Below are 48994 nucleotides of genomic sequence, written 5' to 3'. Positions count from 1 at the left end.
AGCGTTCGTTCTGAGCCAGGATCAAACTCTCAAGTTTGATGTCCGATCCTATCCCAGGAGGAATAATCCCAAGATAGAACCGCTCATTTCTAGGAGCCATTCCTGCACAAATCTTACATGGTGTGTAAGGACATTGTGAGTAATGGCTTGCTTTAACCGAATATCCGACGCCCAGAAGCCGTCAGAACCCGGAGCCGCCGCCCACATGTCCCTTCATCAATCTACAATGTCAAAGAACCTCACAACATAAACCGGACAGCTATCCCACCCCGTTCCTTGCGTTCCGGGAGACCAGCGTCCGTCTATGTCGGCGACCGCCGCTTCCGCCGTCCCAGTGGGGCAGCGCCGCGTCGGTGAAGGGGCATATATGGAGGGCTTCCCGAACCGTCAAACCCTTTTTGCAATTTTATTTCAGAATTTCTTGGGACTTGGCCGATAGGACGGATTCAGGGCGCATGGACGCCCGGAAAATGGGAATGACAATGGGTTTGCAGGACGCCGACGCGGATGACGCGGCTTTTGGCACAAGGATCAGAAGCGCGATTCTCTGGCGATCGGGAAGCCAGATCGTGGCGCAAATGGTGAGCTGGGTCGTCACGTTGGCCGTGATCCGGCTGCTCGATCCCAGGGATTATGGCCTGTTCGCCATGACCCAGGTGATCTTGAATTTCGCGACCTTTCTCAACGGCTATGGTCTGGTGAGCGCTCTGGTCCAGTCAGAGACGCTGGATCGCCATCGCCTGCGGCAGGCCTTCGGCATCATGCTGTTGCTGAACGGCGGGCTGGCGCTGATGCAGCTCGCCATCGCGCCATGGGCCGCGGACTATTATGATCAGCCCAAGGTCGCCGAACTGCTGCGTGTGCAGGCGCTGCTCTATCTTTCCACGCCCTTCATCTCCATTCCCGAAGCGATCATGGGCCGAGCGATGGATTTCCGGCGGCCTGCGCTGGTGAACCTGATCGCGGCCATGGCGTCGGCGGCGGTAGCGCTCACCGGCGCGCTGTCCGGCTGGGGCGTGTGGACCTTGGTGTTTGCCCCGATCGCGGGCTTCTGGGTCAAGGGCGTGGGCTATATGCTGGCGACCGGCTTCAAGCCGATTCCCAGCTTCGATTTTCGCGGCACCGGCGCGATGGTGGCCTATGGCGCGTCGCTGCTGGGCGGACAGCTTTTCTGGATCGTGCAGAGCCAGGCCGACATCTTCATCGGCGGGCGTGTACTGGAACCGCATCAACTGGGCCTTTACGCCGAAGCGCTGTTCCTGACGCAGATCTTCGTCAGCAAATTCATCCCGCCGCTCAACGACGTGGCTTTCCCCGCCTATGCGCGGATGCAGAAGGATCCGTCGCGAATCGCATGGTCCTTCTGCAAGGCGGTACGCCTGCTACTGTTGATTTCCTGCCCGGTCTATCTGGGCATGGCAGTGACGGCCGGACCGCTGGTGGAAACGCTGTTCGGCGCCAAGTGGCGCGACATGGCGCCTTTCGTGGCGGTCCTGGCGCTCGCCATGCCGTTCATGACCTTGCAGGTGATGTTCGCTCCCGTCAGCAATGCGCTGGGTCGTCCGGGGACAACGGCGCGCGTCGCGGCGGTCGGGGCGCTGCTGATGCCGGCCGCCTTCTTCATCGGGATCCGGTTCGGGGCGATCGGTCTGGCATGGGCCTGGCTTTGCGCCTTTCCGATCCTCACGCTCATCACCGCGCGGCTCGCGGGCGCGCCGATGGGGCTGCGGTTGATCGACCTGATGCGGGCGGCCGCGCCGGGACTGGGATGTTCGCTGTTGATGGCGGGGGCGGTGGTCGCCGTTGACCGGCTCCTGCCCGCGCTCCCCGCGCCCATCCGGCTGGGAATATTGGTGCCGACCGGCGCCCTTGCCTTCGGCGCGGCCTTGATGCTGTGCGCGCGGGGGACGTTGATGGAACTGGTCGCGCTGGTCACAAGGCAGGCGCCGCCGGTCGAAGTGCCCGCCTGAGGCGGATCAGGCGGTCTGGATATAATCGCGCAGAGCCGCCGCTTCCGATTCGATCGAATCGATGCGGAACTTCACGAGATCGCCTATCGACACCAATCCCACCAGCGTGCCGTCGACGACCACCGGCAAATGGCGGATGCGGCGCTTCGTCATCAGCGAAAGACAGTGGATGACAGGCGTCCGATCATCCGTGGTGATCGCCGGCGCGGTCATGATCTCCCCGACCGGACGTTCCAGCACCGCCGCGCCCTCCTGCGCCACGCGATAGACCAGGTCGCGCTCGGAAAAGATGCCGACGACCGTGCCATCATCCACCACCGGCACGCAGCCGATCCGCCGTTCGGCCAGCCGTTGCACCACAGACAGGACCGTATCGCTCGATTGCACCTGGACGACATCCTGTCCCTTGCGCTTCAGAATCGTCGCGATCGTCATGATCCACCTCCCTGCCTGCCGACTAAATGCCTCGGTCCCTTGATGATCCCACTTTCACACCCCAAAGGAAAGGGATGACGCGCAAACAGGGCCTTGATGATCCAGAGATCGCCAGGATCGCATGGGGACGATACCGGCGGCTCATGGGATGGATGGCGCTGGGCGGTGCGCTGTGCGTGGGCGCGGCGCTGCTTTTGCTGCATATGTGGGCCGGTCCCATGCCGATCCACATGATCATCGCGACAGTATTGGGCGTCTGGTTGACGTTCATGCTGGGCACCGGCCTGATGGCCCTGGCGTTTCTGTCCAGCGGAACGGGGCATGACGAACAGGTGATTGACCGGATGAAAGAAGAGGGGCCAACCGATGACTGACGAAAGAGGTGAAGTGGTGTTGCGGGTGGTGCCTCACATCACCGACATCAATGCCAACGGGCATATTTTCGGCGGTTGGGTGCTCAGCCAGATGGACATAGCGGGCGGCATCGTCGCCACGCGAATCGCGCAAGGGCCCGTCGCAACGGTAGCGATAGAGAGCATGACCTTCATCGCCCCGATCCTGCTGGGGGATATCGTATCGGTCTATGCCCAGGAGGAAAGGCGGGGGCGGACGTCCGTCGCCATCCGCATCGACGTCATCGCGACGCGGGGACGACAGGGAATGAAGGTCGAACTGACGAGCGGGCTGTTCACCTTCGTCGCCCTGGATGGAAATCACCGGCCGCGTCCGCTGCCGGCCTGATCTCCAAGACTGCACCGGAAGCAAAAAGGGGGACAGCGCGACGGCACTGTCCCCCTTTTTGGTCTCATTTCCGCCCGATCGGGCAGGAGCGAGCCTTATTCGGCCGCCTCCGCCGCGGGCCGGGCACGGCGGGTCCGCTTGCGCGGTGTTTCCGCAGCAGACTCCGCGTCATTGTCGGCGCGAGCGATCGAGGGCGGCAAAACCGCCAGATCCAAACCGCCCTGGCCTTCTTCCTTTGCCGCCGCCTTGCGGGGGCGACCGCGACGCGCGCGGGGCGCCTCTGCCTCGGGCTGCGGTTCAGAAGCGGGTTCAGCCGCGCGGAACGGTTCAGGCGCCACTTCCGGCTGCCGCTGTTCCACGCTTTCCTCGAACGGCGCTTCTTCTACCGATGGACGCTCCCGGCGCCGTTCGTTGCGGTCGTTCCGGTCGTTGCGTTCATTGCGATCGCGGCGACCCCGGTCGTTCCGCCCCTCGCGATAATCGCGCTGCTCGTCCCGACGGCGATCGAAATCCTGCCCGCGGTCGCTCGCCTGATCGGCGCGCATATCCTCGCCCGCTTCCTCGCCGACATCGAAATCGTCGAAACCATCGTCGAAATTATCGTCCCGGGGACGGAACCGCTGCTGCTGCTCCTCCTGACGGGCGCGATTGTCGGCCAGCACGCGGAAATAATGGTCGGCAAATTGCAGATAATATTCCGCATTCACCCGATCGCCCGTCATCTGGGCATCGCGCGCCATATTCCTGTATTTTTCAAGAAGCTGGGCCGCATTGCCGCGAGCGCGGTTGTCGATCCGGTTGCCACTGTCACCGCCGCCCCGATTGCCACCGTTGGGCCGGCCATTATTGTTGTTCCGGCCGCGATTCCGGCGACCGGCCTGCCTGTTGTTGATCAAGAGCTGATCCTTGCGTTCACTTTGCCATCATTCACGGAAAAACACTGTTCTGTCGCCATCCTTCAACACGGCCTGGCCATCAGGCCGGATAAGGCTCCGCCAGGCAGGGGCCGAGCGATCGGCCTATGCCCTTGACCTGCCAGAGGCGCTTGCGCAGCAGCGCCATCGTGACTTTGAAGGAGCGGGAAAACGGCCTTTTCTTGTCGCGGCCCCACGGGGCAGATCCTCAGGATAGTGCCGTCCCTAAGCTCCATGTAGTGGCTTCCCGGCCATAAACCAAGCAATTTTCGCTTGTGCCGGCGCAAATCCTTTGCGCGGTCAGGCGGATCGCCCCAGGGTCGCGACCAGGCAGCGGTCATGGCCGGCCAGATCGTGGCGGACCGCAACGCTAAGTCCTTGATCAGCAAGCAGGGCAGAGACGCTGTGCCGCTGATCATAGCCGATCTCGATCGCGGCCATCCCGTCCCGCGCCAGCAGCCGGGGCAGCATCGGCGCGATCCGGCGATAGTCGTCCAGACCCTCCGCGCCTGCGAAAAGCGCGCTTTCAGGTTCATGCAGGACATCGCCCGACAGCGCGACGTCGCGGGCGATATAGGGCGGATTGACGAGGATCAGGTCGAACGGGCCGTCCATTCCCTCCGCCCAGTCGCCCTGGCGGAAATCGGCCCGTGGACTGAGGCCCAGATTGTCGGCATTGCTCCTGGCAACCGCCAGCGCAGCGGGAGAAATGTCGATGCCCACGCCGCTTGCCTGCGGCCATTGGCTGAGCGCGGCGAGCAGCAGCGCACCGGAGCCGGTACCAAGATCAAGAATGCGGGCGGGGCTTCGCGCGCCGAAATGCCCGATCGCGGCCTCGATCAGCGTCTCGCTGTCGGGGCGCGGGATGAGGACATCGGGCGTGACGTGCAGGCTGATCGTCCAGAAATCGCGCACCCCGGTGATATAGGCGATCGGTTCGCCGGTCAGCCGCCGCTGGAGCAGCAATTCGAAAGCGGGTGGGACGCTGAGGTCGCGCTGCCGCATCAGCAGTTCGTTGCGATCGATCTCCAGCGCGTGGGCCAGAAGCAGTTCGGCATCGAGCCGCGGGGTGGCGCTGATGGAGGAGAGGCGCTCGGTTGCTTCTCGCAGGGCGGGGGCAACCCCCATGTTCGTCATTTCCACGATCGCGGGAAAAACGCATGTCGCTTGGCGGAGCGCAGCGTCACGCCACGCCGTCCAACTGGGCGAGACGCGCGGCTTCATCCTCTGCCACCAGGGCGTCGATGACCTCCGACAGGCCCGGTCCTTCCAGGATTTCCGGCAAGCGGTGCAGTGTCAGGTTGATGCGGTGGTCCGTCACCCGTCCCTGCGGGAAATTATAGGTGCGGATACGTTCGGAACGGTCGCCGGAACCGACCATCGCCTTGCGCGCGCCGGCCTGTTCGCTCTGGGCGCGCTCACGCTCCATCTCGTATAGGCGGGCGCGCAGCACCTGCATCGCCTTCGCCTTGTTCTTGTGCTGGGACCGCTCGTCCTGCTGCGTCACGACGATGCCGGAGGGCAAGTGCGTGATCCGCACGGCGGAATCGGTGGTGTTGACGTGCTGGCCGCCCGCGCCCGATGCGCGATAGATGTCGATCTTGAGGTCACCGTCAGCGATCTGGACGTCGACCTCTTCCGGTTCCGGCAGCACGGCGACGGTCGCCGCCGAGGTGTGGATGCGCCCGCCGCTTTCGGTGGCGGGGACACGTTGGACGCGGTGGACGCCGCTTTCGAATTTCAGCTTGGCGAACACGCCGATGCCGGTGACGCTGGCAACCACTTCCTTGAACCCCCCGACTTCGGAGGCGTTGGCGGAGATCATCTCCATCTTCCAGCCCTGCGCGTCGGCATAGCGCTGATACATGCGGAACAGGTCGCCCGCGAACAGCGCGGCTTCGTCTCCGCCAGTGCCTGCGCGGATTTCCAGCATGGCCGGACGGGCGTCGGCGGCATCCCTGGGCAGAAGCTGGAGGGCGAGGGCACGCTCGGCGTCGGGAAGCTTGCCCTTGATGAGTTGCATCTCCTCCTGCGCCATTTCGCGCATCAGCGGATCGGCATCCGCATCCTCGCCGCCCGCCATATATTCAAGCGCGCTCAATTCCTGGCGCAGGCGACGGACCTCATGGGCAGCCTTGGCCACCGGCTCGATCTCGGCATATTCCTTGGACAGCCGCACGAACTCTTCCGGTGCGAGGTCGGCACGCGTCATCGACGCCTGCACCTCGTCCCGGCGCGCCTCGATCTGCGCGATGCGTTCGGCGGAGATGTGCATCAGAGCGCCGTCAGCTTCCCGATCAGGGCGTCCAAGGCAACGGCTTCCTGCTCGCCTGTGCCGAGATTGCGTAAAGCCGCCTCGCCCCGCGCCAGTTCATCATCGCCCAGAATCACGGCCCAGGCCGCACCCGATGCATTGGCCCGCTGCATCCGCTTCTTCATATTGCCGCGATAGCCCATGTCGCACGCGACGCCGGCGCGGCGCAGATCCGCAATGATGCCGGTGGCCCTGATCTCCGCGGCTTCGCCCATGGGGATGACCGCGACGGCCGGTCCGGCGATCTCCGGCGCATCCACCAGCATAGCCAGCCGCTCGATCCCCGCCGCCCATCCGACCGCCGGGGTCGAGGGACCACCCAGATTCTCGATCAGCCCGTCATAACGCCCGCCGCCCAGCACCGTGCCCTGCGCGCCAAGACGATCGGTGATGAATTCAAACGCGGTATGACGGTAATAATCCAGGCCGCGCACCAGCCGGGCATTGCGCTCCCACGCCACGCCCGCCGCGTCGAGGCCCGCCGTCACCTTCTCGAAGAAGCTGCGCGCTTCGTCAGTGAGATAGGCGTCGATGTCCGGCGCGCTGTCCGCCACCGGCCGGTCGCGAGGATCCTTGCTGTCGAGGATGCGCAGCGGGTTCCGGTGCAGGCGATCGATGCTCTCTTCCGACAATTCGCCGCGATGCGCCTCGAAATGGGCGATCAGCGCGGCGCGCCAGGCTTCACGGCTCGGCCCGTCGCCGAGCGTGTTGAGATTGAGCGTCACGCCTTCCGACACGCCCAGCTCACGCAGCAACTGGTCGGCCAGCACCAGCAGTTCCACGTCCGCGCCCGGCTCGCCTGCGCCGATAATCTCCGCGTCAAGCTGGTGGAACTGGCGGAACCGGCCCTTTTGCGGGCGTTCGTAACGGAACAGCGGACCGTGGGTCACGACCTTCAGCGGCGCATATTGCTGCCAGCCTTCTGTGATATAGGCGCGGGAGATGCCGGCCGTGAATTCGGGGCGCAGCGTGATGCTGTCGCCGCCGCGATCCTCGAACGTGTACATTTCCTTGGAAACGACGTCCGTGCTTTCGCCCAGAGAGCGGGCGAACACCGCCGTCGATTCGAACACGGGCACTTCCACCCGCTGGAAGCCGTAGAGCCTGCGTACCCGGTCGAAGGTCGCGACTACATGGGCGAAACGTTCCTGGAACGCTTCGCTCGTGCCGCCCAGCATGTCCTGCGTGCCGCGCACCGGATTAGGGGTCTTTGGGCGCGGGGTTTCGATCTTGGCCATGGGGCAGCGCCTTTAACGATAAAGACGCATCAAGGAAACGCGCTTTTTTGTCGTAAAATATGTCAAGTAGAGTTGGGGGTGGACGAGAGCGGAATGGCTCGCCATTCTGTTGTTATACGGTCGTTCGACCGAGCGCTTTTTCGGAGATGTTCATGATCCGCAGCCTTGCTGCCGCCCTTTTCCTTTCCACGGCGATCGCAACCCCGCTCATCGCGCAGGATGCGATCCGCTCCAAACCCACGGCGCTGCCGGTCGACAATGCCGCGCCGACGCCCAAAGATGCGCCCTATCCGGGCGGCGCCATCCGGCTGGAGGTCGACGCCACCGACACGGTGCAGCGCATCTTCCGCGTCAAGGAAACCATCCCCGTCGTCCAGGGCGGGCCCATGACGTTGTTGATGCCGCAATGGCTGCCCGGCAATCACGCGCCGCGCGGGCAGATCGAGAAGCTGGACGGCCTCAGCTTCACCGCCGACGGCAAGCCGCTGGCATGGAAGCGCGACCCGCTCAACGTCTTCGGCTTCGTGATCGACGTTCCGCAGGGGACGAAACAGGTCGTCGCATCCTTCCAGTTCCTTTCCGCCACCCAGCCCAATCAGGGCCGCGTCGTCGTCACGCCCAAGATGCTCAACATTCAGTGGGAGTCGGTGTCGCTCTATCCGGCGGGTTATTATACCCGCCAGATCCCGATCCAGGCGACCGTCACCTATCCCGATGGCTGGCAGGCAGCGACCGCGCTGCGCGGCAGGAAGACCGGATCGACCGTCGCCTATGAGACGATCGATTATGAAGCCTTGCAGGATTCGCCGGTGTTCGCCGGCCTCTATTTCAAGCCCGTCGACCTTGGCCATAATGTGACGCTCAACATCGTCGCGGACGATGCCGACGAGCTGGATGCCAAGCCCGACCAGATCGCCAAGCACAAGAAGCTGGTCGATGAAGCGGGCGCCCTTTTCGGTACCTATCATTTCGACCATTATGACTTCCTGTTCGCCATCACCGACGAAATGGGCGGCATCGGGCTGGAGCATCACCGCTCCTCCGAAAATCAGGTGGAACCGGGCTATTTCAAGAAATGGGGCGATGGCGATGCGCTGCTGGACCGCAACCTGCTGCCGCATGAATTCACCCATAGCTGGGACGGCAAGTTCCGCCGCCCCGACCTGCTGTGGACGCCCGATTTCAACGTGCCGATGCAGGACAATCTGCTCTGGGTCTATGAAGGGCAGACGCAATTCTGGGGCTATGTGCTCGGCGCCCGTTCGGGTCTGTTCAGCAAGCAGGAAACGCTCGACGCCTATGCCCATATCGCGGCCAGGCTGGACACGGCGCGGGGCCGCGAATGGCGGCCGATGGAAGACACCACCCATGACCCCATCATCTCCGCCCGGCGTCCCAAGGGTTGGTCGAGCTGGCAACGGTCGGAGGATTATTACAATGAGGGCTTGATGATCTGGCTGGAGGCGGACGCGATCATCCGCCAGCAGACCAGGGGCGCCAGGGGCCTCGACGATTTCGCCAAGGCTTTTTTCGGCATCAATCCCGGCGACTGGGGGCAGGTCGTCTATAATCGCGGGGATGTGATCAAGACGCTCAACGCGGTCGCGCCCTATGACTGGGCCGGTTTCTTCCAGAAATATGTCGACAGCACCACCAGGGAAACGCCCAAGGGCGGCTTCACCCTGGGCGGTTACAAGCTGGTCTATGGCGACACGCCGGGCGCCATCACGAAGGCGGCCGAAGGGTCGGGCAAGTTCACCGACCAGAGCTTCGGCATCGGCCTGATCGTCAAGAATGACGGGGAGATCAGCAATGTCGTCTGGGACAGCCCGGCCTTCAAGGCAGGCCTTGCCATCGGTTCCAGGATCGTCGCGATCAATGGCGACGAATATTCGGGCGACGTTTTCAAGGCGGCGATCAAGGCTGGAAAGCCGCTGCAGATCATACTTAAGCAGGACAAATATTATCGCACTTTGACCCTCGCATATTCAGGCGGCCTGCGCTATCCGCGCCTCGAAAAGACAGGAGAGGGTGAAGGCAGCCTGGACCGGCTGCTGAAACCGAAAACATAATCACCCGTAGCGCCAACGCGTATCGAAAAAGGCTTGAAGTCCCATGAATATCGAACTGATCCCGGTCGGCGACGATCCGCCCAACAGCCTGAATGTCATCATCGAGGTTCCGGTCGGCGGCGAGCCCGTCAAATATGAGTTCGACAAGGCTTCCGGCGCGCTGTTCGTGGACCGCATCCTGCATACGCCGATGCGCTATCCGGCCAATTACGGCTTCGTGCCGCACACCCTGTCGCCCGACGGCGATCCGCTGGACGCGCTGGTCATCGCCCGCTCGCCCTTCGTGCCCGGCTCGGTCGTGCGCGCCCGTCCCATCGCCGTGCTGAACCTGGAAGATGAAGCCGGCGGTGACGAGAAGCTGGTCTGCGTGCCCGACAACAAGACTTTTCCCTATTACCACAATGTGGGTGAAAAGGACGATCTGCCCGGCATCGTGATGGAGCAGATCGAACATTTCTTCACCCACTACAAGGATCTGGAAAAGCAGAAATGGGTGCGGATCGGCACCTGGGGCGGCGCGGAAGACGCCCGCCGCATCACGCTGGAGGCGATTGAACGCTACAAGGCAGGCAAATAAGCCGACTGGCTGCAGCTTCTGCGAAAAAAGGGCCGCGCGGACATTCCGCGCGGCCCTTTTTCCATATGTCCAGGGGAGGCGGTGATCTCAGGTCAGATGAGCCGATCCGCCTCCAGCGCGGCGGCCACCGAATCACGACCGCGCGGCGTGCGGGCATGAAGCCGCGCATCGGCTTCGGCCAACCGCTCCACGCCCATCGTCAACTGCTCCTCCGGCAGGGTGAAGGGCAGGCGCAGAAAGCGCTCGAATGCCCCGCTCACGCCAAAGCGCGGCCCCGGCGCGACACGCACCCCGTGGCTCTCGGCAATGGCGGCCAGCGCCGTCGCCTCCCCCCGCGGCAGTTCCGCCCATAGCGACAGGCCGCCGGCGGGGGATTCGGCACGCCAATGCGGCAGGTGCCGCTCGATCAGAGCCAGCAGATGGTCCCGGCGTCCGCGCAGCATCGCCGCCCGTGGACCAAGTCCTTCATCACCGTCGATCAAATGCGCGACGGCAAGCTGTTCCACCACCGGGCTGGCCATGTCCATCGTCGTGCGCAGGCGGCCCAGCGCCGCCACGGTCTGAGGATCGGCGCGAATCCACCCGACGCGCAATCCGCCCCAGAAGATCTTGCTGGCAGATCCCAGGGTGATGACCTGCCGTCCCGAAGGATCATGCACGGCGACCGGCGGCGGCGGCATATTGTCCAGGCCCATCGCCGCCATGGTCTCGTCGATGATCAGCGGCATGTGGCTGCGCGTCGCCGCCGCCACCAATGCGCGGCGGGTGGCCGGGTCCATGCTGCGCCCGGTCGGATTGTGGAAATCCGCGATGATATAGGCGAAACGCGGGCTGGTCTGGCGGAAGGCCGCCTCCATCGCGTCGATGTCCCATCCCTGCGCCGGCAGGCCGACCGGCACCGGCACGACATGGGCGCGCTGCAGGGCCTGGATCGCATTATGATAGGTTGGATGGTCGATCACCGCCCGGTCCCCCGGCCCCGCCAGCCAGTGCAGCAGCAGCGAAAGTCCCTGCTGTGCACCATTGGTGACGATGATCTGGTCGGGACTGGTCGGGCATCCGCGCCGCTCATAATGCGCCGCGATCGCCCGGCGCAACGGCGGCAGGCCCAAAGGATCATAGCCCAGTTCGCCCAGAAAGGCGGGCAAGGCCTCCACCGCCAATTGACAGGCGCGACCAACGCCAGGCGCAGCCGGCAGTGCGGCATGGGTCCAGTTCAGTATATCCACACCATCGGTCAGTTCGATCTCCGGCAGGGCCTGTTCCATCCGGCCGGGCGGCAGGCGCGTGACGCTCCCCGATCCCTGCCGGCTTTCAAGGAAGCCCTCGTCGCGGAGCCGGTCGAAGGCGGCGGCAATGGTCGTGCGGCTCAGCCCCAGCGCGGCGGCCAGTTCCCGTTCGCCGGGCAGACGGACGTTCAGGCCGACGCGCCCGTCCAGCACCAGCATCCGCAGCGCCTGCGCCAATTGGCGATAGGCCGGTTCGGCGCTGCCCTCTGCACGCCAGGCACCCAGCAGGCGAAGCAGGGAAGGGGGCCGCAGAAGAGAAGTGGACATGGCAAAGGCTTCCGATCCAGAGAACGAAGAGGCCAATTATCCGATAATGGCTGTTTTGTAAAAGGCCATTTTGCCCGATGTGAAAAGCCATGATGATGCCGCGCCGCCTTTTCCAGCTTTTCTGGGGCCTCAACCTTTATGGCTTTGCCATGGCCGTGATGCTGCGCGCCAATCTCGGCCTTGATCCCTGGGATGTGCTGCATCAGGGGCTCGCGTCGCGGCTCGGCCTGAGCTTCGGCATGACGGTCAATCTGGTCGGCGCGGCGGTCCTGCTGTTGTGGTGGCCGTTGCGCCAGCGGCCGGGCCTGGGCACCCTCTGCAACATAGCGGTGATCGGGACGGCCGTGGACCTCAGCCTCATGATCCTGCCGACGCCGGACGGCTATGCCATGCGCTGCATCTGGCTGGCGTCGGGGATCGTCCTCAACGGCATTGCGGGTGGCGCCTATATCGGTGCAGGGCTGGGACCGGGACCGCGCGACGGATTGATGACCGGCTTCTGCCGCCGGACGGGATGGCCGGTCAAATGGGTGCGCACCAGCATCGAAATCGGCGTGCTGGCGATCGGATGGCTGATGGGCGGCACGGTTGGACTCGGGACTTTGCTCTATGCGGCGACGATCGGCTGGATCGTCCACCATGCCCTGCCCTTCTTCACCATCGCGCCGCGGGAAGCGCCCGCCCTCCCCTGAGCCCTTTGCCCCCTGACCGGCCGGCACGGAGACCCGCCGGCCGGTCCTTTTATTTGGCCCGGGTATCGACAGCGGCACCAGCCGCCATATCTATGGCATCCTGTCGGCACGATATGAGGAGAGCCTAGTGGCCACCGATCTATATGATCTGACCGTTCCCACCTTCATCCGGGGCCTGCGCAACCTGTCCGCAATCCTGGACAAGGCCGCCGCCTATGCTCAGGAAAAGGGCATCGATCCGCTGACCCTGACCAGCGCGAGGCTGATCGAGGACATGGCGCCCCTCACCGCCCAGGTCCAATTCGCCAGCGATAGCGCCAAGGGCGCGATCATCCGCATCGGCCAACTTGACCCGCTGCCCATGCCCGACACCGAACAGAGCTTTGCCGAGTTGCAGCAGCGGATCGCCAAGACGATCGCTTTCCTCGAATCCGTGCCTCGCGAACGCATCGACGGGCAGGAGGATGCGCAGGTCGTGCTCAAGACCCCGCGCGGCGATTTCCCCTTCACCGGCCGCAACCATGCGTTGGGCTTTGCGCTACCCAATTTCTATTTTCATGTGACAACCGCCTATGCCCTGCTGCGCCAGGCGGGCGTGCCTCTGGGCAAGCTGGACTATCTGGGCGGCATCTAGGCGCAGAACCTCGACGCTCTCTTCCCTAGCCCGCGATCAGCCGGATCGCGGCGCTCGACACCCAGCCGCTGGGGCAGGGGCCGTCATAGGGCTGCTTGCGATCCGCCGGTTCAGCGACGCCGCAATCGATCGGCGCCGTTGCATTGTCGGCCGGGGGTTCGGGAGCCAGCACGATCCCCAGCCACTTCTGGTCGAGGCTGCGGGTGCAGATCCAGGCGCGGCTGCCCTCCGCCATCCGGGCGGTTTCCCGGGCGTCGGCAAAGGGCGCGGCACGCACCGACGCGCCCCTGGCGCCGACGCGCACCGCCTGGCCCATGGCGCCGCAGGCGTCGAGGCGCGGACCGTCCTCTCCGATGGTCACGGGGCGGACGAGATGCGATTCCAGCCGGGTATCGGGCATCTCGTCCCGCGGCGCACCCGCCAGGGAACTGTTGGGCAGTTCCTCCAGCACGTCGCTGCTCTTGGAGCAGGCGGCAAGCATCAGGGCCAGGGCTAGGATCATGCGCATAGGCGCGTGATAGACCTTGCTTCGGGCAGGCGATAGCCGCCATGTTTCGCTTTAGTTTGCTGGACCTTTTCCCTATATGCTCGGCATGAGCGAGGAAATTCAGAACAGCCCCAACAACAACGCCTATGGCGCCGACAGCATCAAGGTCCTGAAAGGTCTGGACGCCGTTCGCAAACGCCCGGGCATGTATATCGGCGACACCGACGACGGCTCGGGCCTGCACCACATGGTGTTCGAGGTCAGCGACAATGCGATAGACGAGGCGCTGGCCGGCCATTGCGACCGCATCCTCATCACGCTCAATCCCGACGGTTCAGTCAGCGTCGAGGATAATGGCCGCGGCATCCCCACCGACATCCACAAGGAAGAGGGCGTGTCGGCGGCAGAGGTGATCATGACCCAGCTCCACGCCGGCGGGAAGTTCGAGAATACCTCGGACGACAATGCCTACAAGGTGTCGGGCGGCCTGCATGGCGTCGGCGTTTCCGTGGTGAACGCGCTCAGCGAATATCTTGACCTCCATATCTGGCGGGACGGCAAGGAGCATTATATGCGCTTTGCCTATGGCGACGCCGTCGCTCCGCTCAAGGTGATCGGCGACGCGCCAGAAGGCAAGAAGGGCACGCGCGTGACCTTCCTTCCCTCGACCGAGAAAGTGCCCGGCGACGGCGGCACCTTCAAGAACCACACCGAATTCGATTTCGAGAAGCTGGAGCATCGCTATCGCGAACTCGCCTTCCTCAATTCGGGCGTGCGGCTGTTCCTGGTCGATGCACGGCATGAGGAGAAGAAAGAGATCGAGCTGTTCTATGAGGGCGGCATCGCGGCCTTCGTAAAGTGGCTGGACCGCAACAAGCAGCCGCTGATGCCCGATCCCATCGCCATTTCGGGCAGCCGCGACGACGTCACCATCGACGTCGCGCTGGAATGGAACGACAGCTATTATGAAAATGTCCTCTGTTTCACGAACAACATTCCGCAGCGGGACGGCGGCACGCACCTTGCCGCGTTCCGCGCGGCGTTGACGCGGACGCTCAACAATTATGCGGACAAATCGGGGTTGCTGAAAAAGGAAAAGGTCTCGCTGACCGGCGAAGACATGCGGGAGGGGCTTACCGCCATCGTGTCGGTGAAGCTGCCGGACCCCAAATTCTCCTCGCAGACCAAGGACAAGCTGGTTTCGTCCGAAGTGCGCCAGCCGCTGGAAAGCCTGATGGCGGACAAGATGGCGGAGTGGCTGGAAGAAAACCCGCAGCATGGCCGCCTGATCGTGCAGAAGGTGATCGACGCCGCCGCCGCGCGCGAAGCCGCGAAGAAGGCGCGTGAACTCACCCGGCGCAAGGGCGTGATGGACATCGCGTCCCTGCCCGGCAAGCTGGCCGACTGTCAGGAACGCGACCCCGCCAAGTCCGAACTGTTCCTGGTGGAGGGTGACTCGGCCGGCGGTTCGGCAAAGCAGGGACGAAACCGCCATAATCAGGCGATCCTGCCGCTGAAGGGCAAGATCCTGAACGTCGAGCGCGCCCGTTTCGACCGGATGCTGTCGTCCAAGGAGGTGGGCACGCTGATCCAGGCGATGGGCACGGGCATCCGCGATGATTTCAACCTGGAAAAGCTGCGCTACCACAAGATCGTCATCATGACCGACGCCGACGTCGATGGCGCGCACATCCGCACGCTGCTGCTGACCTTCTTCTACCGCCAGATGCCGCAGATCATCGAGGCGGGCCATCTCTACATCGCCCAGCCGCCGCTATACAAGGCGACGCGGGGCCGGTCGGAGGTCTACCTCAAGAACGAAGCCGCGCTGGAACAATATCTGGTCGACAATGGCGTTGAATCCATGGCGCTGGAAACGACCGGCGGCATGCGCTCGGGCGAAGACCTGCGCCACCTGATCGAACATGGCCGGCGGATGCGGGCGGTTATGCGTTATGTCCCGCGGCGCTACAATCCCGCAATCATCGAGGCGCTGGCGATCAACGCCGCGCTTGATCCGGAACTCAGCCAGGAGGCGCAGGCCGATCGCCTGGCTAACACCGTCCGCTGGATGGACGCGCAGGACGATGAAGGCAGGTGGAGCGGCCGGATCGCGGAGGAGGGCGGCTTTCATTTCGAGCGCCTGTGGCGCGGCGTCACCGACCACCATATGATCGAGGCAGGCTTCATCGGTTCGGCCGAAGCGCGCAAGCTGCACGCCATCGCGACCGAGGAAGCGGACAGCTATCGCACCGCCAGCCGGCTGGTCACGGCCAAGGCGGCAGCCGCCGCCGAGGAGGCTGGAGAGGACGAACTGCCGGTCGCGACCAAGGGTTCGACTGCGGTCACCCGGCCCAGCGAATTGCTGGAGGCAATCCTCGCCGCCGGGCGCAAGGGACTGGCGATCCAGCGATATAAGGGCCTGGGCGAAATGAATGCGGAACAGCTTTGGGAAACCACGCTGGACCCCGATAATCGCTCCATGCTGCGGGTGGAGGTCGAGCAGGCCGACGTGGCCGACGAAATCTTCACCAGGCTGATGGGTGATGTGGTGGAACCGCGGCGCGAGTTCATCCAGGACAATGCGCTGAACGTCGCCAATCTGGACGTCTGATCCGATGGAGCAGGTCCGTTGCGGTTGGGCCGGGACGGACCCGCTCTATTGCGCCTATCATGACAGCGAATGGGGCGTTCCGGAACGCGATCCGCGGATGCTCTGGGAAACGCTCATGCTGGAGGGCTTCCAGGCGGGGCTGAGCTGGATCACCATATTGCGCAAGCGGGAAAGTTTTCGCGTTGCCTTTGCAGGCTTCGACCCAGACAGGGTCGCGGCATTCGGCGAGGATGATGTCGATCGGCTGATGGCCGACCCCGGCATCGTCCGGGCCCGCGCGAAGATCGAGGCGACGATCATGGGCGCTCGGATCTTCTGCGCGATGCGGGATGGGGGCGAGGATTTCTCGACCTATGCCTGGGGGTTCGTCGACGGCCAGCCGATCCGGAATGATGGCTTGACCTTCCCGGCCAGGACCGATCTTTCAGAGGCGATTTCCAGGGATCTCAAGCAGCGGGGCTTCAAATTTGTGGGGCCCACCATCGTTTATGCGTGGATGCAGGCGATCGGGATGGTGAACGATCATGCGCTGGATTGCTTTCGGCGGAATGAGGTCTGAAAAAGGCATGAGGCGGTTGCTGCCATTGGCCCTGGCCGTTGCGCTGGCGGGATGTGGCAAGGATGAGATGCCCGCGGCCAATGTCGCGCAATCTCATGCCTCCACACCAATCACCATGCCTGACCCGGCGCCAAGCCAAGTTTCTGAGAATATTCCACAAAAGGTTCCACGTGGAACAGATGGAAGCGCGCCGGCCAACTCAGCGGAAGACTCTGCGGACGTCAGGCGTCCTGCGGAAAATGGCTATCGCGCTATCGGAACCGAGCCTTTCTGGGCGGTGACGGTGAAGGGCTCCACCGCCTTGCTAGAACGGCCCGACAAGGCGCCGGCCCGCTATGCGATATCGCGGAACGACGACGGGCGCGCCGTGCGGTTTATGGGCGAGGGTTTTTCGATGACCGTCACCGAAGGACCATGCAGCGATGGCATGAGCGATGCGGTCTGGTCCGACCGCGTAGCGCTCGCTTTCGGCGAAGGGACGCTGAATGGCTGTGGTGGCACACGCTATGATCAGGGTGAACCCTGAAGGCGCATCTTTGCCGATCGGCATGGGGAGCCCCGCCTGTCCTGCCCGAATGGAAGGGCGAGGTGCCAGAGGCCGGAACATAGTTCGGCTTAACCGGAATGAACAGCGGACACGGCAAAAGTCAGGGAAGGCAGGATACTGCCCATCCTGATCTTTTTTAGAATTTGAAGATTGTGCCCAGATAAACGGCCTGCGCGTCCTGCCGATCATCGGTCATGGGCGTCAGCCGTCCGGCGAAGCTGTTATTATAGCGCACGCCCGCCGTGACGTTCAGGTTGCGCGTCAGCGAATAGGAACTCGCCAGGTCCAGCGAATAATCCTTGTCCGCACTGGGGTTGCGGATCGTCGCGGCGGGTTCGCGGCGGCTCTCGATCAGCACCTTCGTGCTGAAACGATCCTTGCGCTCCTGATCCAGCGAGAAATTCCTGGCGCCTGCCATCGGCTCGACGGCGACCGGGTCCAGCTCCTTGCGACCGACGGTTTCGGGCAGGGCGAACTTGCGCCAGTTATGCGCGCTGTTGAGGCTGAAGGCGACTGGCGCGATATTCACCGCATCGATCGTCCGGCTAACCGCGACACGATCGTTCAGGTCGGCGGCACGGACCATGACGGTCACCGAACGCTGCCCGCTCAGCGATCCGCTGGTGGGTGTAAAGCGGAAATTCTGGCGACTCGCGGACGCGGCGATCTTCGCATAAGCGGCCGCCAGGCGCGAATCCTTGGTCGTCGGCGTGAAGGAGGAAATACTGCCCAATGCGCCCAGCGAAACCGGGATTTCGGCCCGCATCCGCACCAGGTCGGTCGCGGCGCCGATCGCAGGAGACAGCATGAAGCCGGCCACGGCAACTGCCGAGCCTGCCAACGCCATATGTCCCCTTTTCAGGCCCATGATCCGAATCTCTTCCCCGCCGACTAGTTTTCTATCGTCCTTCATATAAGGAAGGCGCTGTAATTGGTAGAGCGCTACCCGTTTTTTGTCCGAGCTGTTGCACGGAACACACAGGACTCATTCCGGTTGCGCGGCGGGCCGTTGCCGCCATGTCCCGGAGTCCCCCTTGCCCATTGCCGCCGGTCCTCTATAGAAGCGAGGCATTTACTCGTTTGATGGGACAATAATGATGGTCCGCCGCTTTTCTTCGCGCCTTTCCTCCGGTCTGCTGCTGGCCGCACTCCTGCCGCTCGCCGCGTGCGGAGGCGGCGCCAAGGACCGCCCCAAGGCGGATCTCGCCGCATCGAAGGTGACGACCATCGGCGTCAACGCCTATCTGTGGCGCGCGAGCCTCGACACCCTGTCCTTCATGCCGATGGTGCAGACGGATTCGAACGGCGGCGTGATCGTCACCGACTGGTACGCCAATCCCAACAGCCCCAATGAACGGATGAAGCTGACCGTCTCGATCCTCGACCAGGATCTGCGCGCCGACGCGCTGCGCATCGCCGCCAGCCGTCAGGTCAGCCAGGGCGGCCAATGGGTCGACGCGCCAGTGCAGGCGGCGACGGTGCAGAAGCTGGAAGAGATCATCCTGACCAAGGCGCGCGACCTGCGCCGCATGGCGATCGCGGGCTGACCGCAACTTATATTCCATTCGGGCCGAGCCTGTCCAAGCCCTGTGCGTTTCTTCGGAATTACGGCCCTTCGACAGGCTCGGGGCGAACGGCAGTTGAGTTAAGGATCATCCATGCAAAGGCGCTTCAACCCGCTTGAGGCCGATGCCCGCTGGCAGGCCGTCTGGGACGAGAAGCAGACGTTCAGGGCGTCCGACAGCAGCGACAAGCCGCGTTCCTATGTGCTGGAGATGTTCCCCTATCCCTCCGGGCGCATCCATATCGGCCATGTCCGCAATTATTCGATGGGCGACGTGCTGGCGCGTTTCCGCCGGATGACCGGGCATGAGGTGCTCCACCCGATGGGCTGGGACGCCTTTGGCATGCCGGCTGAAAACGCCGCGATGGAGAAGAAGGTGCATCCGGGCGCCTGGACCCGCTCCAACATCGCGACGATGCGCGCGCAGCTCAAGAAGCTGGGCTTCGCGCTGGACTGGAGCCGGGAACTGGCGACATGCGAGCCGGATTATTACGGCCAGGAACAGGCGCTGTTCCTCGACATGCTCGAAGCCGGCCTGGTCTATCGCAAGGAATCCGCCGTCAACTGGGATCCGGTCGACATGACCGTGCTGGCGAACGAGCAGGTTATCGACGGCAAGGGCTGGCGGTCCGGCGCCCCGGTCGAAAAGCGCAAGCTGTCCCAATGGTTCCTCAAGATCACACAGTTCGCGGATGATCTGCTGGCCGGCCTCAAGACGCTCGACCAGTGGCCCGACAAGGTGAAGCTGATGCAGGAAAACTGGATCGGCAAGTCGGTGGGATTGCAGTTCCGCTTCAAGCTGGATGCGCCGGTGGGCGGAATCGGGGAGCTGGAGGTTTTCTCGACCCGGCCTGACACGATCTTCGGCGCCAGCTTTGCGGCCGTCGCAGCGGATCACCCGATCGCATTGGCGCTGGCGGAAAAGGATGCGGCGCTCGCCGCCTTCGCGGAGGAATGCCGCCAGACCGGCACGGCCGCTGCCGAGATCGAAACCCAGGAGAAGAAGGGATACGACACCGGCCTTTCGGTGATCCACCCCTTCACCGGGCACAAGCTGCCGCTGTTCGTGGCGAATTTCGTGCTGATGGACTATGGCACCGGCGCCGTCATGGCGGTTCCGGCCCATGACCAGCGCGATCTCGACTTCGCGCGCAAATATATGCTGCCGGTCGAGCGCGTCGTCGCGGCCGAGGGCGATGAGCAGAAGGGCATTGGCGAGGAGGCCTATGTCGGCCCCGGCAGACTGGTGAATTCAGGCTTCCTCAACGGCCTGGGCGTCGAGGAAGCGAAGGCGGAAGTGATCCGCCGCGCCGAAGAAGGCGGCTGGGGCACCGGCACCACCGTCTTCCGGCTAAGGGACTGGGGCGTTTCGCGCCAGCGCTATTGGGGCACGCCGATCCCGGTCATCCATTGCGAGGATTGCGGTCCCGTGGGCGTGCCCAAGGACCAGCTTCCCGTGGTGCTGCCCGAAGATGTCGGCTTCGACGTTCCGGGCAATCCGCTGGACCGGCATCCGACCTGGAAGCATGTCGATTGCCCCCGATGCGGCAAGGCGGCGCAGCGCGAGACCGACACGCTGGACACCTTCGCGGATTCAAGCTGGTATTTCATCCGCTTCGCCAGCCAGCCGCAGGACAGGCCGTTCGACCGGGAAACCGTGGAGAAGTGGCTCCCCGTCGGCCAATATATCGGCGGCGTGGAACATGCGATCCTGCACCTGCTCTATGCGCGCTTCTGGACCCGCGCGCTCCAGCATATGGGGCAGTTGGGCTTTGCCGAACCCTTCACCGGCCTCTTCACCCAGGGCATGGTGACGCATGAGACCTACAAGTCGCCCGACGGCGCCTGGCTCGCCCCGCAGGATGTGGAGCGGCAGGGCGACAAGGTCGTGATGATCGACGGCGGCGCCTCCGTTACGGTCGGCCGTGTCGAGAAAATGTCCAAGTCGAAGAAGAATGTCGTCGATCCCGATGACATCATCGCCCAATATGGCGCCGACGCGGTCCGCTGGTTCATGCTGTCCGACAGCCCGCCGGAGCGCGACCTGCCCTGGACCGAAGCCGGCATCGAAGGCTCCTGGCGCTTCGTCAACCGCCTGTGGCGCCTGTTCGGGGAGGCCGACAAGGTCGCCGACGGAGCGGACAAGGCGCTGGACCGCAAGCTGCACCAGACCATCGACGGCGTGGCGAAGGATATCGAGGCACTGTCCTTCAACAAGGCGGTGGCGAAAATCTACGAACTCACCAATGCGGTCGAAAAGGCGAAGCCATCGGCCAGCCGCAGCGCGGCGATCCGGGCGCTGGCCCTGCTGGTCGCGCCGATGACGCCGCATCTCGCCGAGGAGGCGTGGGCGGACATGGGCGAGGAGGGACTGATCGCGGAAGCCGGCTGGCCCGCCGTCGATCCCGCGCTGCTGGTGGAGGATGAGGTCACCATCGCCTGTCAGGTCATGGGCAAGCTGCGCGACACCATCACCGTGCCCAAGGGCACGGCGAAGGAGGAACTGGAGCGCCTCGCCCTGGCCGCGCCCAATGTGGTGAGGACTCTGGACGGTGCTACGCCGAAGAAGGTCATTGTGGTGCCGGACCGTCTGGTGAATCTGGTCGTCTGAACTCCAGGCATCGGTTCGGGCCCCGCCTGTCGAAGCCCTGCGCTTCTCCCTGGGAGAGCACAGCCCTTCGACAAGCCCGGGGCCAACGGGTATAGGATTGCGCATGAAGCCTTTATTGCCGCTGCTCTTGCTTGCCTCCCTCTCCGCCTGCGGGTTGCGTCCCGTCTATGGCGGGGGCAGCCATGGCGCGGTTGCGCAGGCGCTGGGCCATGTCGAGGTGCAGCCGATCCAGGGCAAGGGTGGCTGGCTGGTGCGCAACGCGCTGAACGACCGGCTGGCGGCGATGACCGGCACCGGACCCAGCTACAAGCTGGTGGTGAAGCTGGACGATGACATCAGTGGCTTCGGCCTGCGTTCCGACGCCGCCGTCACGCGCGAGCGACGGACCCTGCGCGCGCGCTACCAGCTTATCGACGGCGCCACCGGCGCGCAGGTTCTGGACGATACCGCCGGATCGGACGTCGGCATTGACGTCGTCTCCAGCGAATATGCGACGATCGCGGCGGAAGACACGGCGCTCGAGCGGCTTTCCCAGACCATCGCGGACCAGATCATTGCCCGGCTCGCCCGTTTCGCAACGCGGGACAGGTCGCGTTGAAGGCCAATCGGGGCCAGATCGAAAAGGCGCTCGACGCAGCAGGCCAGGGGTCGGCCGCCGACTGCCGCTTCTTCCTGCTCTATGGCCCCGACGAAGCGGGCAGCACGGCACTCGCCAGGCGGCTGGAGCGCTCCATGGGGCCGGACGCCGAGCGGATCGACCTGGACGGGCAGACGCTGCGCGACGATCCGGCGCGGCTGGCGGATGAAGCGGCGTCCTTCTCCATGTTCGGGGACAAGCGCTGGATCCGCATCACGGGCATGGGGGAGGAATCGCTGCCCGCCCTCAACGCCCTGCTGGAGGCGGAGGCGGCCGGCAATCCCGTCATTGCCATAGCAGGCGCGCTCAAGGGCACCTCGAAGCTGCTCAAGCTCGTGCTGGACCACAAGCAGACCATGGCCTTCATCTCCTACCAACCCGACGCGCGGGAGGCGGAGCAGATCGCCATCGCCATCGCGCGGGAAGGGGGGCTGCGCCTTTCGTCCGAACTGGGTCGCCGCATCGCGGACCTGGCCAATGGCGACCGCGCATTGATGGCGGGCGAGGTGGAGAAGCTGATCCTCTATCTCGATGCCGCCCCGGATCGCCCGCGCGAGGCGACGGAGGAGGCGCTGAACGCGCTTTCCGCCGATAATCCCGACAGCGACGCCGGACCGCTGGTGAACGCGGTCCTGGGCGGCGACCTGCGCGGCATGCATCGCGAACTGGGGCGCCTGGCGGAGGCGGGGACGGCGATGGCGGCCGTGCTCCGCCCGCTGCTGACCCGCGCCATGCTGCTTGCCAATATCCGCGCTGACTTCGATGACAGCGGCAGGCTGGAAGGCGCGATAGAGGCGGCGGGCAAGGCGGTGTTCTGGAAGGAAAAGGGCGTCGTCACGCGCCAGGTCCGCATATGGGACGCCGGCGGTATCGCCCGCGTCATCCAGCGCCTCGCCCAGGCCGAACGGGCGAGCCGGTCCGGCAGGGGCCTGGGCGATCTCATGGTCAGGCATGAACTGCTCGCCATCGCCCGCCAGGCGGCGCGGGACCGGTAGGATCTGTCATGTCCCCAGGAAGCCGGGAACATGATGGCGATGCGCGGAGCCTTCCTAAGCGCTTGATCGGACGGCCACCGACCGCCATATTGCCGGCATGGACAAGCTCAACCTGACCGACGCCGAATGGCGCGAGCGCCTTTCCCCCGAACAATATCATATCCTGCGGGAGGGCGGCACGGAACGGGCCTTCACCGGCAAATATAACGGCAACAAGGCCGATGGCCGCTATTTCTGCGCCGGCTGCGGCACAGAATTGTTCGATGCCGAGGAAAAATATGACAGCGGATCGGGCTGGCCCAGCTTCACCGCCCCCGTCGATATCGACGCGGTGGACGAAATCCGCGACAACAGCCATGGCATGATCCGCACCGAGGTCCGCTGCGCAAAATGCGGCGGGCATCTGGGCCATGTCTTTCCCGACGGGCCGGGCGTCAACGGCCTGCGCTATTGCATGAACAGCGCGTCGCTGGATTTCCAGCCGCGTGACGACGCCGAATAACGGTTCATCGCCGGTACAGCGGACTTTCTCTTGAAACCCTGGGGCGATTCTGGTCGATGGCATCACTGGCGGCCGGCAAATCGCGGAAAACACAAAGACGCTGGAGATTTTGCGCGGCCTGCACGGCTTTTCCACTGGCCGCCTTTCCGTTTAGCGCATATCCGGGCGAACCATGGCACGATCAGGCAAGAGCAGCGAACCGCGGGGCAGAGTGAAGACATGGCTGGTGCGGGGTCTGAAGATCGGCCTTGTCGGCGGCCTCAGCGCGCTTGTCGCGATCGTGGTGGCGGTGGTGATCGCCTATCAGTCGCTGCCCGACTATGAATCGCTGAAATCCTCGCCCAATGGCCAGATGATCCGCGTCCACGCCGCCGACGGCAGCGTCATCGTCTCCCTGGGGCCCAGCTTCGGCCGCTGGCTGAGCTACGATCAGATCCCGACGGTGATGGTCGATGCCATGGTCTCGACCGAGGACAAGCGCTTTTATCTTCATCCCGGCGTCGATCCCATCGGCATGGCCCGCGCCGCCTGGGTGGCGCTGGAACGTCGCGGCAGCGGGCGGCGCTGGCAGGGCGCGTCCACCATCACCCAGCAGGTGACGCGCAACATCTTCCTCAACAACAGCTACAGCTGGGGCCGCAAGGTCCGGGAGATGGTGCTGGCCCTCGCGCTGGAGCGCAAATTCTCCAAGCGGCAGATCCTCGAGCTTTACCTCAACAAGGTCTATTTCGGCGGCGGCGCCTATGGCATCGACGCTGCCAGCCGGAAATTCTTCGGCCATCCCGCCACCAGCCTCGACCTTCCCGAAGCCGCGATCGTCGCCGGTCTGGTGAAGGCACCCTCCAGCTATTCCCCGACCGCCGACGCCGACGCCGCCAGGGGCCGGGCGGGCGTGGTGCTGGAACTGATGGAGGAAAACGGCAAGATCAGCGCAGCGGAGCGCGCCAATGCCGGCCTGGAAGCCGTCAAGATGGCCCCAGAACCGCCGCAGAACAGCGTTCGCTACTTCACCGACTGGGCGCTGCCTCAGCTCGACACGCTGATCGACGAACCCAATGAGCCGCTGGAGGTCTATACCACCATCGACCTCGGCATGCAGAAGGCCGCGACCGCTGCGATCCAGGCCAATGTGCCTACGGGAACGCAGGGCGCCCTGGTCTCGCTGGACCGCGATGGCGCGGTACGGGCGATGGTCGGCGGACTGGACTATGTGAGTTCCAACTACAACCGCGCCACCACCGCGACGCGCCAGCCGGGGTCGGCGTGGAAGATCTTCGTCTACATGGCCGCGCTGGAGGCGGGCTATACGCCCGATACCGGTATCACCGACAGTCCAGTCGACATCAACGGGTGGAAACCGCGCAACAGCAACGGCCGCTTCTCCGGCGACATCGATATCCGCACCGCCTTCGCCTATTCGGTCAACACCGTGGCGGCGAAGCTGGGCGTGGAGGTGGGCTTCCCCACCGTGGCGGACATGGCGCGGCGCTTTGGCATCACCACGCCGATCAACACCCATCCCTCCATGGTGCTAGGCACGTCGGACGTGCGCCTGATCGACATGACTCGCGCCTTCGCCTCGATCGCGCGCAAGGGCGTGGCCGTGACTCCCTATGGCATCACCCGGGTGACGACCTCCGAAGGCCGCGTCCTCTACGAGCATCAGGATGACACCAGCCGGGTACTGGTCGCGCCCTGGGTCGCGGCGGGCATGACCGACCTGATGCAGACCGCCGTCAGCACCGGCACCGGCAGGGCGGCGCAGATCGGCCGCCCCGTCGCCGGCAAGACCGGCACCACCAGCAGCAACAAGGACGGGTGGTTCCTGGGCTTTTCCAGCGGCATCACCACCGGGGTCTGGATGGGCCGCGACGACGCGCACGCCGTCGGCGTTCTCCAGGGCGGCCGGGCACCCGCGCGTGCCTTTGCCGACTATATGAAGGTCGCCGTCGCGAAACGCCCGGTCGAACAGTTCGAAACCCAGGTGACTTTGCCCGAATGGCAGCTCGAACCGGATAACGAGGCCTATTATGGCCAACCCGACGGCGGGACCGAAGGCGGCATGATGGTCGATGAAAACGGATTGCCGATCGAGCGGGGACAACAGCCGCCCCAGGATGAGGCCCAGCCTGAAGACGGCCAGCAGGCCGCGCCCAATTCCGCCGACCGCCCGCAGCCGCCCCGTTTGGACCAGCAGTGGATCGACAATGTGCTGGGCCGCAACCGGCAGCAGCAGCAGCAGCAACAACGCCAGAATGCGCCCTGATTGCGGCGCGGCATGCGTCTGCAAGGCCAAGGTTGCGCTACCGTAAAAAGCACCCCTGGGCGGTTTTCGGGGAAATCGCTCTAGCCTGCGGCCCTCTGCGCCGTCGCAAAGCGTTTCTGGTCGAGCAGCCCCGTGTCCGGCAGCAGGAAGTCGACCTTCCCCCGCCCGAAATCGATCGCGACCCGGTCGAACAACTTCAGCGCGTCGATGCCGAGCAGCAGCGCAGGCTTGTCCTGAAGCTCCAGTTCCGCGAAGGGCTGGGCATCGGCGAACATCACCGGCATCGCCCTGAGCATGACTTGCCCCATCCGCACCCGTTCGATCAGTCCCGCCTGGCCGAACAACGTCTCCCCGGTCACGCTGGTCAACGACACCAGCTTCAGCGGAGGCGCCTTCTTCTTGCGCAGCAGCCTGTTCATCAGCGCCATGTTGCCGACGCTGATCGATGTGCCGGTGTCGAGGATGATGCTGACCTTCATTCCGTTCACGTCGGAATCGAGCAGGATCAACTGCCCCTTTCGCCGCCGCGCCTCGACCACGATGACGTTGGGATCGCGCAAGCTCCGCTGGCTGCTGCTGATTTCCATCCGTCCTGTGCGAAAATTCATCAGCAGCCGCTTGGCATGGAGGCCGTCCAGACCCAGAAGGCCGGCAGCGCCGATATGCTCCCCCTCCAGCACGGGCGCCTCGATATCGTCCACTACGGTCTTGCCGAAGACCAGGCGCGGAACCGAAACGGTGTCCACCTCGGCCCGGCCGGTCATGCTGATCACCGTCACCCGCTCCCGCAGGGGCAGGGCGAGCCGTTCGGCCAAAGCGCGGGAAATGACCGTGCGTTGCGATCCGGTATCGACGACGAAGTTCCACGGACCCCTGCCGTCGATCTGGATGGGGATGGTGATGCGCGCGTCGTCGCTCGCAACGGTGCGGATCACGGCCGGCGGATCATCCGGGTCCAGAGCAGGACGGTCCTGCGCAACGGGGGCAGGACTGATGGCAGGAGGATTGACAGGAGGAGGACTCATGGGGGCAGGGCTGGCAAGCGCAGGACTGGCGATCACCATCGCCATGCCCAGAGCGGCGCGCCAGCGTCCCATCTCCCGTTCCTCCTTATTTTATCCCTGTATAGCATGGCCGCGCCGGTTCCGCCCATCCCATTTCATTGGCGGCAGGGCGCATATTCCCAATTTACCGCTCGCCCATGGCTCAGCCACCTTGACTTGGGCCATGTCGGATCGCTAAACGCCAAACATTCTATCCCGCCCGTCCGGCGCGGGTTCTCCCGAGTCATGAGCCGGGTCAGCCTTCCCCAATACTTCCTCTGTTTCTCATTCCATCGGACTTCACGCGAATGCACCTCAAGGATCTCAAGAAAAAAGCGCCCGCCGAACTCGTGACCATGGCGGAGGAGCTGGGCGTCGAAGGCGCGTCGACCCTGCGCAAGCAGGACCTGATGTTCGCCATCCTCAAGGTCGAGGCCGATAATGGCGAACAGATCATGGGCGAGGGCACGATCGAGGTGCTGCCCGATGGCTTCGGCTTCCTGCGCAGCCCGGAGGCGAATTTCCTGGCCGGCCCGGACGACATCTATGTCTCGCCCAACCAGGTCCGCAAATTCGGCCTGCGCACCGGCGACACGGTCGAGGGCGAAATCCGCGCGCCCAAGGATGGCGAGCGTTATTTCGCGCTGACCAAGCTCATCTCGGTCAATTTCGACGATCCCGAAGTCGTCCGCCATCGCGTCAATTTCGACAATCTGACGCCGCTCTATCCGACCCAGAAGCTGGTTCTGGACACGCTCGACCCGACGATCAAGGACAAGTCGGCCCGGGTCATCGACATCGTTTCGCCGCAGGGCAAGGGCCAGCGCGCCCTGATCGTGGCGCCGCCGCGCACCGGCAAGACCGTCCTGCTCCAGAACATCGCCAAGGCGATCACCGACAACCATCCCGAAGTCTTCCTGATCGTCCTCCTGATCGACGAGCGTCCGGAAGAAGTCACCGACATGCAGCGCAGCGTGAAGGGGGAGGTCGTTTCCTCGACCTTCGACGAACCGGCACAGCGCCATGTCCAGGTCGCCGAAATGGTGATCGAGAAGGCCAAGCGTCTCGTGGAACACAAGAAGGACGTGGTGATTCTGCTCGACTCGATCACGCGTCTGGGCCGCGCCTACAACACCGTCGTGCCCTCGTCGGGCAAGGTGCTGACCGGCGGCGTGGATGCCAATGCGCTCCAGCGCCCCAAGCGCTTCTTCGGCGCCGCGCGCAATATCGAGGAGGGCGGCTCGCTCTCCATCATCGCCACCGCGCTGATCGACACCGGCAGCCGCATGGACGAAGTCATCTTCGAAGAGTTCAAGGGCACCGGCAACTCGGAAATCGTGCTGGACCGCAAGGTGGCGGACAAGCGCATCTTCCCGGCGCTCGACGTCGGCAAGTCGGGCACCCGCAAGGAAGAGTTGCTGGTCGACAAGGCCAAGCTCAGCAAAATGTGGGTGCTGCGCCGTATCCTGATGCAGATGGGCACCGTCGATGCGATGGAATTCCTGCTCGACAAAATGAAGGATTCCAAGACCAACGAGGATTTCTTCGACTCGATGAACCAGTAAGGGGCGAGGCGGTTGTGTCCCTGACGGACGCAGGTCGCCTTCGCTTCAAGCGCCATGTTTTTGGGGCCGTCGGACTTCGGTCTGGCGGCTCCGCTATTTTCAGGGGAACAGTCAGGCCGTGATGATCGACCTAATCGCAACCGCCGCAGCCGCGGCTCAGGGGATCGGCTCACCCGCCGATATCTGGGCCCATATCGTCAACGACTTCAGCAATATCGGCTCGCCCGCCGCGCTGGCGGCGTTCGGACAGGTGCTGATGATCGACGTGCTGCTGGCCGGGGACAATGCGATCGTCGTCGGCGCGCTGGCGGCGGGCCTCCCTGCGGAACAGCGCAAGAAGGTCATATTGATCGGCATCATCGCCGCGCTGGTCCTGCGCATCGGCTTCGCGCTGGTGGTGACGCAGCTGATGCAGATCGTCGGCCTGATCCTGGCGGGCGGGCTGCTGCTGCTCTGGGTCGCGTTCAAGATGTGGCGGGAACTGCACCCGAAACGGGGCGGCGACACCGCCGATACGAGCGACGACGACATATCCGGCCTGCGTCCTGCCAAGAGCTTTGCGGGCGCGGCCTGGGCGGTCGCGGTCGCGGACGTTTCCATGAGCCTCGACAATGTGCTGGCCGTGGCAGGCGCGGCGCGCGACCATCCGGGCATCCTGATCATCGGGCTTGTTCTTTCCGTGGCCCTGATGGGCATCGCCGCCAATATCATCGCCAAATATATCGAGCGTTTCCGCTGGATCGCCTATCTGGGCCTCGCCGTGATCATCTATGTCGCGATCAAGATGATCTATGACGGCTTCGTGGACCATCAGGTCGGCATATTGACGCTGTTCGCATAGTGCAGGCCGATCTGACCGGATCAGATCGGCCTACAGCTTAGTCTTGCCGTGATGTCCCATCATGGGATCAGGACAGTGCTTCCCCTGGTTTGCCGCGCCTCCAGCGCGCGGTGCGCCTCTGCTGCATCGGCCAGGGCAAAACGCTGGCCGATGACGGTGTTCACCACCCCGCGCGCCATGCGGTCGAACAGTCTTTCGGCGGTTCGCGCCAACTCCTGGGGCGTAGCGACATAGTCATACAATGTAGGCCGCGTGACATAGAGCGACCCGCCCCGGCTGAGTTCCAGCAGGCTGATCGGCGGGACAGCGCCTGAAGCATTGCCATAGCTGACCATCATGCCGCGCCGCCTGAGAGAGGCGATGGACGCCGCCCAGCTATCCTTGCCCACGCCGTCATAGACAATATCGACACCGCGCCCGCCGGTAAGCTCCCGCACGACGGACGCCAGGCCTTCAAGGGGTCCGGAGAGGCTGCGATCGGCTTCCACCGTCGCCGCCTTTTCCGGCGAACCGCAATGGGCGATCACGATCACGCCCTTGTCGCGCAGCCACGGCACCAGCACGGAGCCGACGCCGCCGGCCGCCGCATGAACCAGCGCGAACTGCCCTGGCTGCAGGGGCAGGATGTCCTCCGCCAGAAAGCAGCTGGTCATGCCCTTCAGCATCATGGCCGCCGCGTCCTGCGTCGTGACAGCGTCCGGGATCCTGACCGCCTGGTCGGCCCTGACCATGCGATGCGTGGCATAGGCGCCCAGTCCCACGGCACATCCCACCTTGTCCCCGACGGCAAAGCCGACCACCCCGGGGCCGATGGCGGCGACATGCCCCGCCCCTTCGGCCCCCAGGGGAGTTGGCAGCGGCGCGGAATAGAGGCCGCTGCGATAATAGGTGTCGATGAAGTTCAACCCCACGGCATCCTGCGCGATCAGCAATTCGCCTTCCCCCGGCAATCCGGGATCGAACGCCTCCCGCGCGATCACGTCTGGCCCGCCATGGCTGCGCGCCACCATCCGCCATGCCTGCGTCATGCCGGAATCCGATTCAGAGATGAGCGGCGAAGAAATCAGCGGTTCGACCGTCGGCCAGTTCCGCCGCCGCTTCATTGCGGCGCGCCCCCATTTCGGCAGCGAAACCATGATCCAGCCCTTCATAATCATGCAGGATCACATGGCGGTTGTCCTTCAGCCCTTCGTGCATCTTCTGCTGGACCTCGGGCGGGACAAAGCCGTCGGCAGTGGGGATATGCATCAGCACCGGCTTGCCTATGGCATGCTGTTCATTCAGCAACCCGTCAATGCCGACGCCATAATAAGCGACAAAGGCGTCGCCGTCCGTACGGCAGGCCGACATGAACGCCAACCGTCCGCCCAGGCAATAGCCGACCAGACCGACCTTGGCATCCTGTCCCAGTTCCGCGCGGGCGACCTTGATCGTCGCCTCAATGTCCCGAATGCCTTGATTCTGGTCGAATTTCTGGAAAAGGCCAAAGGCCGCCTGAAGATCCTCCGGAATATCGGCGTCGAGTTCGATATGCGGCTCCTCCCGCCAAAACAGGTCGGGCGCCAAAGCGAGATAGCCAGCCGCTGCCCAGCTATCGCATTTGCGGCGAATGCCTTCATTCACGCCGAAAATCTCCTGGATCACCACGATTGCGGCTTTGGGCGTTCCTTCCGGCCGGGCAACATAGACATCGAACCGGGCGTCGCCCTCCAGCGTGGAAACGGGTGTGAATGCTGCCATGGGAAAATCCTTCCAATTCGTTCCTGGCCGCCATAATGGCGCTTGCAGGGCGAAGCGCAACCACCTCTGCCGTCAAAAAATTTGCGTTGCGCGCCCTTGTTGCGGCATGAGGCGTTGTAAAGGGCGGCCGCAGCAAAAGGTAGAAAGATATGAAGGTGAGCGTTGATGTCGACTGCACTCCTGCGGAGGCTCGGGCTTTCCTGGGGCTGCCGGATGTGACCCCCATTCACGAGAAATATGTGAAGACGATGCTGGACAGTTTCGATGGCGTAGCGAATGTCGAGCAGATGGAGACGCTGTTCAAAAGCTTTTCGCCACTTGGCGATGCCGGCATGCGCCTGTTCAAGCAGATGATGGACATTGGCCTGTCAGGAATGGCCGGTCAGAATGGCGACAAGAAGTCCGGCTGACCAATCTGCGACGGCGCCTGTGACTGACACCATCTATGCCCTGTCCAGCGGCGCTCCGCCCGCGGGCATCGGCGTCATCCGCATCAGCGGCCCTGCGGCGGGACAGGCACTGCAGAGCATCGCCGGCCAGTTGCCGCCGCCCAGAAGGGCACGCCTATCCTCCCTCCACGACCCGCGCGACGGCGCATTGCTCGACCGGGCGCTGACGCTGTGGTTTCCGGGGCCGAACACCGCTACCGGAGAAGATCTGGCCGAATTGCATTGCCACGGCGGCCGCGCCGTCATCGCGGCCGTGGAGGACGCACTGGGCTCCCTGGCAACATTGCGCCGCGCCGAAGCGGGGGAGTTCACGCGGCGGGCCTTCACCAATGGCCGCATGGACCTGAATGCCGTGGAGGGCCTCGCTGACCTCCTCGCGGCAGAGACGCAGCAGCAGCGGCGGACGGCTCTCCTGATGGCGGAAGGTCATTTTTCGCAGCATGTGGAGGGCTGGCGACAGACATTGCTGAACCTTTCCGCAATGACCGAAGCGGCGCTTGATTTTTCCGACGAAGATGATGTCCCGGAAGAGAATATCGACCTGCAAATCCGCCGCGATATCAGTAATTTGGCATCGGACGTCGAAGTCGTGCTCGCATCCCCCTCTGCGGAAAGATTGCGCGACGGCGTTCGCGTGGTTCTGGCCGGCCCACCCAATGCAGGGAAATCGACCCTGCTCAACCGCCTTGTAGGGCGCGAGGCCGCCATTGTTTCCGACGTCGCGGGAACCACGCGTGACCGGATCGAGGTGCCTGCTGCCCTGGGCGGCAGCGCCTTTCTCTTCACTGATACGGCGGGCCTGCGCGATCACACCAGCGACGCCATAGAGGCCATCGGCATGGACCGCGCGCGTGACGCGCTGGCGGCGGCCGACATCATTCTATGGCTAGGTCCGGCAGCGGATATCCCTCGGCCAGATGCGATAGTGATCGCCGCCCAATGCGATCGGACCAAGGGGGAAGATCGCCCTGGCCTTGAGCTTTCGGCTGTGACGGGGGAGGGGATGGAAGATCTGATATCCATTTTGCTGGACCGCGCCGCCGCTCTCTTGCCGGGTGAAGGCGATTACGCACTGCATCGGCGACAGCGCGACGCAGCGGCGTTGTTGCATGCGCATCTGACGCAGGCGTGCGGATCGGGTGATCTGCTGATCGTGGCGGAGGAATTGCGGCAGGCGCGCACGGCCATTGACCAGCTCACGGGGCGGGCAAGCACCGAAGACATGCTTGACCGCCTATTCGCCGGCTTCTGCATCGGAAAATAGCCATGTTCCACGTGGAACAGTTTTGACCGGAGCGCCCCAATTCTGTTAAGGGGCGCGCATGCGAACAAGCTATGACGTGATCGTGGTCGGCGGCGGCCATGCGGGCTGCGAAGCGGCAAGCGCTGCGGCGCGAAAGGGCGCGTCCGTCGCCCTGCTGACCTTTGACAAGGCCACGGTCGGCGCCATGTCCTGCAACCCCGCCATCGGGGGCCTCGGCAAAGGCCATCTGGTGCGAGAGGTCGATGCGCTGGACGGGCTGATCGCCCGCGCTGCTGACGCCGCCGCGATCCACTATCGCATGCTCAACAGCAGCAAAGGCGCAGCAGTCCAGGGCCCGCGCATCCAGGCGGACCGCAAGCGCTATCGCGCCGAAATTCATCGATTGCTCGCCGCTCAGCCGGGACTTCATATTGTCGAGGGTGAGGCAGTCGGACTGCTGCTGACCATGGGCGCGATTGCGGGCCTCAGCCTCGCCGATGGAAGCGCGCTTCATGCCCCCACAGTCGTGCTCGCGACCGGCACATTTCTGGGCGGCAAATTATTCCGTGGTGAAGAGGCGCTGACCGGCGGCCGCACGGGGGAGAGGGCGGCAACGGCCTTGGGAGTTCAGCTTCGCGCCCTGGACCTGCCAATCGGAAGGCTGAAGACAGGCACGCCGCCACGGCTGGATGGCCGGACCATCGATTGGGCCCGGCTGGAAGCGCAGCCATCGGATGGCGAAGGTTGGACCATGTCGGCCCTGTCGGCATCCCGCACATTGCCGCAACTCAGTTGCGCGATCACGCGCACCAATGACCGGACGCACGCGATCATCCGGGACGGTCTGGGTCGCTCGCCCCTGTTCAGCGGAGCGATCGAGGGGCGGGGTCCACGCTATTGCCCCTCCATCGAGGATAAGGTGACCCGCTTCGGCGATCGGGACGGGCATCAGATATTCCTTGAGCCGGAAGGACTCGACGATCATCTCGTCTATCCCAACGGCATCAGCACTTCGTTGCCCGCCGATGTGCAGCTGGAAATGGTAAGATCCATGATCGGATTGGAAAGGGCCGAGATCGTGGTGCCGGGCTATGCCGTGGAATATGACCATATTGATCCGCGCGCGCTGGACGCAACCTTGGAAGTTCGCGCCATTTCAGGTCTCTTCTGCGCGGGGCAGATCAACGGCACGACCGGATATGAGGAAGCAGCGGCGCAAGGACTGATTGCCGGGATCAATGCCGCAGCCAAGGCAATGGCGGATGAACCGCTCATCCTTGATCGGGCAAGCAGTTATATCGGCGTGATGATCGACGATCTCGTCCTGCAAGGCGTCACCGAGCCCTATCGCATGCTGACCGCCCGGGCCGAATATCGCCTGCGGCTGCGCGCCGACAATGCGGGAACCCGGCTGTCGAAAATCGGGTTCCGCTATTCCGTTCTGGGGCCGGAACGCACAGCCCATTATACCCAGCGCGACCAAGATCGTGCCTCGGTGAACGAGGAACTGAGCCGTTCCTTTTCGGCAACGGAGATGGCGAAGTCCGGCGCGGCGGTGCGGCAGGATGGCGCGCGCCGGACCTTGTTCGAATGGGCGCGTTTTCCGGAAGTCGGGCGCCCTCTGCTTTTCGATCTCGCGCCCGCTCTGTCCCAAATAGCGCCTGACCTGCGCGACGAGATATTGGAGGACGCGCATTACGCGCCCTATCTCGAAAGGCAGAAGGCTGAGATAGCGGAAATGCGGCGCAATGAACGAGTGGCCATCCCGGCTGATTTTGATTTCGCCTCCATCGGCGGCTTGTCGACGGAAATGATCGAGCGGCTCAACCTTGCCCGCCCGGATACGCTGGCCGCTGCCGGGCGTATCCGCGGGATCACGCCTGCGGCCCTGGCCGCTGTTCTTGTTCATGTCAGGCGGCGCGCCGCGTGACGGAAGAGGAAGCACGGCAATGGCTGCAAGTGCGTTTCGATGTTTCACGTGAAACATGGGAGCGCTTAGAACGCTATGTGGCCATCCTCCTGGAAGAGATGGGACAGCAGAATCTGATTGCTGAATCGACCCGCCTCCAGATCTGGTCCCGCCATATAGCTGACTCAGCACAATTGATTCCGCTCGCCGGGAACTGGCAGGGTCCGTGGGTCGACCTGGGGTCGGGCGCCGGCCTGCCCGGCATTGTCGTCGCCATCCTTTCCCAGACTCCCGTCCAGATGGTGGAATCGCGGCGCAAGCGGATCGACTTCCTCAATTCGGTCATCCGGGCCCTCGATCTTCCGAATGCGAGCGTCTTGGGCGGCCGCGTGGAAGCCGTGCCGCCCATGACGGCAGCGGTCATCAGCGCCCGTGCCTATGCGCCCTTGCCCAAACTTATCGACTCGGCGGCACATCTGGCTGACGAAAAAACGATATGGGTGCTGCCAAAAGGACGAAATGCGCAGAATGAACTGGAGGCCGCGACTCGATCATGGCAAGGTGTGTTTCACGTGGAACGCAGCGTGACCGATGCCGATAGTGCCATCATCGTCGCGCAGGCGATCCGATCCGCCAGGAGGAAAGCCCGAGGATGATCTGCATTGCGATAGCCAATCAGAAGGGGGGCGTCGGGAAGACCACCACCGCCATCAATCTGGCCACCGGGCTGGCCGCTACTGGACTGCGGGTCCTGCTGGTCGACCTTGATCCTCAGGGCAATGCATCGACCGGGCTTGGCGTCAATCAGGCCGATCGTGTCCAATCCAGCTACGACCTGCTGGTCGGCAATTGCGCGCTGGAAGATGCGATTATCAGCACCCGCGTGCCGAAGCTCGACATCGTCCCTGCCACACAGGATCTTTCCGGCGCGGAAATCGAATTGATCGAATATGAGGAGCGGACGCATCGCCTGGAACGGGTGCTCACAGAAGCACAACCAGGCCGCTGGGACATCTGCCTGATCGATTGCCCGCCGTCGCTCGGCCTGCTGACCATCAACGCGATGGTCGCGGCGCAATCGCTGCTCGTCCCGTTGCAATGTGAATTCTTCGCTTTGGAGGGACTGTCCCAGCTTCTCCAGACAGTGGAACGCATTCGCGGTCGTTTCAATCCCGGCCTGTCCATCATGGGCGTTGCGCTCACCATGTATGACCGACGCAATCGCCTGACGGATCAGGTGGCCGACGATGTGCGGGCATGCCTTGGCGATCTGGTATTTTCCACGGTCATCCCGCGCAATGTCCGATTGTCGGAGGCGCCCAGCCATGGCGTACCGGCGTTGATCTACGATTTCCGCTGTTCGGGATCGGAAGCCTATATGCGTCTGGCGCGTGAATTGATCGCGCGCCTGCCCCGGCAGGAGGTTGCTGCTTGAATAACGACAATGCAATGAAGTCGGCGAAGCGTCCCCATGGTCTTGGTCGTGGACTGTCCGCCCTGCTCGGCGATGTGGCGCGGGAAGAGCCTGTCGCGCCGACCTCTGCGATTCCGCCCTCAACCAAGGCGATCCAGAGCATTGAAGTGGCGCTGATACAGCCGCATCCGGAACAGCCCCGTCGCCATTTCGACGAAGGGGCGTTGCAGGAGCTGGCCGAAAGCATCGGCAAGCGCGGCGTGATTCAACCGATCATCGTCCGTCCTCATGGCGGCGGCTTTCAGATCGTCGCGGGGGAACGCCGGTGGCGCGCCGCGCAGCGCGCGCAGCTTCATCGCATCCCCGCCATTGTGCGCGATTTCGACGAAGCCGAGACGCTGGAAATCGCGCTGATCGAGAATATCCAGCGCGAAGACCTGAACCCCATCGAGGAAGCGGAGGCCTATCGCAAGCTGATCGCCGAGTTCCAGCACAGCCAGGAAGCGCTCGGGCGCCTGGTCGGCAAGTCGCGCAGCCATGTCGCAAATCTGATGCGCCTGCTGGATCTGCCCCGGCCCGTCCAGCAACAGGTGATCGAACAGAAGCTCAGCATGGGCCATGCCCGCGCGCTCATCGGCGCTCCCGATTGCGAAAATCTCGCGCGTACCGTTGAAACCAGGGGCCTGTCCGTTCGCGATACCGAACAACTCGTCCGCCGCGCGAAGAAGGGCGATGACGCCCCCGGCCGCAGGCGTGGCGTCGCCATCAAGGAAAATGATCCGGACATCGCGGCGCTGGAACAGCATCTCGCCGACATATTGGGCATAAAGGTCGATATAGACCATGCGCAGGGCGGCAGCGGCATACTCTCGCTGCATTATTCCACGCTCGACCAACTGGACATGCTATGTCAGCGCCTCTCGGGCGAGCGCATCTGACAGCCCGGCAAAAAGAACCGGTGCGCAGCCGCATTTAGCTGCGGCGGCCACTGGCCTTTTCGCCTTCAACTGCCTAGCCTGATCGCATGGCAGACAATTCATCCTCTCTCACAATAGCCCATGTCACCCGTCGTGAGGACTATCGGCCGCCGGACTGGCTGGTGCCTGAAATCGCGCTGGATTTCGACCTGGATGCCGCGTCCACGCGCGTCCATGCGACATTGTCGGTCACGCGGAACGGCGATCACGACCAGCCGCTGAAATTGGATGGCGACGGCCTCCTGCCGCTTGAAATCAGGGTCGACGGCGCGGTTCTTGCGACCGACCAGTGGTCCCTGGACGGCGGAGCGCTGGTCATCGCACTTTCCGGCCCCTCCCATATCGTTGAAACGTTCGTGGAGATCGCTCCCCAGGACAACAGCAAGCTGATGGGGCTTTACGCCAGCGGCGGCCTGCTTTGCACCCAATGCGAGGCCGAGGGTTTCCGGCGCATCACCTTCTTTCCTGATCGGCCCGATATTCTGTCGCGCTATTCGGTGCGAATGGCAGCGGACAAGACGCTTTATCCGGTTCTGCTCGCCAATGGCGATCCGGTGGAGCAGGGGGAACTGCCCGATGGCCGGCACTGGGCGCGCTGGAACGATCCCTTTCCAAAACCCTGCTACCTGTTCGCGCTGGTCGCGGGCGACCTGGCCTGCAATGCCGACCATTTCATCACGATGAGCGGGCGGGAGGTACAACTGGGCATCTGGGTCAGGGAAGCCGACCTGCCCCGCACCGCCCATGCCATGCAGGCGCTCAAGAACAGCATGGCATGGGACGAGCGGGTCTATGGCCGGGAATATGATCTGGATGTGTTCAACATCGTCGCCGTAGCCGATTTCAACTTCGGCGCGATGGAGAACAAGGGCCTCAACATTTTCAATTCGCGTTACATATTGGCCGATCCGGAAACCGCGACCGACATCGACTATGATGGTGTGGAAGGCGTTGTGGCGCATGAATATTTCCACAACTGGTCGGGCAATCGCGTCACGTGCCGCGACTGGTTCCAGCTCAGCCTGAAGGAAGGCTTCACCGTCTTTCGCGACCAGAATTTCTCCGCCGACATGGGGTCGCATGCGGTCAAGCGGATCGAGGACGTCCGTATCCTGCGCGCCGCGCAGTTCCAGGAGGACAGCGGACCGCTCGCCCATCCGGTTCGGCCAGAATCCTACATGGAAATCAGCAACTTCTACACTGCGACCATCTACAACAAGGGCGCGGAACTGATCCGCATGATGGCGCTGATGCTGGGGCCGGAGCGTTTTCGTGCCGGAACCGACCTCTACTTCAACCGGCATGACGGGGAAGCCGCAACCTGCGAGGATTTCGTCCTGGCTATGGAGGAGGGGGGTGAGATCGACCTCAGCCAGTTCCGCCTCTGGTATCAGCAGGCCGGCACGCCGCATGTCCGCGCCTTGCTCCACCATGATCCCGCTGCCCAGACCGTAACCTTGCTGCTCGAACAAACGGTTCCACCGACTCCAGGGCAGCCCGAAAAGCGGCCCATGGCCATCCCTCTCCGCACCGCCCTTTTCGACCCGGAAACCGGCAGGAATCGGGGTGACGAGCTGCTGATGCTGAGGGAGACGCGCCAGAGCTTCACTTTCGAGGACTGGGCGACAGCGCCGATCCTGTCCATCAATCGCGGCTTTTCCGCGCCGGTCATTGTCGAAACCAACCGCAGCCAGGCCGATCTTGCCTTCCTGTCTGCTCATGACGACGATCCCTTCGCCCGGTACGAGGCCATGCAGCAATTGATGGTCAATGTGCTGGTCGGCCGCATTGGCGGGCAGGCGGTCGATGAAGAGGCGGTGATCGCCGCGATCCGCAACACCGCCGACGACCCGCTGCTGGACCCAGCCTTCGTCGCGGAGGCGATCCGCCTCCCAAGCGAAGCCTATCTGGGCGACCAGATGGCGGTGGTCAATCCCGACGCGATCCACGTCGCGCGCGATGCGCTGCAAAGGCGCATAGGTACCGAACTGGAGCCGCTCTGGCGCGACATTCACGCCAGGACCAAGGCCAATGCCTTCGCCCTGTCGTCAACCGCCAAGGGCGCGAGGAAGCTGCGTAACACGGCTCTTCTCTATCTGGCGGCTTCCGGTGCGACGGATGGTCCGGCTGTCGCCTTCGGCCAGTTCAGCGAGGCCGACAACATGACCGAACGGCAGGCGGCGCTCGCGACATTGGCGAACGGCACCAGCGCGGAACGGGAAGCAGCGCTCGACATCTTCTACAACCGCTACCGCGATGATGCGCTGACGCTCGACAAATGGTTCCAGACGCAGGCCTTCGCCTTCCATCCGGACACGGTCGACCTGGTCGAGGAACTGGGCAGGCACAGGGACTTCACCCTGACCAATCCCAACCGGGTAAGGGCGCTTTATGGTGCCTTCGCGGGCAACCAATGGGCCTTTCACCACCGTTCGGGCAAGGGCTACCGCTTGATCGCGGACTGCATCATCGCGCTCGACAAGCTCAATCCACAGACCGCCGCGCGCCTGGTGCCGCCGCTGGGGCGCTGGAAGCGCTTCGATGAAGGACGTGCGGCGCTCATGCGGGCGGAATTGCAGCGTATCCTGCTCCAACCCGGCCTCTCAAAGGACGTGACGGAACAGGTCAGCAAGAGCCTGGAGTAACGGAGATCCCTACCGCCCCGAAGCCTCCAGCCAGGCCGCGACATCGGCCGCGACCTTGTTGGCAGCGGCATTGAGGGGTGCTCCGACGCTGTTCGCGTCTATCTTGCCCCCGACCGGGGCCGTTGCGGTGAAGCGCTGCTTGGCGATGGCCGTGCCACCCGGTCCGGTCAGCATGGCGTCATAGGTCACAACCGCGCTGTTGCTCGCCTCATCCACGCCGAAATCGACCAGTTCGCCCATCAATCGCTGCCCGGCATCGGCGGAATATTGGCCGGGGTCGAGCACGATGCGATTGCTCGTCGCGGCGATGGTCTCGGCCAGCAGCTTCTGGAACAGATGGCGCGGCGTGTCGGCCCATTGCACCTTGGTCACATAGGCGACCGACGTAGGCGAGGTGATCACCGGAACACGCACCGTGTCCAGCATCTTGGGCGCTTCGGGATCGGCCACGGTGATGGCCGCGGCCGAAGACGCGCTGCGCAGCGTACCCGGCGCCACCTTCTGGGCGGCGTTCAGCGACAGCAGCCGCTCCGGCGGCTTGCCGCCGAAGGACACGCAACCGGCCAGCATGAGAGCACCGAGGGCCACCGGCATCAGGCCAAGTTTCCTGTGAAACATCATCATGTCCCTCTTATCGCTTGTAATCGGGCAATTTGGGCGATCCGACGATCGATCCCGCACCCTGCTGATCCAGTTTTTCGGCCACGCCCCGGAAGGAGCGCGACATTTCGCGCAGATCGCGAACGAGCTGGTTCACCTCCGGCATGGTCTGATTGCTGAAGGCGCGAACGCCCGGCTGCGCCTCTGCAATGGTCTTGTCGAGTGTGTCGATGCTGTGCGTCGCGGACTGGATGCTCTTGCGCAGATCTGCCAGCAGCGGGCGGCCCTCATCATTCACCATGGCGTCAGTAGACGCGGCCAGCTTGCCGATCTGCTCGGCCGCTATACCGGTGCGCTGCACGGCAATCCGGGCTTCGGCAAGGGTCGCCGCGATTTCCGGGCTGCGATCAGCCAGCGAGCCGGAAATCCGCTCCACATTGGCCAGGATGCTGGCGATCGATTGCTGGTTCTTGTCGTTCAGCAATTCCGTCAGCCGCTCGGTCAGGGTCGATAGCCGCTCGAGCAATTGCGGCGCATTGTTGAGCAGTTCGCCGAGCGCTCCCGGCTTGGTCGGGATCACCGGCACGCCGTCGGGGCAGGAGGCGAGGGGGTTTTCTGCCGGGCAGGTGATCGGCCGCGCGCCCTTGACCGCACCGTCCAGCACGATTTCCGACACGCCGGTAAAGCCCACCCCGGCAATGGTCGCGGTCGTCCCCTGCAGGACCGGCGTCCCTTCCTTCACCGAAATGCGCACCTTCACGAAGCCGGGATCACGCTTCCACAGTTCGATCTTCTCCACCTGTCCGGAGGGGACGCCGGAATAATTGACGCTCGATCCCTTTGCGAGGCCGTTCACCGACTGTTTGAAGAAGATGTCATATTCCATATTGTCGCCCTGGGAGAGGCGCGAGAACCAGAAAGCCGCGATCATGATCGCCGCCAGCAGCAGCAGCGTGACCGTGCCCACCAGCACATGGTTGGAGCGGGTTTCCATATCCTATCGCCTCTTGTCCTTTTCGCGGGCAACCGCCGCCGTCGCGGCGCGCCCGCGCGGGCCGTTGAAATATTCCTGGATCCACGGGTGATCGGTGGCCAGCAGTTCGTCGATGGTGCCGACCGCCGTCACCTTCCTGTCGGCCAGCACCGCTACCCGGTCACAGATCGAATAGAGCGTGTCGAGATCATGGGTAATGAGGAAGACCGTAAGTCCCAGCGTCTGCTGCAATTTTCGCGTCTGATTATCGAACGCCGCGGCGCCGATCGGGTCCAGCCCGGCGGTGGGTTCGTCGAGGAACAGCAGATCCGGGTCCAGCGCCAGGGCTCGGGCCAGACCGGCGCGCTTCTTCATGCCGCCCGATAGCTCGGCGGGATATTTGGGGCCGGCCTCAGCCGGCAGGCCGGTCATGCGAATCTTGTAGGCGGCAATCTCGTCCCGGAGCGTTGCACCGATATTCGGATAATATTCGCGAATCGGCACCTCGACATTTTCCGCCACGGTCAGCGTGGAGAACAGCGCGCCACCCTGAAAAAGCACGCCCCAGCGCTTGCGGATGGCCAGGGCTTCGTCATCCAGCCGACCGATCATGGATTCGCCGAAAACATGCACCTCGCCCTCGTCAGGCGTCTGGAGGCCGATGATGGATCGCATCAACACCGACTTACCCGTGCCCGATCCGCCGACCACGCCCAATATCTCGCCCTTGCGCACGTCGAGGTTCAGCCCCTCATGCACGACCTGATCGCCGAAGCTGTTGCGGAGATTGCGGACCGATATGGCGATGTCGTCACGCTCCAGCGCCTTTTCGACCCGCTCTTCTTCCGCGCTTATCGCTTCTTCGGGCGTCATCAGTTCCAGCCTACCCAGGTGAAGAAGACAGCGAAGAAGGAGTCGAGAACGATGACGAGGAAGATCGCCTGTACCACTGCCGCTGTCGTGCGCAGACCCACTTCCTCGGCATTGCCCTTTACCTGCATGCCCTGGAAACAGCCCGCAAGCGCGATGATGACCCCGAAGACGGGCGCCTTGATCAGGCCCACCCACAGGTCGTGGATCGGCACCACCTCCCGCAGGCGCTGGACAAAGGTGATGGGCGGAATGTCGAGCGACACCGCACAGAGGAAGCCGCCGCCGATGATGGCGACGATGGACGAATAGAAACCCAGAAGCGGCATCATTACCACGACGGCGAGGGTCCGCGGCAGCACCAGCGCCTCCATGGGCGACACGCCGATGGTCCGCATGGCGTCCACTTCCTCGGTGAGCTTCATCGTCCCCAATTGCGCGGCGAAGGCTGAGCCGGAACGGCCCGCGACCATGATCGCCGTCATCAGCACGCCGAGTTCGCGGAAGGTGAGGCGACCGACCAGGTTGATCGTCAGCATCTCCATGCCGAACTGGCGAAGCTGTACCGAGCCCTGCTGGGCAATGACGATGCCGATCAGGAAGCTCATGAGGCCGATGATGCCCAGCGCCGAGACGCCGACCACCTCGAAACGCTGGACCACCGCATTGATGCGGAAGCGTCTGGGATGACGGATGACGTTCCAGGTCGCGACCAGCGTGCCGCCGAAAAAGCCGAGCAGGCCGAGCAGGGTGCTGCCGGCATTGACCACAGCCTCGCCGATCTGGCCCACGACCCGCTGCCAGGGCGGCACATAATCCGGTCGGATGTTTACCGGCTCGTCGACGCGGCCGACCGCCGCGATCAGCCTTTCCGCATCGCACCTGTCGCCTGTGATCCTGCAGTTCCAGCGCTTGATCGTGCGGTACAATATCCAGGCGCCGATCGTGTCCATATGCTCCACGTCGGACAGGTCGATGATGTCGACCGGCCCCTCCACGGCATCCAGCCGCTCGGGCAGATGGTGAAGACAGGCAATGGACAGATTGCCCGAAAGCCGAATGACCGTCTCGCCGTCGCGGACTTCCTGGGCAAGATCAGCGGCTTTGTTCATCAAGGCGGAGATGTGGTCCATTATCGGTTGCACGGCAAGCCGAAACGGCCCATCCGCACGGTCAAACGAAGGGACGCCCTAAAAAGTTTCGGACATGGCATGACGCACAGGCTTGCAATCTACGATATGGACCGGACGGTGACGTTCAGCGGCACCTATACCGGCTTTCTGCTTCATGTCGCCAAACGCATGGCGCCCTGGCGTCTGGCCTTGTTTCCAGCCGTGATCCTGCTGATGCTGGCCTATGTTCTGAAACTGATCACGCGCCAGCGGCTGAAGGAACTGAACCAGGCGCTGATGATCGGCCCCAATGTCGAGCGTGCCCGGCTGATGCCCCATGTGGAAAGCTATGCGGCGAAGGTGATCGCGCATAATGTCCGTGCCGGTGCCCTGGCGCAGATCGCGAAGGACAGGGCGGATGGGTATCGGCTGGTGCTGGCCACGGCCTCCTATCGCCTTTATGTCGAACCGATCGCCCGCAGGCTGGGGTTCGACGCGGTGATCGCGACCGATCATCTGAGCCAGGATCTGCGCTATGTCCGCGCCAGGATCGCAGGCGAGAATTGCTATGACACGGGCAAGCTGCGGATGATCAAGGCGTGGATGGCAGCCGAGGCGATCGACCGCACGCAGGCGCATATCCGCGCCTATTCCGATCACGTCTCCGATGCGCCGATGCTGGAGTTCGCTGACTTGGCCATCGCCTCCAACCCCCATAAGCCGCTGGCGAAACTGGCGGCGGAACGGGGGTGGAAGCGGGTGGACTGGGCATAAGGGAAACCACGGGCGCCTCGATTATCGCTGCGCCTCCAGGACGGGTGAAACCAGCGGCTCCCCCGAAAAAAGCGCGGCAAGGTTCGCCAGCAGCAAATCCGTCATGCGCCCGACCGCCTCGCGGGTAGCGCCGCCCATATGCGGCGTCAGCACGACATTGGGCAATTCGGCCCAGCGCGCTGCCGGCGTGGGTTCTCTCTCGAACACGTCCAGCGCCGCGCCGCCAAGCCGTCCATCGCCCAGCGCCGCGATCAACGCATCCTCATCCACCAACTGTCCGCGCGCGACATTCACCAGCAGCCCGTGCGGCCCCAATGCATCCATCACGCCCGCATCGATCATCCCGCGATTTTTTTCCGTCGCCCTGGCGGTGATCACCATGACGTCACTGTCGCGAGCGAGCACCTTCAGGTTCTCCGCCCTTGGCCAGGGCAGTTGCGGCTTCTCCCGCGGGCCCCACCAACCCACCTGCATACGCAACAGGTCGGCTCGCTCTGCCAGGGCGATGCCGATGCTGCCCATGCCGACGATCCCGATCCGCGCGCCCCCCATCGATCGGGTGAGCCTCTTCGTCCCCGCCGTCCATTGACCCGAACGCACCTGCCGGTCACCCGCCAGTATCTGCCGCCTGTGCGCAAGGATCAGGCCCAGGGCATGATCCGCCACATCGGCCGCATTGGCGTCCGCCCCGTGGGTGACGGCCACGCCTCGCGCCCGCGCCCAATCAAGGTCGACCCCGTCATAGCCCACGGTGAAGCAGGCAATCAGCCGCAGCGCCGCCATCTGCTCCAGCATCGCGGGGTCAAGCCGGTATTCACCCGCCGTCACCAGCACTTCGGCTTCCGCCAGCCGCGCCCGCCCGCTCTCCTCCCACAGGGCCAAGGCCTCATAGCGGGGGGAAAGCGCATCCAGCAGCGGCGCCAACAGCGGCTGCCCCACCAGGATCAACGGCGTGGCCGTCATCCGCCGATCCCCTCCACCGCCCGCAAAGCCTGCGCGAAATCCGCGATCAGGTCGTCCGCATCCTCGCAGCCTATGGAGATGCGCACCATATTGTCACCAATCCCCAGCGCCTTCTTCCTTTCGGCGGGCACGGAGAGATGCGTCATGGCCGCCGGATGACTGGCCAGCGTTTCGGTTCCGCCCAGGCTGACGGCGAGCTTCGCGATCTTGAGCGCATCCAGGAAAGCAAAGGCCTCCGCCTCGCCCCCTTTCAGATAGAGCGAGAAGGTCGATCCCGCTCCCGTGCAGTGCCGGCGATAAATGTCCGCCTGCCGTTCCGTTTCCGGGAAGCCGAGATAGACGACCTTCTCCACCTGGGGCTGGTCCTTCAGCCAGGCGCAGACCTTCGCCGCATTCTCGCCCGCCCGGCCCATGCGCAGTTCCAGCGTCTCAAGGCTGCGCAGCAACATCCAGGCCGAATGCGGGTCCAGGATCGTGCCGATGGTGTTCCGCATCAACCGGATCATATTGATCAGCGCATTGGACCCCAGCACGCCGCCGGCGACCAGATCGCTATGCCCGCCCGCATATTTGGTGAGGCTGTAGATGACGAGATCGGCACCATGGCTCAGCGGATGCAGCCAGAGCGGCCCCAGAAATGTGTTGTCGATGGCGATGGGCGGGCGATATTCTTCGCCTGCGAAGGAAAAGTCGCGCCGCGCAACTACCGCCTCCAGATCGACGAGAACATTGGTCGGGTTGGCCGGACTTTCCAGATAGATCAGCGCCACGCGGCCCAACGCCCTGGCCCTCTCGATCACCGCGCCGATCTCCTCCTCCGTCGCGCCCGCCGGAAAGTCCAGCCACTGCACGCCGAATTTGCCGAGGATGCGGCCGATCAGCGATTCGGTCGCGGCATAGAGCGGTGCGGAATGCACGATCACATCGCCCGGCTGCACCAGCGCAAGCAGGGTGGTCGCGATCGCGGACATGCCGCTGGAAAACAGCAGGGCATCCTCCGCCTCTTCCCAGACCGACAGCCGGTCCTCGGCAATTTCCTGATTCGGCCCATTGAAGCGCGAATAGACGAGACCCTCGGCGCCACCGGGTCGGATTCCCGTTACACCTTCAAAATGCCGCTTGCCGGCCGCCGCGCTTTCGAAGGCGAAGGTGGACGTCAAGAAGATCGGCGGCTTCAGCGAGCCCTCGGACAGGGTCGGATCATAGCCATGGCCCATCATCAAGGTTGCGGGCTTCAGTTTGCGACCCTCGATCTCCATGATCGGTTGCTTGGGTCGGCGGCGGTTATGGGTAGGTTCCGCCCCAGTGAGGTCGGCTTCGGTTTCGCCGGTCATCGATGATCTCCTGCATGTCTGCGGCATCTGCTGCGCCGCTGTGATGAGGAGGAGTGTAACGCCTTTCGGGGGTGGGGAGCCAGAGCCGATTTGTTAGATTATTTCATGGAACCAAACTTAAATTACGGGCCACATGATGCTCGGCAAAGGGGGAGCAGGGGAGCGTTCACGGCAAGGCCGCGTTGAACGGGATGACGTTCCTGTGTTCCCATCCTACATGTTCCTCATGAACCAACGCCTGTCCGAACCGCTGGAGCGATGGTTCGCCGCACGAGGGTGGACGCCCCGCCGCCACCAGCTCGACATGCTGACTGCGGCCCGCTCGGGCGCTCACGCGCTGCTGGTGGCGCCTACCGGCGCGGGCAAGACGCTGGCCGGTTTCCTGCCGACCCTTTCCGACCTAATCGAGAATCCGACGGAGGGTCTCCATACCCTCTATGTCTCGCCGCTCAAGGCATTGGCGGTGGATGTGCGCCGCAATCTCCTGACGCCCATAGAGGAGATGGGCCTGCCAATCCGCGTGGAGACCCGCACGGGCGACACGCCGTCCGACCGCAAGGCACGCCAGCGCGCCCGCCCGCCGCAGATCCTGCTCACTACGCCGGAGTCGCTTTCGCTGCTGCTGAGCTATCCCGACAGCTTCCTCATGTTCGCCAACCTGAAGACGGTCATCATCGATGAGGTTCACGCCTTCGCCACCCAGAAGCGGGGTGACATCCTCAACCTTTCCCTCTCCCGCCTCCAGAGCATCAATCCCGGCCTTCGCCGCGTCGCGCTGTCCGCCACCGTCGCGGATGTCGATGCCTATCGGGCCTGGCTGGCGCCCGATGGCGATATTGGCGCCGTCACCCCGGTCATGGGCGAAGCGGGCGCCGACCCCCATGTCACCATCCTCATTCCCGAAGGACGCATTCCCTGGTCCGGTCATTCCGGCAAATATGCCGCACGGCAGGTGATGGAAGAGATCGAGCGCCGCGCCACGACATTGGTCTTCTGCAACACTCGCGGCCTGGCGGAACTGATCTTCCAGGAACTCTGGTCGGTGAACGAGGCGAACCTGCCCATCGCCATTCATCATGGCAGCCTTTCCATCGAGGCGCGGCGCAAGGTGGAGGCAGCGATGGCAGCCGGCAAGCTGCGCGCGCTCGTCGCCACGGCCTCGCTCGATCTGGGCGTCGATTGGGGCAATGTGGATTGTGTCATCCAGATGGGCGCGCCGAAGGGCAGTTCGCGCCTGCTCCAGCGCATCGGCCGGGCCAATCACCGTCTCGACATGGCGTCGGAAGCCATACTCATTCCCGGCAACCGCTTCGAATATCTGGAAGCCCGCGCCGCTCTGGATGCGGTGGAGTCGGGCGAACGAGACGCCGACGATTTTCGTCCGGGCAGCCTCGATGTCCTTGCCCAGCATGTGATGGGCCTTGCCTGCGCCGCGCCGTTCCGCGCGGAAGAGTTGCTGGCGGAAGTGCGATCGGCCACGCCCTATAGTGCGTTGACGGAGGAAGCCTTCGCCAATGTCCTTCATTTCATCGAGGGCGGCGGCTATGCCCTGCGCGCCTATGACCGCTTCAAGCGGCTGACGCTCGGTCCCGACGGCCTGTGGCGCGTCTCCCATCCCCGCTTCATCCAGCAGCACCGCCTCAACGCCGGCATCATCGTCGACCAGCCCGCGCTGGCCGTCCGCTTCGCCAATGGGCGCAAGCTCGGCACGGTAGAGGAAGGCTTCGCCGCCACCCTGAGCCCCGGCGACTGCTTCTTCTTTTCCGGGACGGCGCTGGAGGTGGTGCGCATGGACAACGCCGACCTTATCGTCCGCGCCACGTCGAAGCGGGCGCGAATCCCCAGCTGGGGCGGCACCCGCATGGCCATGTCCACACGACTGGCCGACCGGGTGCGCCACTTCCTGGCCGAACCGGGCCAATGGTCGCGCTTTCCCGACGATGTGCGCGAATGGCTGGAAGTTCAGAAATATCGCTCTGCCTTGCCGGAACCGGGACAATTGCTGGTCGAGACCTTCCCGCATGAGGGCCGCCACTATCTGGTCTGCTACAGTTTCGAGGGCTGGAACGCGCACCAGTCGCTGGGCATGCTGCTGACGCGCCGCATGGATGCGCAAGGTTTGATGCCCATGGGCTTCGTCTCCAACGACTATGCGCTCGCCGTCTATGGGTTGAAGCCGATCACGGATCCGCAAAGCCTGTTTTCAGCCGACATCCTCGATCATGAATTCATCGAGTGGGTGGAACAATCCAGCCTGCTCAAGCGCGCCTTTCGGGACGTGGCCGTCATTGCCGGCCTGATCGAACGCCAGCACCCCGGCAAGCGCAAGACGGGGCGGCAGGTCACTTTCTCGACCGACCTCATCTACGACGTGCTGCGCAAATATCAGCCCGACCATCTGCTGTTGAAGGCCGCTTGGGCCGATGCGCGGGCGCGGATGACCGATGTGGGCCGATTGGGCGACCTGATCGACCGCGCTTCGGCCACCATGCTGCATGTCGATCTCGACCGGGTAAGCCCGCTTGCTGTCCCAGTGCTGATCCTCATCGGACGCGAGCAGGTCGCGCAGCATGAGGTGGAGGACGCCCTGCTGATCGAAGCGGAAGCATTGGTGGCG

General features: G+C 63.9%; 44 protein-coding genes (1 of these 44 cut by a window edge). 27 read left to right on the top strand and 17 right to left on the bottom strand.

Annotated elements, in window-relative coordinates:
• Window positions 1-482: 482 nt before the first annotated feature.
• A complete protein-coding gene (locus tag MRBLMA1_RS21600) occupies window positions 483-1970 on the top strand; it encodes a lipopolysaccharide biosynthesis protein (protein WP_363739787.1) in 1488 nt (495 codons plus the stop codon).
• A 6-nt stretch (window positions 1971-1976) separates the two neighbouring features.
• Here the strand turns inward: MRBLMA1_RS21600 and MRBLMA1_RS21595 are convergent, their stop codons facing one another.
• The gene (locus tag MRBLMA1_RS21595; protein ID WP_133654521.1) at window positions 1977-2405 is read right to left on the bottom strand and encodes a CBS domain-containing protein; all 429 of its coding nucleotides are present in this window, start codon (window positions 2403-2405) and stop codon (window positions 1977-1979) included.
• Window positions 2406-2479: 74 nt separating this feature from the next.
• On the opposite strand from MRBLMA1_RS21595, the gene MRBLMA1_RS21590 reads away from it, so the two are divergent.
• Together MRBLMA1_RS21590 and MRBLMA1_RS21585 are read left to right on the top strand one after the other, a co-directional pair.
• Window positions 2480-2779, top strand: a complete 300-nt coding sequence (locus tag MRBLMA1_RS21590; RefSeq protein WP_133654520.1) for a hypothetical protein — start codon at window positions 2480-2482, stop codon at window positions 2777-2779.
• On the top strand, window positions 2772-3146 hold the full coding sequence (locus MRBLMA1_RS21585; protein WP_133654519.1) for an acyl-CoA thioesterase: 375 nt from the start codon (window positions 2772-2774) through the stop codon (window positions 3144-3146). Before MRBLMA1_RS21590 ends, MRBLMA1_RS21585 begins: the two co-directional genes overlap by 8 nt.
• A 95-nt stretch (window positions 3147-3241) precedes the next feature.
• On the opposite strand, the gene MRBLMA1_RS21580 is transcribed toward MRBLMA1_RS21585, so the two are convergent.
• The 4 genes from MRBLMA1_RS21580 to hisS form a co-directional block, all read right to left on the bottom strand.
• Window positions 3242-4042: a DUF4167 domain-containing protein gene (locus MRBLMA1_RS21580; protein WP_363739785.1), complete on the bottom strand. Its 801-nt coding sequence runs from the start codon at window positions 4040-4042 to the stop codon at window positions 3242-3244.
• Between the two features lie 318 nt (window positions 4043-4360).
• Window positions 4361-5188 (bottom strand): peptide chain release factor N(5)-glutamine methyltransferase, encoded by an 828-nt coding sequence (gene prmC / locus MRBLMA1_RS21575; protein WP_363739783.1) that lies wholly within the window; start codon window positions 5186-5188, stop codon window positions 4361-4363.
• 55 nt (window positions 5189-5243) lie between these two features.
• Complete coding sequence (prfA, locus tag MRBLMA1_RS21570) at window positions 5244-6335, bottom strand: peptide chain release factor 1 (protein ID WP_414714736.1); 1092 nt, start codon at window positions 6333-6335, stop codon at window positions 5244-5246.
• Window positions 6335-7612, bottom strand: coding sequence for a histidine--tRNA ligase (gene hisS, locus MRBLMA1_RS21565; protein WP_363739781.1), 1278 nt, complete (start codon window positions 7610-7612; stop codon window positions 6335-6337). The genes prfA and hisS overlap by 1 nt, the downstream gene beginning before the upstream one ends.
• A gap of 152 nt (window positions 7613-7764) precedes the next feature.
• Between hisS and MRBLMA1_RS21560 the strand changes: the two genes are divergently transcribed.
• Window positions 7765-9684 carry a M61 family metallopeptidase gene (locus MRBLMA1_RS21560; protein WP_363739779.1) on the top strand — a complete coding sequence of 640 codons (1920 nt, stop codon included), beginning with the start codon at window positions 7765-7767 and terminating at the stop codon, window positions 9682-9684.
• Between the two features lie 43 nt (window positions 9685-9727).
• Window positions 9728-10261, top strand: a complete 534-nt coding sequence (ppa, locus tag MRBLMA1_RS21555; protein WP_363739777.1) for an inorganic diphosphatase — start codon at window positions 9728-9730, stop codon at window positions 10259-10261.
• Between the two features lie 92 nt (window positions 10262-10353).
• Here the strand turns inward: ppa and MRBLMA1_RS21550 are convergent, their stop codons facing one another.
• A complete protein-coding gene (locus MRBLMA1_RS21550; protein WP_363739775.1) occupies window positions 10354-11817 on the bottom strand; it encodes a PLP-dependent aminotransferase family protein in 1464 nt (487 codons plus the stop codon).
• Window positions 11818-11906: 89 nt separating this feature from the next.
• Between MRBLMA1_RS21550 and MRBLMA1_RS21545 the strand changes: the two genes are divergently transcribed.
• The gene (locus tag MRBLMA1_RS21545; protein ID WP_363739773.1) at window positions 11907-12509 is read left to right on the top strand and encodes a YczE/YyaS/YitT family protein; all 603 of its coding nucleotides are present in this window, start codon (window positions 11907-11909) and stop codon (window positions 12507-12509) included.
• Window positions 12510-12636: 127 nt separating this feature from the next.
• Entirely contained in the window at window positions 12637-13143 is a 507-nt protein-coding gene (locus tag MRBLMA1_RS21540) for a DUF1993 domain-containing protein (protein ID WP_363739771.1), read from the top strand.
• A gap of 25 nt (window positions 13144-13168) precedes the next feature.
• Here MRBLMA1_RS21540 and MRBLMA1_RS21535 read toward each other — a convergent pair whose 3' ends face one another.
• Window positions 13169-13651 carry a hypothetical protein gene (locus MRBLMA1_RS21535; RefSeq protein ID WP_363739769.1) on the bottom strand — a complete coding sequence of 161 codons (483 nt, stop codon included), beginning with the start codon at window positions 13649-13651 and terminating at the stop codon, window positions 13169-13171.
• 85 nt (window positions 13652-13736) lie between these two features.
• Here MRBLMA1_RS21535 and gyrB point away from each other — a divergent pair, with 85 nt between their 5' ends.
• Genes gyrB through MRBLMA1_RS21520 form a run of 3 tightly spaced genes read left to right on the top strand, consistent with a single transcriptional unit; the run spans window position 13737 to window position 17329 of the window.
• Window positions 13737-16244, top strand: coding sequence for a DNA topoisomerase (ATP-hydrolyzing) subunit B (gene gyrB, locus MRBLMA1_RS21530; protein ID WP_363739767.1), 2508 nt, complete (start codon window positions 13737-13739; stop codon window positions 16242-16244).
• Between the two features lie 4 nt (window positions 16245-16248).
• Entirely contained in the window at window positions 16249-16803 is a 555-nt protein-coding gene (locus MRBLMA1_RS21525; protein ID WP_363739765.1) for a DNA-3-methyladenine glycosylase I, read from the top strand.
• Window positions 16804-16822: 19 nt separating this feature from the next.
• On the top strand, window positions 16823-17329 hold the full coding sequence (locus MRBLMA1_RS21520; protein ID WP_363739804.1) for a membrane-like protein: 507 nt from the start codon (window positions 16823-16825) through the stop codon (window positions 17327-17329).
• A 157-nt stretch (window positions 17330-17486) separates the two neighbouring features.
• Here MRBLMA1_RS21520 and MRBLMA1_RS21515 read toward each other — a convergent pair whose 3' ends face one another.
• On the bottom strand, window positions 17487-18218 hold the full coding sequence (locus tag MRBLMA1_RS21515; RefSeq protein ID WP_363739763.1) for a hypothetical protein: 732 nt from the start codon (window positions 18216-18218) through the stop codon (window positions 17487-17489).
• A 229-nt stretch (window positions 18219-18447) separates the two neighbouring features.
• On the opposite strand from MRBLMA1_RS21515, the gene MRBLMA1_RS21510 reads away from it, so the two are divergent.
• From MRBLMA1_RS21510 to MRBLMA1_RS21485, 6 genes are all read left to right on the top strand, one after another.
• A complete protein-coding gene (locus tag MRBLMA1_RS21510) occupies window positions 18448-18897 on the top strand; it encodes a DUF3576 domain-containing protein (RefSeq protein ID WP_363739802.1) in 450 nt (149 codons plus the stop codon).
• 111 nt (window positions 18898-19008) lie between these two features.
• Window positions 19009-21525: a leucine--tRNA ligase gene (gene leuS, locus MRBLMA1_RS21505; RefSeq protein ID WP_363739761.1), complete on the top strand. Its 2517-nt coding sequence runs from the start codon at window positions 19009-19011 to the stop codon at window positions 21523-21525.
• A gap of 103 nt (window positions 21526-21628) precedes the next feature.
• Window positions 21629-22123 carry an LPS assembly lipoprotein LptE gene (gene lptE / locus MRBLMA1_RS21500; protein WP_363739759.1) on the top strand — a complete coding sequence of 165 codons (495 nt, stop codon included), beginning with the start codon at window positions 21629-21631 and terminating at the stop codon, window positions 22121-22123.
• Window positions 22120-23157, top strand: a complete 1038-nt coding sequence (gene holA / locus MRBLMA1_RS21495; RefSeq protein ID WP_133654504.1) for a DNA polymerase III subunit delta — start codon at window positions 22120-22122, stop codon at window positions 23155-23157. The genes lptE and holA overlap by 4 nt, the downstream gene beginning before the upstream one ends.
• Before the next feature lie 97 nt (window positions 23158-23254).
• Window positions 23255-23659, top strand: coding sequence for a peptide-methionine (R)-S-oxide reductase MsrB (gene msrB / locus MRBLMA1_RS21490; protein WP_133654503.1), 405 nt, complete (start codon window positions 23255-23257; stop codon window positions 23657-23659).
• 172 nt (window positions 23660-23831) lie between these two features.
• Complete coding sequence (locus MRBLMA1_RS21485) at window positions 23832-25925, top strand: transglycosylase domain-containing protein (protein ID WP_363739756.1); 2094 nt, start codon at window positions 23832-23834, stop codon at window positions 25923-25925.
• Between the two features lie 80 nt (window positions 25926-26005).
• Here the strand turns inward: MRBLMA1_RS21485 and MRBLMA1_RS21480 are convergent, their stop codons facing one another.
• A complete protein-coding gene (locus tag MRBLMA1_RS21480) occupies window positions 26006-27022 on the bottom strand; it encodes an aspartyl protease family protein (RefSeq protein WP_363739754.1) in 1017 nt (338 codons plus the stop codon).
• A 254-nt stretch (window positions 27023-27276) separates the two neighbouring features.
• On the opposite strand from MRBLMA1_RS21480, the gene rho reads away from it, so the two are divergent.
• Both rho and MRBLMA1_RS21470 read left to right on the top strand, forming a co-directional pair.
• A complete protein-coding gene (gene rho / locus MRBLMA1_RS21475) occupies window positions 27277-28533 on the top strand; it encodes a transcription termination factor Rho (RefSeq protein ID WP_133654500.1) in 1257 nt (418 codons plus the stop codon).
• Window positions 28534-28654: 121 nt separating this feature from the next.
• Window positions 28655-29374 carry a YjbE family putative metal transport protein gene (locus tag MRBLMA1_RS21470; protein ID WP_363739800.1) on the top strand — a complete coding sequence of 240 codons (720 nt, stop codon included), beginning with the start codon at window positions 28655-28657 and terminating at the stop codon, window positions 29372-29374.
• Between the two features lie 59 nt (window positions 29375-29433).
• Here MRBLMA1_RS21470 and MRBLMA1_RS21465 read toward each other — a convergent pair whose 3' ends face one another.
• Entirely contained in the window at window positions 29434-30402 is a 969-nt protein-coding gene (locus tag MRBLMA1_RS21465) for a quinone oxidoreductase family protein (RefSeq protein ID WP_363739752.1), read from the bottom strand.
• Window positions 30403-30415: 13 nt separating this feature from the next.
• Window positions 30416-31114 carry a dienelactone hydrolase family protein gene (locus tag MRBLMA1_RS21460; RefSeq protein WP_363739750.1) on the bottom strand — a complete coding sequence of 233 codons (699 nt, stop codon included), beginning with the start codon at window positions 31112-31114 and terminating at the stop codon, window positions 30416-30418.
• A 149-nt stretch (window positions 31115-31263) separates the two neighbouring features.
• Between MRBLMA1_RS21460 and MRBLMA1_RS21455 the strand changes: the two genes are divergently transcribed.
• The 7 genes from MRBLMA1_RS21455 to pepN all read left to right on the top strand — a co-directional run bounded on the left by MRBLMA1_RS21455 (window position 31264) and on the right by pepN (window position 39751).
• Entirely contained in the window at window positions 31264-31524 is a 261-nt protein-coding gene (locus MRBLMA1_RS21455; RefSeq protein WP_133654498.1) for a DUF6489 family protein, read from the top strand.
• A 19-nt stretch (window positions 31525-31543) separates the two neighbouring features.
• Window positions 31544-32827 (top strand): tRNA uridine-5-carboxymethylaminomethyl(34) synthesis GTPase MnmE, encoded by a 1284-nt coding sequence (gene mnmE / locus MRBLMA1_RS21450; RefSeq protein ID WP_363739748.1) that lies wholly within the window; start codon window positions 31544-31546, stop codon window positions 32825-32827.
• A 58-nt stretch (window positions 32828-32885) separates the two neighbouring features.
• Window positions 32886-34736, top strand: a complete 1851-nt coding sequence (mnmG, locus tag MRBLMA1_RS21445) for a tRNA uridine-5-carboxymethylaminomethyl(34) synthesis enzyme MnmG (protein ID WP_363739746.1) — start codon at window positions 32886-32888, stop codon at window positions 34734-34736.
• Window positions 34733-35371, top strand: a complete 639-nt coding sequence (gene rsmG, locus MRBLMA1_RS21440) for a 16S rRNA (guanine(527)-N(7))-methyltransferase RsmG (protein ID WP_363739744.1) — start codon at window positions 34733-34735, stop codon at window positions 35369-35371. Before mnmG ends, rsmG begins: the two co-directional genes overlap by 4 nt.
• Window positions 35368-36150 carry a ParA family protein gene (locus MRBLMA1_RS21435; RefSeq protein ID WP_363739742.1) on the top strand — a complete coding sequence of 261 codons (783 nt, stop codon included), beginning with the start codon at window positions 35368-35370 and terminating at the stop codon, window positions 36148-36150. The genes rsmG and MRBLMA1_RS21435 overlap by 4 nt, the downstream gene beginning before the upstream one ends.
• A gap of 14 nt (window positions 36151-36164) precedes the next feature.
• Window positions 36165-37067 (top strand): ParB/RepB/Spo0J family partition protein, encoded by a 903-nt coding sequence (locus MRBLMA1_RS21430; RefSeq protein ID WP_166666441.1) that lies wholly within the window; start codon window positions 36165-36167, stop codon window positions 37065-37067.
• 86 nt (window positions 37068-37153) lie between these two features.
• Window positions 37154-39751: an aminopeptidase N gene (gene pepN / locus MRBLMA1_RS21425; protein ID WP_363739740.1), complete on the top strand. Its 2598-nt coding sequence runs from the start codon at window positions 37154-37156 to the stop codon at window positions 39749-39751.
• A gap of 9 nt (window positions 39752-39760) precedes the next feature.
• Here the strand turns inward: pepN and MRBLMA1_RS21420 are convergent, their stop codons facing one another.
• The 4 genes from MRBLMA1_RS21420 to MRBLMA1_RS21405 are packed head-to-tail and all read right to left on the bottom strand — an operon-like array spanning window position 39761 to window position 43306.
• Window positions 39761-40369 (bottom strand): ABC-type transport auxiliary lipoprotein family protein, encoded by a 609-nt coding sequence (locus MRBLMA1_RS21420; protein ID WP_363739798.1) that lies wholly within the window; start codon window positions 40367-40369, stop codon window positions 39761-39763.
• A gap of 13 nt (window positions 40370-40382) precedes the next feature.
• Window positions 40383-41345 carry an MlaD family protein gene (locus MRBLMA1_RS21415; RefSeq protein ID WP_363739739.1) on the bottom strand — a complete coding sequence of 321 codons (963 nt, stop codon included), beginning with the start codon at window positions 41343-41345 and terminating at the stop codon, window positions 40383-40385.
• Window positions 41346-41348: 3 nt separating this feature from the next.
• Window positions 41349-42197 carry an ABC transporter ATP-binding protein gene (locus tag MRBLMA1_RS21410; protein ID WP_363739738.1) on the bottom strand — a complete coding sequence of 283 codons (849 nt, stop codon included), beginning with the start codon at window positions 42195-42197 and terminating at the stop codon, window positions 41349-41351.
• Complete coding sequence (locus tag MRBLMA1_RS21405) at window positions 42197-43306, bottom strand: MlaE family lipid ABC transporter permease subunit (RefSeq protein WP_363739796.1); 1110 nt, start codon at window positions 43304-43306, stop codon at window positions 42197-42199. The genes MRBLMA1_RS21410 and MRBLMA1_RS21405 overlap by 1 nt, the downstream gene beginning before the upstream one ends.
• A gap of 99 nt (window positions 43307-43405) precedes the next feature.
• Between MRBLMA1_RS21405 and MRBLMA1_RS21400 the strand changes: the two genes are divergently transcribed.
• Window positions 43406-44080, top strand: coding sequence for an HAD family hydrolase (locus MRBLMA1_RS21400; protein WP_363739736.1), 675 nt, complete (start codon window positions 43406-43408; stop codon window positions 44078-44080).
• A gap of 21 nt (window positions 44081-44101) precedes the next feature.
• Here MRBLMA1_RS21400 and MRBLMA1_RS21395 read toward each other — a convergent pair whose 3' ends face one another.
• Together MRBLMA1_RS21395 and MRBLMA1_RS21390 are read right to left on the bottom strand one after the other, a co-directional pair.
• Window positions 44102-45043 (bottom strand): 2-hydroxyacid dehydrogenase, encoded by a 942-nt coding sequence (locus tag MRBLMA1_RS21395; RefSeq protein WP_363739735.1) that lies wholly within the window; start codon window positions 45041-45043, stop codon window positions 44102-44104.
• The gene (locus tag MRBLMA1_RS21390) at window positions 45040-46377 is read right to left on the bottom strand and encodes a cystathionine gamma-synthase family protein (protein ID WP_363739733.1); all 1338 of its coding nucleotides are present in this window, start codon (window positions 46375-46377) and stop codon (window positions 45040-45042) included. The genes MRBLMA1_RS21395 and MRBLMA1_RS21390 overlap by 4 nt, the downstream gene beginning before the upstream one ends.
• 226 nt (window positions 46378-46603) lie before the next feature.
• On the opposite strand from MRBLMA1_RS21390, the gene MRBLMA1_RS21385 reads away from it, so the two are divergent.
• Window positions 46604-48994, top strand: the 5' portion of a protein-coding gene (locus tag MRBLMA1_RS21385; RefSeq protein WP_363739794.1) for a ligase-associated DNA damage response DEXH box helicase. 21 nt of this gene lie beyond the right edge of the window; only the first 2391 of its 2412 coding nucleotides appear in the window; the start codon lies at window positions 46604-46606; its stop codon lies off the right edge, out of view.

Origin of the sequence: Sphingobium sp. LMA1-1-1.1, assembly GCF_040676365.1 — a bacterium.
Taxonomy (GTDB): domain Bacteria; phylum Pseudomonadota; class Alphaproteobacteria; order Sphingomonadales; family Sphingomonadaceae; genus Sphingobium.
The sequence above is the reverse complement of the archived record's forward strand: the minus strand, read 5'-3'. Positions and strand labels throughout refer to the sequence as shown.

Coding starts and splice junctions, on each gene's coding strand:
- MRBLMA1_RS21600 (WP_363739787.1), top strand. CDS start 483: ATGGGTTTGCAGGACGCCGACGCGGATGACGCGGCTTTTGGCACAAGG.
- MRBLMA1_RS21595 (WP_133654521.1), bottom strand. CDS start 2,405: ATGACGATCGCGACGATTCTGAAGCGCAAGGGACAGGATGTCGTCCAG.
- MRBLMA1_RS21590 (WP_133654520.1), top strand. CDS start 2,480: ATGACGCGCAAACAGGGCCTTGATGATCCAGAGATCGCCAGGATCGCA.
- MRBLMA1_RS21585 (WP_133654519.1), top strand. CDS start 2,772: ATGACTGACGAAAGAGGTGAAGTGGTGTTGCGGGTGGTGCCTCACATC.
- prmC (WP_363739783.1), bottom strand. CDS start 5,188: ATGGGGGTTGCCCCCGCCCTGCGAGAAGCAACCGAGCGCCTCTCCTCC.
- prfA (WP_414714736.1), bottom strand. CDS start 6,335: ATGCACATCTCCGCCGAACGCATCGCGCAGATCGAGGCGCGCCGGGAC.
- hisS (WP_363739781.1), bottom strand. CDS start 7,612: ATGGCCAAGATCGAAACCCCGCGCCCAAAGACCCCTAATCCGGTGCGC.
- MRBLMA1_RS21560 (WP_363739779.1), top strand. CDS start 7,765: ATGATCCGCAGCCTTGCTGCCGCCCTTTTCCTTTCCACGGCGATCGCA.
- ppa (WP_363739777.1), top strand. CDS start 9,728: ATGAATATCGAACTGATCCCGGTCGGCGACGATCCGCCCAACAGCCTG.
- MRBLMA1_RS21550 (WP_363739775.1), bottom strand. CDS start 11,817: ATGTCCACTTCTCTTCTGCGGCCCCCTTCCCTGCTTCGCCTGCTGGGT.
- MRBLMA1_RS21545 (WP_363739773.1), top strand. CDS start 11,907: ATGATGATGCCGCGCCGCCTTTTCCAGCTTTTCTGGGGCCTCAACCTT.
- MRBLMA1_RS21535 (WP_363739769.1), bottom strand. CDS start 13,651: ATGCGCATGATCCTAGCCCTGGCCCTGATGCTTGCCGCCTGCTCCAAG.
- gyrB (WP_363739767.1), top strand. CDS start 13,737: ATGAGCGAGGAAATTCAGAACAGCCCCAACAACAACGCCTATGGCGCC.
- MRBLMA1_RS21525 (WP_363739765.1), top strand. CDS start 16,249: ATGGAGCAGGTCCGTTGCGGTTGGGCCGGGACGGACCCGCTCTATTGC.
- MRBLMA1_RS21515 (WP_363739763.1), bottom strand. CDS start 18,218: ATGGGCCTGAAAAGGGGACATATGGCGTTGGCAGGCTCGGCAGTTGCC.
- MRBLMA1_RS21510 (WP_363739802.1), top strand. CDS start 18,448: ATGGTCCGCCGCTTTTCTTCGCGCCTTTCCTCCGGTCTGCTGCTGGCC.
- leuS (WP_363739761.1), top strand. CDS start 19,009: ATGCAAAGGCGCTTCAACCCGCTTGAGGCCGATGCCCGCTGGCAGGCC.
- lptE (WP_363739759.1), top strand. CDS start 21,629: ATGAAGCCTTTATTGCCGCTGCTCTTGCTTGCCTCCCTCTCCGCCTGC.
- msrB (WP_133654503.1), top strand. CDS start 23,255: ATGGACAAGCTCAACCTGACCGACGCCGAATGGCGCGAGCGCCTTTCC.
- MRBLMA1_RS21485 (WP_363739756.1), top strand. CDS start 23,832: ATGGCACGATCAGGCAAGAGCAGCGAACCGCGGGGCAGAGTGAAGACA.
- MRBLMA1_RS21480 (WP_363739754.1), bottom strand. CDS start 27,022: ATGGGACGCTGGCGCGCCGCTCTGGGCATGGCGATGGTGATCGCCAGT.
- rho (WP_133654500.1), top strand. CDS start 27,277: ATGCACCTCAAGGATCTCAAGAAAAAAGCGCCCGCCGAACTCGTGACC.
- MRBLMA1_RS21470 (WP_363739800.1), top strand. CDS start 28,655: ATGATCGACCTAATCGCAACCGCCGCAGCCGCGGCTCAGGGGATCGGC.
- MRBLMA1_RS21465 (WP_363739752.1), bottom strand. CDS start 30,402: ATGACGCAGGCATGGCGGATGGTGGCGCGCAGCCATGGCGGGCCAGAC.
- MRBLMA1_RS21460 (WP_363739750.1), bottom strand. CDS start 31,114: ATGGCAGCATTCACACCCGTTTCCACGCTGGAGGGCGACGCCCGGTTC.
- MRBLMA1_RS21455 (WP_133654498.1), top strand. CDS start 31,264: ATGAAGGTGAGCGTTGATGTCGACTGCACTCCTGCGGAGGCTCGGGCT.
- mnmG (WP_363739746.1), top strand. CDS start 32,886: ATGCGAACAAGCTATGACGTGATCGTGGTCGGCGGCGGCCATGCGGGC.
- MRBLMA1_RS21435 (WP_363739742.1), top strand. CDS start 35,368: ATGATCTGCATTGCGATAGCCAATCAGAAGGGGGGCGTCGGGAAGACC.
- MRBLMA1_RS21430 (WP_166666441.1), top strand. CDS start 36,165: ATGAAGTCGGCGAAGCGTCCCCATGGTCTTGGTCGTGGACTGTCCGCC.
- pepN (WP_363739740.1), top strand. CDS start 37,154: ATGGCAGACAATTCATCCTCTCTCACAATAGCCCATGTCACCCGTCGT.
- MRBLMA1_RS21420 (WP_363739798.1), bottom strand. CDS start 40,369: ATGTTTCACAGGAAACTTGGCCTGATGCCGGTGGCCCTCGGTGCTCTC.
- MRBLMA1_RS21415 (WP_363739739.1), bottom strand. CDS start 41,345: ATGGAAACCCGCTCCAACCATGTGCTGGTGGGCACGGTCACGCTGCTG.
- MRBLMA1_RS21410 (WP_363739738.1), bottom strand. CDS start 42,197: ATGACGCCCGAAGAAGCGATAAGCGCGGAAGAAGAGCGGGTCGAAAAG.
- MRBLMA1_RS21405 (WP_363739796.1), bottom strand. CDS start 43,306: ATGAACAAAGCCGCTGATCTTGCCCAGGAAGTCCGCGACGGCGAGACG.
- MRBLMA1_RS21400 (WP_363739736.1), top strand. CDS start 43,406: ATGACGCACAGGCTTGCAATCTACGATATGGACCGGACGGTGACGTTC.
- MRBLMA1_RS21395 (WP_363739735.1), bottom strand. CDS start 45,043: ATGACGGCCACGCCGTTGATCCTGGTGGGGCAGCCGCTGTTGGCGCCG.
- MRBLMA1_RS21390 (WP_363739733.1), bottom strand. CDS start 46,377: ATGACCGGCGAAACCGAAGCCGACCTCACTGGGGCGGAACCTACCCAT.